The sequence below is a fragment of the Planctobacterium sp. AWM4_229 genome (assembly GCF_056160305.1).
Genome location: NZ_JBSWWX010000006.1, coordinates 173014 through 230684 on the forward strand (window position 1 = coordinate 173014; position 57671 = coordinate 230684).

The following is a 57671-nucleotide window of genomic DNA, read 5'->3' on the forward strand; positions in this document are numbered from 1 at the left end:
CGCCTGAGTTAAGCGAAAGCCCACAAGCTCATCATTGTGATAAGCCACAAATGAGGCGTTAATGCCGTTTTTAAAACTAGTATCGTAATACTTCTGGCATTTTTCGGTATCCAGGTAGTTATCGCCATGGACGATATTGCCTAGCTTGATCACACCATCAAAGTCTTGAGGCTCATATTGTTTGTATTGGATTTGGGTATTCATCGGCTTTTAAAATTCTTTAAGAAGACATCTAACGCTTCAACGGATATATGTATTTCTTTCACCGACATCCACAATGAATACAGTAAGCACAGCAGGCTTAATGCGAATATCCAGCCTCCAGTGGTGGTGTACTGAAAATAAATCGCCAGCATGGATAACACACATAAGAAGAAACTGAAAACGCCCGCTTCCTGCATTTTTTTGATGTATTGGATGCGTTTGCGCAGATTGTCTATTTGTTGAAAGGTACTTTCATCATCGCTGTTTTCATCGAAATTACGGATCAATCCGGCAAGTACCACAAATCGGTTGGTATAAGCCAAAAGCAATAACGATATGGCCGGAAACAGCATAGCTGGGGTAGTGAGTGTAATTTCCAAAGCAGTGACACGATGATGAGTTAAGCCACAGAGTTTACGTAGCAAGCTCAGCAGTGTAAAGGGAGGATGCTCAAAAGAAGACGACGAAGGGACTGAGCCGTTGCAGAGGCTGCAACGACTCTAAGCGAGGTTTAATGTCTATTAATAGCGGTAGGTTTCGGGCTTGAAGGGGCCTTCTACTGTTACGCCGATGTACTTGGCCTGAGTGTCGGTAAGTTGGGTAATAACACCGCCAAAGCCCTCTACCATGTATCGAGCAACCTCTTCATCCAGCTGCTTAGGTAATACTTCAACTGACATGGCGGCTTTTTGTGCGTCGCTATCCATATTAGCGAAACCCTGCTTGAACAGATGGATCTGAGCCAGTACCTGGTTAGCAAAAGAGCCATCCATGATGCGTGATGGATGACCTGTAGCGTTGCCGAGGTTCACCAAACGACCCTCTGATAACAGTAACAGGTGATCACTGGTGTCATCACTGCGATACACCTTGTGCACTTGCGGTTTGATCTCTTCCCAGCGCCAGTTCTGACGCATGTAGGCGGTATCGATTTCATTGTCAAAGTGACCAATGTTACACACTACGGCACCTGATTTAATGGCGCTTAGGGTATTGGCATCACAGACATTCACGTTACCCGTGGTGGTCACCAGCAGGTCGGTGTTCTGCAATAAAGAAGTATTGATATCCGCAGCATTGCCTGTGTTTTTACCATCATTGTAGGTAGAAACCACTTCAAAACCGTCCATACATGCCTGCATTGCACAGATAGGATCGATTTCTGCCACTTTGACAATCATACCTTCCTGGCGCAGCGATAAAGCAGAGCCTTTACCCACATCACCATAGCCTATCACAAGCGCTTTTTTACCTGACAGCAAGTGATCAGTTGCACGCTTGATGGCATCATTTAAGCTGTGACGACAACCGTATTTATTGTCATTCTTGGATTTAGTGACAGAATCATTAACGTTAATGGCGGGCACTTTAAGCGTACCGGCTTCCAGCATTTCTAATAATCTGTGTACGCCAGTGGTAGTTTCTTCGGTGATACCGTGTACGTTTTCCAGCACTTGAGGATATTTGTCGTGTAGCATGGCTGTCAGGTCGCCACCGTCGTCAAGCACCATGTTGGCACTCCATGGTTGGCCATCTTTTAAGATGGTTTGCTCCAGACACCAGTCGTACTCTTCTTCAGTTTCGCCTTTCCAGGCATATACCGGGACACCAGCTGCCACAATTGCCGCTGCGGCGTGATCTTGCGTTGAGAAGATATTGCAAGAGGACCAACGCACTTCTGCGCCCAAGGCCACCAGGGTTTCAATTAATACCCCGGTTTGAATGGTCATGTGAATACAACCCAGAATTCTGGCACCTGCCAGTGGCTGTTGCGCCTGATATTTTTCGCGAATGCGCATCAGTGCCGGCATTTCACTTTCTGCGATGGTCAGTTCTTTACGTCCCCAGTCGGCCAGAGACATATCGGCAACTTTGAAGTCTCCCGATTCGATAATTGCGTTATTTTGATTCATAGAATTGCTCAATGGATTGATTATTTAAGGTCTTTGTTATTGTTTTATCTGCTCATCCAGTGACGCTTTTAGCGGCACTGTTAAAAATAAACCAGGCGCTGGTGTATGCCAGAAATACTAACATACACAACAATATGCCATGTTGGATCATTAATATGCCTAATTTCCGGGCGTCTTCGATACCCGGCAGGGTGTCTGTACCGCATTTTGGCAGCCTGATTTTCTTGATACCATAAAATGCCGGGCCTCCCAATTCACATTTGAGCGCGCCGGCAAATACTGCCAGAATCAAACTGTGGCTGGATACCTGGCCGCCGAGGCTTTTAACCGCTTTCCAGGAACCCGAAAGCCCTAGTGTAATGGTAAAAAAGAGTGTGGAGAGACGTATCGGTAGCCACTGCAAAATAAACATCAGCCAGGCCGCAGGGCGACCGAAAGCGGCGAATTGTTTGATTTTAAGGTTCCACTCCTGACTCATTTCATACAAGCAGCGATAGAGCAGGGCAGCAATACCTCCACCGATGAGATACCAAAAAATTACCGATAAATATTGATAATGAAAGCGCAAAATCCGGGTTTCCATACTGGCTTTGACGATACCTGCTTTGGAAAGGTTTGAGGTTTCCCGCAGCACCAGGCTTGACAGGGTATTGCGTGCGAGTGCCCTTTTGTCCGCTTTTAACTGCTGAATGATCTGCCGTGATTTGATATTGACTGACTGAAACTTGAGTGCCACAAACAAAAAGAAGGCTTCGAAAAACCAATCGTATTCGGCGAACCATTTGATGGTGAAAATCAAGATGGCGAGCGGTGTTAGCAATACAAAGATGGCCATGATTCCCGCAATGCGTTGTTGGCCAACTGAGCGAGTCGGATCTGCGGCCTTGTTCCCCAAGGCTCTGGCAAAAATCTTTAAGATGGTGAGTGGATGGCTTTTATCAGTCCAACGCAAGTTAGCCTCTGCCAGCAAGGCCATAACTAAGATCCCCGCGCTTAAGAGCGCGGGATTAAGGTCAGCAAAGATGTCCATTAAGGCACTTAATCCTGATATCTCGCCAGTTCCATGATCATCGCCATCACCAGTTCGGCGGAGTTTTTGCCAGCTTGCTCAATGTATTCAGAGAATGACACTGAAGACTCTTTTCCGGCGATATCCGACAATGAGCGGATCACCAAAAATGGGGTATCCAGCATAAAGCAGGTTTGACCGATGGCCGCGCCTTCCATTTCTACTGCCGACATATCCGGGAATAGACCTCGTAGGCGGCTAACCGCATCGTCACAGCCGATAAAAGAGTCACCAGTACATACCAGGCCCTTTTTGATGGTGGTGTGAGTAATATTGTTGGCGGCATTAACCGCGGCATCTACCATTCTAACATCACAAGGATAGATATCGGGCATGCCAAACACCTGGCCGCGTTTGTAGCCAAAGTGAGTTACGTCCACATCGTGATGTTGTACGCCGGTGGCAATCACCACATCACCAATATTAAGAGTTGTGTCGAAACCGCCTGCTGAGCCGGTATTGACCACAAAGTCGGGAGCAAATTTGTCGATCATCACAGTGGTGGAAACCGAGGCGGCTACTTTACCGATGCCACATTTTACCAACACCACTTCTACTTCGTTGATGGTGCCGACATAATATTCGAGGTGCGCAAAATGGAAGGTTTCTTTTAACTGCATCCGTTGTTTCAACAGTGCGATTTCCTGATCCATCGCCCCTAAAATACCAATTTTCATACTTGTCTCAAATCCTATATCTTACTTCGTTGCTAGTGTAACGACAGCCGCCTGTTAAGCCAACCAAGGATTAAAAAAATGCCAGACAAAGTCTGGCAAATAAAGGGAATGACCTGAGGTCGGTAGTAAAACTGTTGTTACGCTGCAATCGGGCGCGTAAAGGTAGCTTTTCTGTCTGGGTTGTTAGTACCAGCCACCAGAGGTTTTTTCGGCTCTTTGTATTTGATCGGGGCCAGTTTGGCGTTGATACAGGCGCGAATATCGGCTGGTTTATAGCCGCCTTTGACTTTGATGCGTAAATGGGGGATACGGGCGGCATCCAATGCGCCACTTAAAAACCAATCACGCTGGGTTTTGTAACCGTCTTTTTTATTCTTTTGATGCACCAGATCCACCGCAATAACCGGGGACAGGTCTTCTTTGTCACACAATACAAAGTCCAGGTGATGACCTGCAGCCCGTTGCATGGCGGTGCGCAATGTCTTTTTCTCAGTTTTAGGACGCACAGCCAGGATATCCGTCAGACGCACGCGACAAATAATGCGGTATTTATCGCCAACAGAGGCTTCCAATAGATCCAGAAATTGGCGCTCTACTGGGGTAAATAAGTTGGTTTTGCGATTGAATGGAAAGGCAAGGCCACCGTCATTTAATTTGATCGCTCCCACCGTAACCACGATAAGTAACATAAACAAAACGATTGCGAGTTCCATAAATTCTCCTGCTAACTGAAATACGCTTTTCTCGTGTAACAGAAAGCAAGGTCAATGCCAGAACTAGATTTGAGATTAAAAAAATACGTTGAGAGCAGGGGATGGCTCAGTTAAGCATGAGATTGACTTGCGTGCCAGCCCCGTCCTTAAAGACGTAGGCACGATATTTCTGATCCTCACTACGCACTGTCAGGTAACGTCCTTGCACAGCGGTTTGGGCATTTTCAAGTTGCTGTGCCAGCGATTTTGCCACTGATTCCGGTGAATCGACCACAAAAAAACTCAGCGTTGCTGGTTTTTTGACGCCAAAAATTCGACAGGTTTTACTGCCTTCAGGCAACTGGATATCAAACCAGACCGAAGGGCAAGTGGATTTCGGTGGGGCAGTTTCTGTCAGCCCAGCAAAAGAGATAAAAACAAAAGTGAGAGCAAGGCGTCTAAACAAACTCATTCCTGAATGATTAATGGCTCGTGAAAGTATAGAAGGCTGCGGCTGTGAAGGGCAAGTAACTTAGGTATGTTGGCTATTGCTCGGTTATAAAAACTGAGGCTGAACATTTTGTTATGGAAAATATGAAAAAGGGGAGTCAACGGCAAGTTGACTCCCCGTAGTATCGTATTTTTGTGTCTAATGTAATTCAGCGATTTCAGCCAGTACAGAACCCGTTGATTTGTCGGGATAAGTAATGCTCAATGTTGCTGACAGGGTTACAGCGATATCTTCTGGTGAAACCAGGCGAGTAACACGCTGAGGTTTAACCTTCCAGCCGGTAAAATACACGGGAACATGGGTATCGTATTTATAGGGTGAGCCATGTGTTGCTGCGGAATAGTTGCCTAACATAGTCGAGGTTTTTTGTACCACAATTAAATCCCCGGAACGTTCAGCAACAAAGTTATTACTGATCCTCTGTGACACCGGGTCGGCTTTTGTGCTGCCTGCGGCGAGCTCCTCACTGCTATAAACCGCAGCAATCTCTTCATAGCCAGCCAATTCTTTAGCAAAGTCTTCAAGCACATCCTCTAAATCTAAATCGGCGGCTTTGATGGTGGCATGGTTCAGATAAATATTGGGCAGTCGGATAAAGGACAGCAACTCTCCATCGATATCTTTTTCTGCGGAATAATTTTTAACGAACTGTTTTAATTTACCTGATACATCACCGCGTAAACCTGCAAACCCCAGAGACTTCTTATACTCTGGAATAGCATCTACGCCATGGTCTGCAGACAGGGCCAGCAGCACGTGCTCTAAGCCTACCTGCTCATCGAGAAAACTAAATAAGTCAGCCAGAACGGCATCCAGCTGGTAGAGTCCGTCCTCAGCTTCGCGGCTAAAGGGGCCATAGTTGTGACCAATGTAGTCATTCAGTGAAAAGCTGATAGCAAGAAAGTCGGTGACATCATCTTTGCCTAAGGCGTTTTGTTGCGCGATGTGCTTGGCAAATTCAGCCGTCAACTCATCAGCAAAAGGCGTCATGTTAAGGGCTTTGTAATAACTTTTGTCCGCTTCTTCAGGTAAGCCATGAGGAAAACCGCGCGAAAATCCACGTGGTGGGATTTGGTATATCCTGTTTTCTGTGGAGTTTATATAAACTGACTCGGGTTTACTGAGGGTCCATTGGGCACCCACCCAGCTGTCTTTCAGGCCTCCTTCATTAAACGCCCTTGCCCAATCGGGCATGGCATCATAGTACCAGGAGCTGGTGACAAAATTTCCGCTGTTTTTGTCCATCCAGAAGGATTTACCAAACTGCCCACCGGTTAGCACTGCGCCGCGATCTTTGACTGACACCGAGTAGATTTTTGCCTTGCCGTTGCTGGCGAAATGCAATTCATCAGAAAAGGTTGAGGCCATCAGATTTTTAGGCGAAGCGCTCTTGCCACTACCCTGAAGTATTGTGGTTTCGCTATCTGCAACACAATACATCTCAGCCTCACCTGCTACATCGTACCAGTTGTTGCCAATTAAGCCGTGTTGCGAAGGGGGTGCGCCGGTCGCGAGGGTAGCATGGCCTACAGCGGTGAGTGTCGCCGCATGGCGATAGTGGGCATTTGTGAAAATTGTGCCTTCCCGTAAGAAGCGATTGAAACCCATGTTTTTGTCACTGTTGAGGAAATTGTTCTGGTAACGGAACAATAAGTCTCCGCGTAGCTGATCAACCGTGATCTGTACTACTAATTTGGGTTTGTCCGCCAATGCGGAGGTTGATACTAATAAAGCACATAGTGCGACTAGTCTTTTAGCGAGTAATATCTTCATGTTGGGATCCCTGAAAACGATGCCGAAAACATATCAGACAGAAACAAAAATGGCGAATAAACAAGAGCCTATTCGCCAATTCAAAATTTCCAGTTAATGCGTAAAATTACTGAAGTAATAATACTGTCACATAGTGCTAGATTACGCCCAATTCACGCAACCGCTCTTTGAGGTAACTATCCGCCGTGTATCGTTCTGATAACACCACTTCCGGTTTAGGGTGTAAAAACAGTGGTAAAGAAATCCTTGAGCGGCTTTGATCCTGACCTTCCGGGTTCACAACACGGTGAGTTGTAGAAGGGTAATAGTGGCCTGAGGCTTCTTGCAACATATCACCAATGTTGACGATCAAGTTACCGAAATCACAAGGGACGTCCATCCAGCTGCCATCTTGCTTTTTAACCTGTAGGCCAGGCTCGTTGGCAGAGGGTAAAATGGTCAACAGATTGATATCTTCGTGGGCGGCCGCACGGATAGCATCCGGCTCTTCGTCACCCTGTAAAGGCGGATAGTGTAAAACCCGTAACAGGGTTTGCTCACTGCCTTCAATCATGCTGGACAGAGGTTGGCGATATTTAGCGGCGACTTCTTCTGGTGAGTATTGCTCTACCCAGCCTAATAATTCTTTGGCGAGGTCATTGGCCATTTTGTAGTAGTTGGCCAGTTCATCTTTTAAGTGATCGGGGCATATACCCCAAGGGTAAAAGTGATAGTATTCTTTGATATCTTTGGCTTTGAAGCCTTTCGCTACTTCAGAAACACTGGCTGGAAAAAAGCCATCTTGCGTATCTTTATTATAAACAAAGTCGTGCTTTTGTTCGCCGTCAAAAAAGGTTTGCCAATTTTTATAGATAGACTCTACAACGGATTGCTGAATAGGGTGGTTCTTTAGTACACCAAAACCGGTTTCACGTAGTGAACGGGTGAACAACTCGGCAGCATTTTCTGCCTGATAGTCAACTGCTACTAATTGCATAGTTGTCTCCGAATTAAATTATGAGATTGAAATGAAAAAGCCAGCCAGAGCTGCGCTCATCAGGTTAGCAAAACTAGCGGCAATAACGGCTCTAAACCCTAAAGAGGCCAAGTCTTTGCGTCGATTTGGTGCCATGGCGCCGATACCTCCCATCAGTATTGCGATAGAGGAGAAGTTAGCAAAACCACACAAAGCAAAAGTAACAATGGCTTGTGTAGATGCGCTCAAGTTCTCCCGTTGGTCGATAAAATCAAGGTAAGCAACAAATTCGTTAACTACCAGTTTTTGACCGATAAAGCTGCCCGCGGCTTGTGCTTCGTGCCAAGGCACGCCCAATACCCAAGCCAGGGGTTGGAATAGATAACCCAGAATCATCTGGAAGCTCAGGTCCGGCATGCCAAACCAACCGCCAACACCACCAATCAGGCCGTTAAGCAGGGCAATCAAAGCAATAAAGGCAAGCAACATGGCGCCAACGTTAGCGGCAATTTTCAAACCCGAGGCGGCACCTTGCGCTGCAGCATCGAAGATGTTGGTGTTTTCTTCCATTTTAGGATTGAGTTGTTCCAGCTCATCCTTTGGCGCACCAGATTCCGGCAGGACCAATTTAGCCATTAACAAACCGCCGGGTGCCGCCATAAAAGAAGCCGCTACCAGATATTTGATTTCAACACCCATACCAGCGTAACCCGCCATAACGGAGCCAGCTATAGAGGCCATTCCACCCACCATCAAAGCGAATAGCTCAGAACGGGTCATGTTAGGAATAAAGGGTTTAACAACTAAAGGCGCTTCGGTTTGACCAACAAAAATGTTAGCCGCCGCGTTCATGGATTCAGGTTTGCTGGTGTGTAGCACTTTTTGTAAAAAGCCACCGATGGCTTTGATAATAATGCTCATGATACCCAAGTGATAGAGGACACTGATCAAGGCTGAGAAGAAAACGATGACGGGTAAAACATTGAAAGCAAACACAAAGCCTATCGACTTATCGCCTATGGGACCGAACAGAAAGTCGATACCTGCCTGGCTGTATTCCAGTACGCGGGATACGCCCCCCGCAATCCACAATAGAAATTGTTTACCCGGAGGGAAGTAGAGTACCAGCAAACCGACACTCGCCTGGATTGCAAAAGCGCCGCCAACGGTGCGCCAGTTAATGGACTTTCTGTCGTAGGAGATGAGCCATGCGGCACCAATTAATACAATAATTCCCAAGAGACTGATCATGGTGTTCCTTTATTTTAATATTTGTTTTATGTGGGACTTGATCACATCTAGCGCAATTTGGTTTTTGCCGCCTTGAGTCACAACGACATCGGCGATAAATCGACTAGGCGCAATAAATTGGTGATACATAGGCTTCACCGTTTTTTGATATTGCTGGCTGATGGATTCAAGACTTCTGTCACGCTCAAGTAAATCGCGTTTTATTCGACGCAATAAACAGATGTCCAGAGGCGTATCAATGAAAACTTTGACATCGAAAAGAGGAACCAGCTCGGGACTGGCTAACAACATTATCCCTTCAACAACGATAACCTGGGCCGGATGGATAGTGCGGGTTTCTTTCAGACGCGTGTGGGTCTTGTAACAATAGTTGGGACATTCAATATCATTGCCGGCTTTCAGTTGTTCCAGATGGGATACTAACAGCTCGTGCTCGAATGCTTTGGGGTGGTCGTAATTGGTTTTGACCCGATCTTCCATGGCGAGATGATCCTGGCAACGGTAGTAGTTGTCCTCTCTGATCACCTGAATATCGGCGCCATTTTCTTTAAAATAATGTTTAATTTTGTCGGTGAACAAGGATTTTCCAGAACCAGAACCGCCGGAAATCGCGATCACCTTAGTTTCAAGACTCATAATAGATAAACGGGATAGTTTTAGACAAGACTACCAGCGAAGCGAAAAAATGCCAGCAATCATGCTTGATTTAGCGCAAATAATTGCGATTTCATTAATGAAACCTGACCAATTGGTCGAGTTTTTGGCTGGGCAGGAGAATTAATCACCAATTAATTCATAGTGCTCGATAGTCAATTCCAGCAGGGCAAAGTTGTGCAATTTGGAGCGGGAACCTTCCCCTTGAGCTTTTTGCGGATAATAGAGGCTGCGCTGCTCTGGATAGTTAGTCAATATTTCGTCCAGCGCTGTGCGTATTTCACTGAGCATTTTGTCTATATTGCTATCAAAATCCGGGCGTTTGCGGCGAGAGTGTCCTAATTCCAGTAAACGATAGAAGTATTTGTTGGCCAGCTCCAAAAAAGATTCCGGTAGATTTTTATTGTGATAAAGCTGAGGTGCATCTTGCTCACTACAGTATTTCAGCATCGCCAGATAAAAACATAAAGGTTTATTGGCCAGCGTTGTTTTGGTATCGGATGCCTGATCAATAAAAAGGGTGCGTTCTCTTAAGTCAATCACCAGCTTTGGCACGGCTTGAGGTTCTTCTTCCGCTTTTACTGGATTGGCAAACAATTGTTGCTTATTGAACCGGCAGATAACAAAAAAAATCAAACTGAAAAATGGAGGGAACAGCATGGTCCAGGCCTGAAATTTGCGCTCTACAACACTTACAACCACATCAATTGAGGTTCTTGATGATTGCAGGCTAAAAAGCTTGAGTTCCGCGTTGGATATTTGCTGGTCACCCTCGTAATGGAACTGGTCAATACTCACCAGGCGCAAAGGAAATTTCTCGCGGGATAAGTATTCGTTCAGGTTTTGCATGTACCTTTGTACGGTATGGTCATCCTTAGCCTTGCTGCCCAGTTCATTACTGATGTTGAGGTCGATAACATCCAGTGCTACCCGGTTTTTCAGAGTGAGTAAGGCATCATCAATCTGTTGTTGTCTTGATAGTGAGTTCCCCTGAATGGTTACCAGAGTCAGCACGATAAACAGTAGCAGACTTTGAACAATGGGATTCGTTTTTAACATGGAAAAGTTCATATCAGGAGCCAGGTGATTCAGAGCATGGGGTGGTGAGTGCGAGCTGACGATAATAACCGCGATTTTGCTCCGCAAGAAGGGTGAGCTCTTGCTGTATAGCGCATTTCAACTCAGTGTTTTTCTCGGCTTCTTTAAGGTACCACTTGCTGCCTTCGATTTCAGACAAGAGTGCGGTGCGATATTCACGGTTAAAACGGGTTTCATCGGCTTCCGACCAGTAGGTGGAAATGATGTCCACAGAGCCGTTTTCCAAAAGTTGTCTCAGTTGTTGGTGGTTTTTGGCATACACCAGATTCACCTGCTTTTCGTCAAGATCCAACTTTTTAAACAGCATCATAGGGGCGATATGCCCGGAACGGCTGCTGGCATAGTCCAATACACCAATGCGTTTGCCCAGCAGATATTCTTTCTGCAATTCGGGCTTTTCCCGCAATCCAATAAAAAAAGCCGAGTATTTATTATAGCTGGCTACTTCTTTATAGCCGTAAACTTCATCGGAGTTGAAAGCGTGAATAAAATTGTCTTTTACCAGTACCAGATCCACCAAACCTTTGCCAACAAAATCCAGCATTTCTCGCTCATTTGGCATCCAGTGGGCGCGAACTTCGCCGAATTGCCTGGAAACAGTGTCGTTGTCACACAGCGCTTTCATCAGTTCCTTGGCCATGTATTCTATCTGCACTGTGATCACTAAGGCATCGCTATTTTTGCCCGCGGTGGTATTACAGCTGTCTTTGAAATTCAAAACACTGGGTAAGGTTTTGGTATTTAGCGGAAAGGCATTCCGACTTATTTCAAATGTGATGCCCAAAAGCACCAGCGCCACAAGAGCAAGACTGGTGATGGAAAGGTGATAATGTCTCATGTGTCAAACTGACTGCCCAAAATTCAGGCGCTATTTCACCAGTTAAGCTTACTCATTTCAACCAGTAAATTTACTTAACCTTCCTAACTATATGAATTATAAGCTTTATTAACGAAAGATTATGAATGGCAATAAAGTCTTCCTGTTTTGTATTTCCTTGCGAAAATAGTCAGCATTAAAAGTACTGTAAAAGTTACAGATGAGAACTTCCTAACTACGTTGGTGAAGTTGGTAACAAGGAAGCGGGTACTTTAGCTGAGTTTTAAGAATAAGGCATTAGCCTAAAATTTTACACACTAAAATCAGGAAAACACAATGTTTCAACGTTCAAAACTAAGCCGTATCGCGTTGGCTGTTGCTATGTCTGTGGGTTTATCCACAGCGGCAGTGGCAAACACCGGTCAGTCTTCATCCATCCGTGGTGTTATTGAAGGCCCAACAGGTGCACCTGCAGTAGGCACAACCATCACTATGATTCACCAACCTTCTGGTACAGTGAAAGAAGTAGAAGTAAACGCCCAAGGTGCTTTTACTGCACGTGGTCTGCGTGTTGGTGGCCCATACACGGTAATGATTGTATCTAAAGAGTTCGAAAGTCAGGTAATCGAGAATGTTTACCTTGAACTTAACCAACCGCTTGATCTGGATACGCAGCTAAATGCTCAGCAGGATGTTGAAACTATCACTGTTACTGGCACGCGCGACTTCTTCTCCAACAGCGGCGGTAGCAGCGTATTTGGTGAAGACCAAATCATGAAGGGCAACACTTTCAACCGCGATATCAAAGACATCGTGCGTTTGAATCCTCTTGCTGTGGTATCCCCTGATGGTGTCGAGCTGAGTGTTGCGGGTACTAACCCTAAATACAACTCACTGACCATTGATGGTGTTGGTGTAAGCGATACCTTTGGTTTGAACGAAAATGGCTACCCGTCACAGCGTCCACCTATTTCTTTAGATGCCGTTGAGCAGATCTCTATCGATTATGCGCCCTTCAATGCTCGTGCAGCGAACTTCTCTGGTGGTAACGTCAATGTTGTAACTAAGTCTGGTACTAACGAATTTAGTGGCAGCTTCTTTTACGAAGATACGGTTAACTCTGGTGATGCGGAAGACAAGCGTGACCGCCCACATGTAGACATTCCAGTTGACACCGACGAAACCACGTTTGGTGTAACCGTTGGTGGTCCCATCATCAAAGACAAGCTGTTTTTCTTCGCTTCTTATGAAGAGTGGGAAGAAGGCGTATTGTTTGATTACGACCTGAACGACCTATCTGGTAGTGGCCACCGCGTAACTAACGCTGAAGTGGACCGTTTTGTTGGCATCATGTCTAACGTTTATGGTTTAACAGATTCTTTGGGCGGCACTCCTCCTAATGATCTCGATAAGAAAACTCTTGTTAAACTTGATTGGAACATCTCGCAAGATCACCGTGCCGATTTGACCTACAGCTTCCAGGATAACTCAGCTGCGCGTAACTACACTGATTCTGACTCTACTTTAGATATGGCATCAGGTTTGTGGTTCCAGGCGTCTGAAACAACCTTGTTGACTGGTCACTTGTACTCAGACTGGAATGATTCATTCTCTACGGAAGCTAGCTTCTCTTATAAAGAATACGAGCAAGCGTCTAACACTGCGGTTCCATGGGGTGAAATCAACGTGCGTACTGCTCGCGGTACAATCGTTGCCGGTCAGGACGAAAACCGTCATGCTAACCGTTTGGAAAACGAAGAGCTGAAGTTTGGTTTACACGCGGTATACCTCTCAGGTGACGTAGAATACCGCTTTGGTGTTGAATATGAAGATTTGTCTAACTTCAACATCTATGGCCGTGATTCAGCCGGTACCTGGTCTTTCGATTCTTTAGATGATTTTGAAAATCGCATGCCTTCCAGATTTGAATATGCGAATGCCTTTACCGGTGTAACTAACGACATCGCTTATGACGTAGATAGCAATAAATATGCAGCCTACGGTGAAGCAAACTTCGAATTATTCGATGACTTCATGTTCACTGCGGGCTTGCGCTACGAGCGTATCGGTGTTGATGGCGCACCGCGTTTGAACGAAAATTTCCAGGCGCAATATAATTATCCCAACACAGAAAACCAGGATGGTTTAGACATTTTGCTTCCCCGTGTTGGCTTTACTTATGACATCAATGATGACATGACATTGCGCGGTGGTGTGGGCCGTTATACAGGTGGTACGCCTTTGGTATGGATTGCCAATGCTTATACTCGTGACGGTGTAACTAACGTAAACGCCCCTTTCAGTGCCACAAGTGCCGCTATTGCTGACCCAAGCAATGTCGATTTCACGACCATTCCAGCATCAGTGCAAGATTCACTGGTTGCAGGTGCGGGTAGCACTAACACCATCGATCCGAACTTTGAGTTACCAAACGACTGGCGTTATCAGTTAGGTTTAGACATGACCTTCGATATTCCTGGCATCGGAGATAACTTTGCCTGGAGCACGGAATTTACTTATGTTGACAGAAATGATTCTGCATTCTGGGTAGATTTATCTCGTGAGCAAATCGGCACAGCTGCTGATGGACGTATCATCTGGGGCTCAGTTTATGACGATCCAGACTTACAAGGTAACTGGGATCTACAGTTAACCAATGCCAGCGACGGCGGCCGCAGCATTATCTGGAATACCTCTTTGTATAAAGAGTGGGATAACGGTATTACCATCAGTACGTCTTACACAAACCAAGACATTACTGAAGTTAATCCAGGTACCAGCTCTACTGGTGAATCTAACTTCCAATACGAAGTTACCCAAAACCGTAACATCCCAACTGAAGGCACAGCCTACTATCAGGTTGAGCACAGATTTGTCATGAACTTGACCTATGAAAAAGAGATCTTTGAGGGTTATGACACTACCTTCAACTTGTTCTTTGAGCGTCGTTCAGGTAAGCCATTTGCGTGGACACTGGGCTCGTTCCGTGACAATGATTTAGGTGATCAGGGCGAGTTTGATGATAGCGATGTTTACATTCCATACATCCCATCAAGTGCCTCAGATCCAGCCTTTGACTTCAACAGTGGCTTAAGCTACGAAGAAATCATGGCAATCGCTTCTGAAGCGGGTGTTGCTAAGTACGCTGGTGGTTATGTACCTAAGTACTCTGGTACACAGCCTTGGGTGACTACCATGGACTTGTCTATCAATCAGGAAATTCCTGGTTTCATGGAAGGTCATAAAGCGTCGGTATACTTGAACATCGATAACTTTGCTAACCTGATTAACCCTAAATGGGGCCAGGTATATGACTTCCGCTTCCCGCAGCAAATCTTGATGGATTGGGACTTAAACGACCAAGGTCAGTACGTTTATCGTGAGCGCTTTGGTGGTACTAACACCAGCAACTACAGCGAGTTTGATGTGGAATCTTCTACATGGCGTATCAAGCTAGGTGTACGTTACAGCTTCTAAGTTGTCACTTAAGCTATAAAGTGTGAGAAAGCCGGGTTTTTTAACCCGGCTTTTTTTTGGCTTTTTAAAGGCTTGTGAAAGTCTTTGCAACATTGTTGTCATAAATAGCGGCTAAACTGCGCGAGATTTCTTGACCACAAAGACAGTTTTATTAGTGCGAGCCGCCTCATTATGCGGAACGCACAGAGTTTGGTATCGAGAGGAATTGTCTATTAAGTATTCAATTGTTACAAAGAACGTATTAATATCGAACAGCAAAGTTCATAAGAATGGCAAAAAGCTATCACTTTCATACACACTTTAAACTAGGAAAACACAATGTTTAATAATGCTAAGTTGAGTAAAATCGCGCTAGCGGTTGCACTTGCTGGTGGGCTTTCTATGAGCGCAGTCGCTCAGGAAACTTCTTCCGGAATCCGCGGTAGTGTTGTCGGTCCTGCTGGAAATGCAGCGGCGGGGACAACAGTCACAATTACCCACATACCTTCAGGTACAGTGCGTACGGCAACAGTAAATAATGCCGGTCAGTTCAGTGCTCGTGGTCTTCGCGTTGGTGGTCCTTACACGATTGAAGTCGATAGCTCCAGTTTTGAAGATACCACAATCAATGATGTTTATTTGAGCCTGGGCGAACCTTCTGTATTTAACCTTACTTTAGAAGCCGAGCAGGCAGTTGAAAGTATCGTAGTTACTGGTTCTTCCATTTCTGCAATGGCCGGTGGTGAATTTGGTCCTTCTGCGAACTTTGGTCTGGAAGACCTGCAGCGTGCACCAGCCATTAACCGTAATATCACTGATATTATCCGTGTTGATCCGCGTATCTACGTGGACGAGTCTCGCGGTGGTACAAACCCCATCAACTGTGCGGGTAAAAACTCTCGTTTTAACAGCTTTACCCTTGATGGTGTGCAGGTGAATGATTCCTTTGGTTTGAATTCCAATGGCTATCCTACTGAACGTATGCCTTTCCCATTTGATTCAATCGAACAGGTTGCTGTTGAACTGGCTCCATTCGATGTGCAATACGGTGGTTTTACCGCTTGTAACATCAACGCCGTTACTAAATCTGGCTCTAACGAGATCCACGGTGGTTTCTTCTATGAGTACGGCAACGACTCTATGCGCGGTGATTCCCTGGAAGGCGATGATATCGACTTTGGTTCCTTCACTGATAAACGCTACGGCTTTGACATTGGTTTCCCACTGCTAAAAGACAAACTATTCGCACACGTTACCTATGAAGAGTGGGAAGGTGTTAACTTGTTCGGTCGCGGAGCATTGGGTTCCGGTGCCCTGAACGAAGTTAATATCACTCAAGCTGAATTGGATGAGATCGTAGAAATTGCCAATACGCTGTATGGCTATGATCCAGGTCCGGTTCCTTCAAGCCTAGACAACTTCGATGAGAAGCTGCTGGTAAAACTAGACTGGAACATTAATGCCGACCATCGTGCTACCTTCACTTACAACTACAATGACGGTAACAACTTCACTCAGTCAGATGGTGATTTGAATGAGTTTGAATTCCAGAATCACTTATACGAGCGCGGTGCTGAACTGAACTCTTACGTAGCTTCTTTCTATTCAGACTGGACGGACAAATTCAGTACTGAAATCCGTTTGGGTTACCTGGAACTAGATAACCGTCAAATCAGCGTCGGTGGCACTGATTTTGGTGAAATTCGTATTGAAACTGACGATGTTGATGTATACATCGGTGGTGACGACAGCCGTCAATCCAACAAGCTGAGCTACGACCAGTCAGATATTATTCTGAAAGGCTATTACTACATGGACAATGGTCATAACCTGACTTTCGGTTATGAGCAAAAAGACTTTGAAGTATTCAACCTGTTTGTGCAGCACTCTGAAACTGAGATCCGTTTCGACGGTATTGACAATTTCCGCAACGGTTTTGCTGACGCTATCTACTACAATAACGCACCGTCAAATAATCCTGATGATGCCGCTGCTGAGTGGGGCTATAAATCTCACACGGTTTACATTCAGGACGAGTTTGAGCCAATTTACGATCTGATCGTGAAAGTGGGCGCCCGTTATGACTGGTACACTACGAGTGACGCTCCTCTGGAAAATCCAGACTTCGTTGCTGATTATGGTTTCTCCAACTCCACTAATCTGGATGGCGAAGGTTTATTCCAGCCGCGTATCGGCCTGACGTATACCTTGAGCGATGACACAACCTTGCGTGGTGGTTTAGGCTTGTACACTGGTGGTAACCCGAACGTTTGGTTGTCCAACAACTTCTCCGCCAATAACGTACTGCAGTTTGGTCAACGTGGACGCTCTTTCGGCTACACCGACGGAACCCGTTCACTATTTGACGATGATGTAGTTTACGCAGCAGTTGAAAGCGGTGCACCGGCTGGCCCGGGTTGGGGTATTCCTCAGGAACTATATGATGCTGTTGCAGCTGGTGTTGGTGACAACTTCGAAATTAACTACATGGATCCAGACTTTGAATTGCCGTCTGAATGGAAGCTGTCTTTAGGTGTTACTCACGTATTGCCGGGTGATTACCTGTTAACCGCAGACTTATTGGTTTCTCGCACTCAGGATGCGGCTATTGTTAAGCGTGGCGACCTGGAGCAAGTGGGCACTACTGACGATGGTTATCCAATTTATGACAGTGTGAGAGAAGCCTCATTTGTATTGACCAATACTGATGAAAACAGCACTTCTTACTCTGCCTCTATCGGTATTGCCAAGTCGCATGACAACGGTATTACGTGGCGCTTAGGTTATGCCTATAGCGACGCAGAAGACGTGCAGCCAATGACCAGCTCAGTGGCGTTTTCTAACTACGTTAACCGTGCGTTCTTCGACCCTCAAGAAGAAGTTTCCTCGCGTTCTAACTACAACATCGAACATAACTTTACGGGTAGCTTTGGCTATACAACGCAGTTTATCGATGGCCTGGATTTCAACCTGACTTTGGTTGGTTTGTTAAACTCCGGCGAGCCCTATAGCTTTACCAAGAGTGGGTTTGACGGAACTATCGCGACTTATGACGGTACGCCTTGGTTAGACTTCCAGACAAACGTTCTGAATCCTGGTGTTGCGCGTAACTCCGAAGACGGTTCATGGTGGGGTAAAGTTGACCTGCGTGTATCTCAGCAAATTCCTGGATTTACTGAAGGCCACAAGGGTGAGGTTTACATGACTATTGATAACTTCACTAACTTCCTTAACGATGATTGGGGTGTACTTGAGCAAATCGGCTTCCCGAATACTGCTGAGCAGGGCACCGAAGCTGAGCAACGAATTGCTGATGCTTCCATCTACGAAATTCGTTTAGGTGTAAACTACCGCTTCTAAGGAACGCTTTTTACTGATTGATAATTCAATCGGATAAATTAAAAACTCAAAAGCCGCCTGGGGTACCAGGCGGCTTTTTTAATTGTGTAAAATTCAGGCGCAATATTTGCTGTAGTTCCTGTGTCGTTTGAGGAGTTAAGGGCGTCACATGGATTATTTCTGGTTAATTGGCTGTGCAATGCTGGTGTTTTTGATGCAAGCAGGCTTTTTATGCCTTGAAACCGGGAAAATTCGCAGTAAAAACAGCATTAATGTGGCAGCCAAGAACCTGTCTGACCTGGTTATCGCCTCTGTGGTGTTTTGGTTATTTGGCTTTGGATTGATGTTTGGTGAATCAATCTGGGGCATTGTGGGCGGCAATGAGTTCCTTTTTGGTGCACAAAGCTCTGCTTGGCAAATCAGCTTCTTCTTATTCCAACTCATGTTTTGCGGCACGGCGGCCACCATTTTGTCTGGTGCCGTAGCTGAGCGCATGTCCTATCGCGGCTATATTCTGGTGACTTTGGTGTTGTGTTGTTTCATCTATCCTGTGGTGGGGCACTGGGCCTGGGCATCGGCATTTAATGGCAATAATACGGGCTGGTTACAAGCTCTGGGCTTTGTGGATTTTGCCGGTTCCACTATTGTACATTCTGTTGGTGGCTGGATAGCTTTGTCTGCGGTGATCATCATCGGTCCGCGAATCGGGCGTTTCGACAAGGACAAAAAGATTCCGGTGGGTAACAATCTGCCTTTTTCCGTACTGGGGACTATTCTAATCTGGCTTGGTTGGTTTGGTTTCAACGGCGGCAGTACTTTGGTGTTCAATGAAAGTGTGCCCAAAGTATTACTAAATACTTGCCTTGCCGCTGCCTGGGGCGGTGTGGCGTCCACCTGTATATTCGTCATCAGGCACAAGTTTGTGGATGTCACCTATATCCTCAATGGCGTTATTGCGGGCCTGGTTTCCATCACCGCCTCTGCGCATGCAGTTACGGCGCCGCAAGCCGCGTTGATTGGAATTGTGGGTGGTCTGGTGTTGTACCAGGGCTGTATGGTGATGGAGCGCTTAAAATTAGATGATGCCCTGAGTGTGGTGCCCGCCCACTTGTTCGCCGGTATCTGGGGCACAATGGCAGTGGCGTTGTTTGGTGATGCATTGATATTGGCTACCGGGCTTGGTTTTTGGCAACAGCTGAGTGTTCAGCTGCTAGGGGTTGTGAGCATCGGCATTTTTTGCTTAGCGGTTAGCTATTTGCTGTTGCGGCTTATTAATCACTTTGTTCCCCTCAGGGTCACCGCTGAGCAAGAATATTTGGGCATGAATATAACCGAGCATCGCGCTTCCACCGAACTCATTGATTTGTTAACTGATATGCAGGGGCAGGAACAAGAAGGGCGTTTCGATGAGTCGGTTGAAGAAGAGCCTTTTACTGAAGTGGGCCAAATTGCCAAACAATACAATCGTGTTATCACACGGGTACAGGAAGAAATGTCCAAACGGGATGAGGCAATCAATAGCTTTCGCTCTAGCGAAAAGCGCAAAAGTGCCATTTTGGATGCCTCAATGGATTGTATTATCACCATAGACAGATATGGCAATATCATTGAGTTTAATCCAGCCGCTGAAAGAACTTTCGGGCAAACCAAGAGTCAGGTGGCGGGCTTGAGTTTTGTCAGGTCATTCGTTACCAGCGAAGCACAACAAGGCTTCCTGGACAGTATTGAGCATCAGTTTTCTGAGCCAGAGGGATTGCTGTTAAACCGTCGTAATCGAATCGTGCTCAGGCGCATCTCCGATGATACTTTTCCCGCTGAGATCACCATTACTGGTGCAGCTTTTGGTGGCAGCAATGAGCGCGAGTTCACCCTCCATATTCGCGATATTACCCGACAAAAACGCATGCAAGATAAGCTACAAAATTTGGCCTACTGCGATCCGTTAACGGGGTTATATAATCGCACTTTCCTGTTAGATTCTTTACAACGTCAGCTGGAAATCCAACCTCAGGACTGCACTGATATTGCCCTGTTTTTTCTGGATCTGGACCGCTTTAAGCAAGTTAACGATACTTTGGGGCACAAAGCTGGCGATCAGTTGTTGCAGGAAGTGGCTGCCCGACTGAATCAGGTCACACGAGACAGCGATATCATTGCCCGTTGGGGCGGGGATGAATTTGTGGTGTTGATGACCGGCATTGAAGACAAAGGACATGTCACTCAAATTGCCAATAAAATGTTGCATATCATGCGCCAACCAGTGCTTATTCAAAATCGGCAGCTAAAAGTGTTAACCAGTGTCGGAGTGGCGCTACAAGACAGCCATCAAAGCAGTGCTGAGTCTCTGATACAACATGCTGATATTGCCATGTATCACGCCAAAGAAGCCGGGCGTGATAATTTTAAAGTGTTCCGTTCGGAAATGGCGCAACAGGCATCAGAAACCTTCTTTTATGCCCAGGCGTTGCGCGGTGCGCTGAATCAGGCACAACAGTTTTTTGTTGTCTGGCAGCCCAAAGTGAATGCCAGACAGGAACTTATCGGTTGCGAGGCGTTAGTGAGATGGCAACTACCAGAGCACGGGGTTGTCAGCCCTGCTATTTTTATTCCGATTGCTGAACAGCAAGATATGATTATCGAGTTAGAGGAAATCGTTTTCCACAAGGTTTTTCAGCAGTTGGCCCATTGGCGAGCCCAAAATAAGACTATACTACCGGTGGCCATCAATGTTTCCGGAAAGCATTTAATATCGGGCAGATTGCTGCCGTTATTGCAAACTTTAATGGAAAAGTTCGGCATACCCGGAGAGTGGCTGGAAATCGAAGTGACTGAAGGGGTGTTCCTCACCGACACAGAGCGCTGTATTGCTGTACTCAAAGCCATAAAGCAGTTGCAAATTAAAGTGGCTATCGACGATTTTGGTACTGGCTATTCTTCCTTAAGCTATTTAAAGAATTTACCTTTGGATGTGCTAAAAATAGACAGCTCCTTTGTTGATGGCTGCGGTGAGCAAAATGAGTCAGATAAAATTTGTTCCACCATTTTAGAACTGGCGGAGAACTTGTCTTTAAGCACTATTGCCGAAGGTGTCGAAACACAACAGCAATTTGATTTCCTTAAAAACAAAGGTTGTACCGGTTTTCAAGGGTATTATTTCTATAAACCCATGCCTGCAGAGCAGTTGGCACAGCTAATGGGTTGCCAGCAGAAATCGGCTTGAATCTAGCTAAGCCTTAAACAATCCCGGTTAATCCTCCCCAAAACACCCTAATGAACGACGGTCATAAAAAATAAACAAGCCGTTTTCCCGATTTTGATAGTCCTTTTCCTGTATTTGAAAGTGCTTATCTCAAGGCTTCTACATACTGTGTTCATAGTTTTAATCTTGGTTAGCGATTTGGATATCGATTATGGACAGAAGGAACACAAATGGAAGTTTGTTCCGCAAGGAAGCACTGGAAGGTCAGAAGCACCGACTACATGGAGCTGTGTTGGTTTTACCTTCCATCAAATTATCCGTTATCGCTATTGCGCTTGGAGTTTGGGTGATTGCGCTATTAGTTTGGTTATTTCAAAGTGACTATGCACGCAAGGAAACGGTTCAAGGGTGGTTAGAGCCAGAGGATGGTGTGATCCGCATATTTGCCGAGTCTGCCAGTGGCAAAATTAAACGCATACTGGTTGCCGAAGGAGATTATGTAGAAAAAGGCCAGCCTTTGATTGTGGTAAACGGTGATCGCGCGCTACAGGATGGTAGCAGCATGGAAGAACAGTTGCTGGCTGAGTACGACAAACAGAAGTCGTCCTTAACCCAGCAAATGACCCGCAATTCCCAGATCTATTTTCACCGTATTCAAGATGCTAAGGCACAAATCGAAATTGTTGAACTGGAGAGGGCACAACTGCAGCAACAATTGAGCCTGCTAAAACGACGTCATGAAATGGTAAAAGAGCGCCTTGAAAGTAGTCAGCAAGTGCGACGTCGCGGCCACATATCAAGGTATGATTATACCTTGGTGGTGGCGGAAGAGTTGTCATTGCAAAGCGATATTGCTGGTATTACACGTCAGTTGTTGGGCCAGCAAAACAGCTTGCAGCGTTTGCATTCAGAACTGCGCATTTACCCTGAGGAAGAAAAGAATACCATTGCCCAATTGCAGAGTCAGTTGAGCACGGTGGCACAAAAAATTGCGCAGCTGCACGGTCAGCGGGCTCACGTTATTAAGGCCACGCAAAGCGGCTTCATCGCCAATATCCAGATTCACACTGGTCAGTATACTCAGACCAATTTACCGCTACTGAGTATTGTGCCCTCTGATTCCAGTTTGCAAGCGCGTTTGCTGGTGCCAGTGCGAGCTGCCGGCTTCATACAAGCCGGGCAAAGCATCGATATGCGTTACGACGCCTTTCCCTATCAAAAATTCGGCTTACACAAGGGCATGGTGCTGGATATTTCCAGCGCGGCAATCTTGCCTGGCGAAATAAAACAATTGGCAGTGAATGTTCAGGAGCCGGTATTCATTGTTAAGGCATCGCTGGATAAAAACTGGGTACAAGCCTTCGGGCAAAAGCTGGCCTTGAAGCCGGGTATGACCTTGTCAGCCGACATCCAACTGGCGGAGCGTAGTTTAATGGAATGGTTGCTCGAGCCACTGTATAGCATTAAAGGGAGATTGTAATGGCTACTCAATCGTTAAACCTGACCCGGCATACGGACACTTTGTTGAACTTTGGTGCTCGCAATCGCCTGCCTCTTATCTTACAAACCGAAGCGGCTGAATGTGGTTTAGCGTGTCTTGCTATGGTGGCGGGTTTCCACGGTCTGGATACCGATTTGAATACTTTGCGGCGCAAACATTCCATTTCAGCTCATGGCGCTACTCTTAAGCAAATTATGGCGGTTGCCGCATCCATGGCTCTCACCAGTCGGGCACTGAAATTGGAATTAAGTGACTTAACTCAGCTGCAAACACCCTGCATTTTACATTGGGAAATGAAGCATTTTGTGGTGCTGAAGCAAGTTCAAGGGAACAAGGTAAGTATTCACGATCCCGCTGTGGGAGAAAGGCTTTTAAAACTGGAAGAGGTGAGTGCCTGTTTTACCGGAATTGCCCTTGAGTTGGCACCCTCGTCGCAATTTAAACCTGGCGTGGAAAAGTCCCGCCTGCATTTCACCCAGTTATGGACTTCCATCTCAGGGTTGAAACGCAGTCTGGCGCTGATTGTGCTGCTCAGTTTATTGCTGCAGATATTTGCTATCGCCAGTCCCTATTACATGCAAACCGTGGTGGATGATGTCTTGTTGCGCAGCGACGCCAACTTACTCCATGTCTTAGCACTAGGGTTTGCCTTGCTCTTGCTACTGGAAGCCGCCACTTCACTGCTGCGCCAGGTGGCGGTGATGTGCCTGTCGAATCGACTCAATATGCAAATGAGCGCCAATGTTTTTCAACACCTGATCCGCTTGCCTATGGAGTATTTCATAAAACGGCACATGGGGGACGTGATTTCTCGCTTTGGTTCGCTGCGTCAGATTCGCGAATTGCTGACCAATGGCGTGGTGGCGGTGTTTATCGATGGCGTGATGGCGGTGTTCACCTTGGTGGTAATGTTTATCTACGACGTGCACTTGACCTTTATCGTACTGGCGGTGGTGTTTTTATACGGCTTATTGAGAGTGCTGTTGTATCGACCCGTTCGTCTTCTTTCCGAAGAGCATATAGTGGCATCCGCTAAAGAGAACTCTCATTTTATGGAGTCGGTTCGGGCTATTCAAACGGTGAAATTATTTGATAAAGAAACCGAGCGACAAAACCAGTGGCATAACAATCTGGCTGATGCCATCAATAAGGGCATTGCCATTAACAAGTGGCAAATTGCCTTTGATGTGGCCAACAAAATATTGTTTGGCCTTGAGAACATCTTGATCATCTACTTTGCAGCAACTGCGGTGATGGGCAATTTGATGTCTGTGGGCATGCTCTACGCCTTCATCAGCTACAAAAATCGTTTTGTGGCTGCTATGGATAATCTAATCAGTAAGGCCATCGAGTTCAAAATGCTGGATTTGCATTTTGAACGCCTGGCTGACGTTGTGTTTACCGATATTGATCCGGTTGTTGAGCAGCAAACTCAGGGGCCTTGCAATCACTCTGTTGAGCACAACCAAGATATGCAAGGCAATTTGTCGGTAAAACACCTGAGCTATCGCTACAGCGATTTAGAAGCTCCGATCCTTAAAGATATAAATTTCGAGGTGAAGAAAGGTGAGACTATTGCCATTGTTGGGGCTAGTGGTAGCGGTAAAAGTACGTTATTGCGCTGTTTAATGGGGCTTAGCATGCCGACTTCTGGCTCGGTACAGGTGGATGGCAGACCGATACAACAATGGCCCGATTATCGTCAGCAGATCTCTGGTGTACTGCAGGATGATCAGCTACTCAGTGGCAGCATTGCCGATAATATCGCTTGTTTTGAGCACAACATAGATGATGAAAAAGTGGTGTTATGTGCCCAGCTTGCCTGTATCCATGATGAAATTATGCAAACGGCTATGCAATACAACACCCTTACTGGTGATATGGGGGCGAGCTTAAGTGGTGGACAAAAACAACGCATTTTATTGGCCCGCGCCTTTTATCGTCACCCCAAAATACTGTTCATGGATGAGGCTACCAGCCATCTGGATATTAATAATGAAGCGATGATCAACGCCCATATCAAGCAATTGAACATGACGCGTATCATCATTGCTCACCGACCTGAAACCATAAAAACAGCGGATCGCATATACCTTTTAAATGAGGGGTATTTGCAAGAGCTGTGCAGCGAAAATGAACTCACCCAACCTAACCAGCCTTGCTGAAGGAGAGAGACCATGTCTACTGTAAATTATGACTCTACAGAGAAGTGTGTATCAGCCTTGTCGAAACGCGAACACCAGGTAATGGAATACGTGGTAATGGGGCTATCCAATAAACTCATCGCCCGAGAGCTGTTTTTGACTGAACGCACCATTAAATTTCACTGTAGTAATATTTATCGCAAACTTTGCATTAAAAAACCGGGCGTCTTTAGCACTTTTTGCGAAACAAAGTGGGTTAATAACTGGCGGTGAAAGGGCAGCGTGACAATTGTGGATTACTGTTCGGCAAGGCGCTTGCGCCTTGCCGGTAATCACACGCCAAATTGAAGTTATATTTGATACTGCAGTTGGCGTACAAGATAGTCGATCACTGCCTGGCGGTCGGCCTGCATGGCAACTTTTACCAGCTTACCTTCGTCGTCTCGGTAGGTGTTGCCTTCTGATGGCTCGCTGGTGCGCACTGACAGGCGAATGTCGTGCCAGTCAATGACATTATCGTCTAAACCCAGGCAACAGGTGGCCATGACATCCCACAAGTAGTAGGTAAATTCGTAAGTGGGAATCGATGCCACGGTACAGGCCCAAAACTGCCCTGCAAGCTCTACCAGAGGGTAAGAACGATAGGCCGACAAGTCTTTTAAGAAAGCCATGCTGATGGGTAAACAGTTGGTGGCGTCCAATGGCATAAACCACAGTGGTGCGCCAGATTTTAACAGGCTATCTGCTGCTGGTGCGTCCCAGTAGACATTCCACTCAGCGCTGCCGTCGTGATTGTAGTTGGCTACATTACCCTTGGTATCTACCGCACCGCCCATCCAAATCACCTTGTGCAACTTGTTAAGGCAATCGGGGGACTGTTCCAGCGCTTTGGCCAGATTACTGCAGGGGCCAGTCATCAACACCGTCATCGGCTCGTCACTGGCTAACAGGGCACTTTGCATGTATTCGTGGGCAGCTTGTTTACTCACTAAAGACCAATCATCTTCGCAGGACAACATGGTGGGTAGGGCATTCACCATCTTGGGTTGGGCTCGCCAGTCATAGTGAAATGGATTAACACCGTGCAAGTTACCTTGCGCAACCACGACGTCTTTTCTGCCAAATAGATCTAGTATTTTTAAGGTACTTTTAGTGGCATCCGTTAAAAAACAATCGGCGGGAGTAACGCACACAGCCTTAAGGTCGATATGTTCCATGGTAAGTAGTAGCATCAATGATAGTAAGTCATCTACACCACCGTCATGGTCAAATATCACAGGTGTTTTTTTCATGGGGAGTTCCCTCCTTTTCCTTCAATACAAGAACAAAAAAGGGGCCGAAGCCCCTTCAGATTTATCAGTTTATCAAGTTATTTCACTTTAAATTTGCCTACTAATCCGTTTAGCTGGCTGGACAGGTGCATCAGCTCTTGGGCATTGGAAGCCAAGGTATCACTGGAATTGGCAATACCTGTTACCGAGTTTCCTATCTCAGAAATATTGTTATCAATCTGAGTGGAGCTTTGGTTTTGAATCTCGGCAGAGCGGGCAATCTCATCCAGGCGCGTTCTGATTTGAGCTACCGCGGTACTGATGTCTTCAAAAGATTGATTCGCATGGCTGGACTGTGATGTCGCTTGTTCAGATTGCTCCAGACTTGAACTCATTTTTCCGGAAACAAAACGCGTTTTGTCTACCAGGTTGTTAAGCATAGTGTCTATTTCTTCCGTCGCGTCATGAGAGCGCTTGGCCAGGGTACGAACTTCATCGGCAACTACGGCAAAGCCTCGGCCTTGCTCACCGGCTCGCGCAGCCTCAATGGCGGCGTTTAGTGCTAACAGGTTGGTTTGCTCTGCGATACCACGAATAACACTCAAAATTTGAGTGATGTTGCTACTCTCGTTTTCCAGCTCCTTCATAGCAGAAGCCGATTCGCTGATGGTACTACTCAAGCGAGTGACATCATTCACCATAGCGCCAATGATTTGGGTACCTTCTTTGGCTGAAGTTTCAGCATTGGATACCATTTCAAGGGTATTGGAACAGTTGGCTGCTACTTCTTTTGATGTTTCAGCCATTGCTGAGGTGCCATTGGAGGAGTCTTCAATGGCTTTTTCCTGCTCATGGCTGGCATCTTTGATACTGTCTACAATGTGGCCTATTTGCTGCGATTTGTCGGCCAGTAGTTGCGAGTCATCTTTAATGTCTTGCACCAGTGAGCGTATAGAATCTAAAAATTGGTTAAACCACCGAGCCAGATCGCCGGTTTCGTCCTTAGCATCTACGGCTAAACGTTGGGTTAAATCTCCCTGGCCGCTGGCAATGTCTTTTAATCCTTTGGATACCACGAGTATTGGTGCTACCAAGCGCTTCGCTTGATAAATCCCGAGGAACACAAAAACACCTACCATGGAACCAGCAAGTAATATAATCAACAGGCTCATGGCATAAGTGGGGGCTAGAATTTCGCTGCTATCAATAATGCCGATAAAGTGCCACTTGAGGGTAGGGGAGTAGTAAGTGGTTACTTGCACGTCTGAATCAAGATGTTCAGTATTAAAGTTGGATGACGCGCTACTTCTAAGCCGTTTTGCCAGCTCTTTATAAAATGGCGAGTCTATCTGGCCCACTTTTTTGAAGTTATTGCGCGGTGTTTTTGAATCTGCCAACACTACGCCGTTATCGTCTACCAGCACCAGATAACCTGATTCCCCCAACTTGATGGACTTCACTATATCGGTCAAGGTGGTGAGTGATACATCCATGGATTGCACGCCAATTGCACGTCCAGAGTCATCACTGATGGAATACATAACAGATACCATAGGGCCGCCCGTTACCCCTTGGTAAGCATCGGTAATCCCTGCTTGATTAGGATTGCTCATGCCCTGTTGATACCAAGGGCGTTTACGTGGGTCGTAACCGCCAATGGATTCTGCAGGATATTGAATGAAGCCGCCTTGTGGTGTACCCAGGTAAACGTACAACAGTTCTTCGTGAGTGGTACCAAACTGACGATACAAATCGAATATCTCAGCTTCCACAGGGTGGGCATTCAGCGGATCCATCATGCGCTCATCGCCGAAGTAAGTGCTGGTTTCCAGCGGCACTGATTTCACTAGTGGATGTGCGGCCAGAAACTTGGCGTTGGATTTAACCTGCTCAAAAAAGAGCTTGAAGCTGTTGTCTATCTGGCGAATTTCATTTTGAGTCGCCGAAATAAAGTTATCTTTTGACTGACTGGTAGTCTTAGAAATGCTAACGATGGCGATGATAAGCGTTGGTAAAATTACCGAAACCGCAATGGCCAAAATTAACTTTTGCTGCATTTTCATAGGCGTTCATTCTGTGTTTATTGTTATTACTATTTATGAAACATCCATGTAACGCGATGAGCATGTAGGGATTGCTCAAAGTCACGAATCTTTCACTTAAATGTACATTATCATCGGCATAATAGGTAGAACGATGACCAATAAATCGCAAATTTATTAAAAAATTGTACATAAACTTGCGTTGCGACATGGTTACAGAGGCATGAATTGAGCACGGATAAATGACTTTTTCAGTACTTATGGTTAAGCTAAAGACTGTTTTATTAAAGGCAAGAAACAATGACCCAGGTAGTGATTAGTGGTTCAGGCTTGTGGACCCCAGAATTTAGCATCAGCAACGAAGAGTTGGTGGATAGCTATAATCAATTTGCAGACAAATTTAACGCTGAGCACAGCGACCAAATCGAAAGCGGAGAAATTGCCGCTAAACCCCATTCCAGCGCAGAATTCATTTATAAAGCGTCGGGCATAAAGAGCCGTTACGTTTACACTAAAGACGGTATTCTTGATGTTAATCGTATGCGTCCGATAATTCCGGAACGCGCTGAAAATGAGCTTTCCAATCAGGCAGAGATTGGTGTTAAGGCCGCCAAACAGGCATTAGAAGCAGCAGGTAGAAAGGGCAGTGAAGTTGATGCCGTAATCGTATCTTGTGCCTATACACAAAGAGCTTACCCAGCTGTCGCTATTGAAATCCAGGAAGCATTGGGTATCGATGGTTTTGGCTTTGATATGCTGGTGGCTTGTTCGGCAGGAACCTTTGCCTTGCACCGCGCCTGGGAGATGGTGAAATCCGGCACGGCGCGCTCGGTGTTAGTGATCAACCCTGAGTTGGTAACGCCGCAATTAAACTTCTGTGATCGCGATAGTCACTTCATTTTTGGTGATGTGGCCACGGCGATGGTGGTGGAAGCGGCAGATTACAGTGTTTCTGACAATCAATATGAAATACTGAGCACCTCGGCCAAAACTAAATACTCTTCTAACATTCGTTCCAATTTCGGTTACATGAGCCGTGCTAATGATGTGGACGCCTTTGGCACTGATAAGTTGTTTCATCAAGAAGGCCGCAAGGTCTTTAAAGAGGTGTGTCCGATGGCAGCCGAGCACATCCTGGCCCACATGGGACAACACAATCTTACCGCCAATGACGTTAAGCGCTGGTGGTTGCACCAAGCCAATATCAATATGAATATGTTGATTGCCAAGAAGATTCTAGGCCGAGATGCCAATCCTACTGAAGCTCCAGTGGTATTAGATCGCTATGCCAATACGGCTTCTGCTGGTTCATTGATTGCCTTTAATTTGCATCAAGAAGATATGCAGGCAGGGGATTATGGAGTGTTGTGTTCCTTTGGTGCTGGTTATTCCATTGGTAGCCTGGTGGTACAAAAACGCTAAGTTTGCCTTATTAAAAAGCAAAGCCCGCTTATTGCGGGCTTTTTTATTTTTTAAAGAAAAGTAATTAAACGGTTTCGAATAAATCTTCTACTTTCTGGCGTATTTCTTCAATTTGGTCCACTGAAGAAGGCGCAATAAAGATGGTGTCGTCACCGGCTATGGTGCCCAATACGCCATCAGAGCGTCCTAGTGAGTCTAGCAAGCGAGCGATGAGCTGCGCAGCGCCTGGTGTGGTGCGAATAATGATCATCACACCATTGTGCTCAACATCCAGAACCAGCTGTTTTAGCGGGCTTTTGGCAGTGGGCATGCCTAATTCAGGGGGTAAGCAGTAAACCATGTCACCTTTGGCATTTCTGGCCCGTACTGCGCCAAACTTGCTCAGCATACGAGATACTTTTGACTGGCTGATATTGGCAAAACCCATGCTCTTTAGTACTTCGACGATTTCGCCTTGAGAGCCGTAAGACTCAGCTTTTAAAACTTCTTTAAACGCCTTTATTTCTTCTTCTTGTTTGCTGGTCATCTTTGATTTTGCTCGCCATTCAATGTGAGGGGCTATTTTGCCGACATGTAACAAAAAAGTAAACGTTACAACTGATGATGATAATGTGTATTGATTTTGCAGAAAATGACCATACACTAACCGACTGATAGATTAACTGATCGGTCCTCTTTACGACTAAATTTGATTTAGCTCACAAAGAAGACGGCTTCGCAGCCTGACAAAGCAATATAGTATGACTATTCTTGAGGCAGGCTAAAAACGCGATATTTTTGCACTTCATAGGAGAATAAAATGAAAGTAGCAGTTTTAGGTGCTGCCGGTGGTATTGGACAGGCATTATCCCTTCTTTTGAAAACTCAATTACCCGCGGGTTCTGAATTGTCACTGTACGACGTTGCCCCAGTGGTACCGGGTGTTGCTGTTGATTTGAGCCACATTCCTACTGATGTGAAAGTACAGGGGTTCGGTAAAGACGACCTGACTGACGCGCTGAAAGGTTGCGATGTGGTACTTATCCCTGCTGGCGTACCAAGAAAGCCAGGTATGGACCGCTCTGACTTGTTCAACATCAACGCGGGTATCGTACGCAATCTGGTAGACGCGATTGCTGATACTTGTCCTGAAGCGTGCATCGGTATTATCACTAACCCTGTTAACACCACTGTTGCGATTGCTGCTGAAGCACTTAAAAAGAAAGGTGTTTACAACAAAAACAAATTGTTCGGTGTAACTACTCTGGACGTTATCCGTGCTGAAACCTTTGTTGCTGAATTGAAAGGCTTGAGCCCTGAAGCAGTGCACGTTCCGGTAATTGGTGGTCACTCTGGCACCACTATTTTACCACTGTTATCTCAAGTTGATGGCGTGCAGTTTACTGATGAGGAAGTGGCATCACTGACTACTCGTATCCAAAATGCGGGTACTGAAGTGGTTGAAGCAAAAGCGGGCGGCGGCTCTGCAACACTTTCAATGGGCCAGGCGGCGGCGCGTTTCTGCTTGTCTTTAGTCGATGCTATGAATGGTCAAAACGTAGTTGAATACACTTATGTTGAAACCAACAGCGATGACGCTGAGTTCTTTGCTCACCCGGTACGCTTAGGTCCTGCAGGTGTTGAAGAAATTCTGCCATACGGCGAGTTAAGCGCTTTCGAACAAAAAGCTAAAGACGACATGCTGGAAGGCCTGCGTGGTGACATCAAATTAGGTCAAGACTTCGTTAACGGCTAAGCCTTGCTTTAGTTATTAATTTAGAGTAAAAAACCAGCCGGTTGGCTGGTTTTTTTATGCCGTTTTTACAGGGATTTAGTATGAGAAGGTTATCAATTACTATTGTTGGATTGTTGTTGCTGAGTTCTTCGCAGGTATTTAGCGCAGAAATACAAGACGAAGAGCACAAGATGCAATTGGTGGAACGCTTGTTTGAAGTTTCGTTTGGCGATGAAATTGAAAAGCGGAGAAAAAAGCGCATCGCTGACAACCTGGAGCGAGAGAAAAAGAACATTCGTGCGACGTTTCAAACCGATAACAATGAGCATCTTTTCAAAGAGTATCTCAAGGATTACGAGGTGCTAATTTCCAGACATCAAGAACAGTTGCTGTCACAAATCGCATTAAAGCAGCAGTATGCAGATTATTACACTGCTGATGAGCTACAAGAACTCATCGCTTTTTATGAAAGTGATATCGGACAAAAAAGAGCAAAATTTAACGCCAAAAGGTTCTCCTACGATGAGGCGTTAGCGCTTAGAAAGCAACATCGAGAAGAATTGAACGCTTTGAAGGACGAATTTCTGTTTGCCATACGTGAGACAGGGGAGTTGTGGGAGAATTATTTAAGTGCGCAAACGCCGATGCAGGCCATTGAGCACTCGGAAAAGAAACATCAATATGGCGTGAGTCACAAAGCCGTTTTCCAATTCGACATCAAACGAGCGCAACTATTTAATGGCTGGCTCTATTTAAACTCAGAAGAAGATTATCGCGACCGCCGTTGTCTGACCGTTAAGATTCCTCCTGAGTCAATCGATAAATTACGCGTTAACTATGGCCACGATATTGAGGGCGCACTGAAAGGTCGTAAACTCATGGTTAAAGGTGAAGCGAAACGTCATACAATCCGCTCTATTGGACCCAATAACAAACCAGTTTTCCCATACTACCAAACCCATGTATTGGTAGATGATCTCGAAAACCTGATATTTAGCGCAAAACCGGATTAATCGTCTATGGTTTGAATTTTTCCTTTGCTCAGCTCGATAAGTCTATCTTTACTAAGCTGCGCCAGCTGGGCAGGGATTTCAAGCTTGCAACAAACAACATCGCTATAGACTCTGTCGCTAATGATGCCGCCTTGTTCTTTTGCCACGTATTCCACTAAATTGACCTGATCGAAAGGTGCCCGCAGCTGTAAGCTGGTGACTGGCACTTTTTGCACTGTTTGCAACTCTAAAAGCGCCTGTTTTACGCCACCGCCATAGGCTTTGACCAGACCCCCAGTGCCCAATTTTATGCCGCCAGAATAGCGCGTGGTAATGGCAGTGATCTCGCCAACGCCACTACCAGCTAATTGGTTGAGCATAGGCTTTCCTGCAGTCCCGGAAGGCTCGCCGTCGTCGCTAAAGCCGTACAGTAAGGAATCCGATGGAGCACCTGCTACAAAGGCCCAGCAATTGTGTCTCGCATCATTAAACTCGGTTTTGATTTGGGCAACAAAGGCTTTAGCAGCTTCTATAGAAGGTGTGTGCATCAGGCGCGTTATAAAGCGGCTTTTTTTGATTTCTTCTTCAAAAATTACTGGGGTTGCGGGGATAGCGTATTGCTGATCGCTCATGGATTAATCTAATCGCTTGGTAATTTGATGATTTCCAGCAATCTTAGCATTTTTACGATTGACAAACACGCCGGGAAGCTTTATCTTTCGCGTCCGTTTTCGGGGATGTTGTCCTGAAAGCGTCGCTTTTCAAAACCTCATTTTTGATTAGTATGCCCAGGTGGTGAAATTGGTAGACACGCTAGCTTCAGGTGCTAGTGGCCGCAAGGCCGTGGCGGTTCAAGTCCGCCCCTGGGCACCATCCCTTTTTAATGCACTCCAACGCATTCCGTTGGCTGGCTCTACCCCATAAACGGGGGATCAGCATTCATCTCGTTCTATTGCGTTTCAATTGCTACGAAAGTTTAAGCTATCAGTCGGTTTCAGAGGGGGAAGGCTTTGATTGAGGGATATCCTGAATAAATCCGTCTTGGCGAGTTGCTACTGGACTATCTGACGAAATCAGGGGCTGAGGCAGCCCCTCTTTAAACTAAGCGTTTGATTCGCTTAGCCCTATCCAACTCAACAGAATTTCCACTGAGAATCCCGTTTCCTCCATTTGTGCCGGTGGGCGTTTTTTACCATCGGTTGCTAATGCACTGGTTGAAGCCAAAGTTAAGGTTACTGCTAAGATGATGTGTTTAATTTTCATTATTTACTCTCCAGGTTAAAAAATCACAAGTTAACTAAGAGTTTGATTCGCTTAACCCAATCCAACTCAACAGAATTTCCACTGAGAATCCCGTTTCCTCCATTTGTGCCGGTGGGCGTTTTCTGCCATCCGTCGCTAATGAACTAGTTGAAGCTAAAGTTAAGGTTACTGCTAAGATGATGTGTTTAATTTTCATAATTTATTCTCCAGATTAAGGTTTTGTTGTGTGAGATCCACTGATTGAAATTTATTCAAATGTGGGAAGGCTCCCACATTAGGATACGGCATTTTACTGGTGTTGGTAAAAAATCTAAGCTTTAAAGATTTGTTTCGATAGTTCTTTTGATGAGGTGTAAAAAAACAGACTTATGATGATCACATTTAAGGCATGTGTTACATGGGCGCTGTAAGTCCAAATGATTAAAGGATTGAGAGTAGTTAAGTGTCTGACAAGGTATTCCGCGACTGTCAGGGCGTGAACTAAAAAATGTGCTGATAACAGGATATAAAAATAAAAGTCGAGATCGAGGGAAACGGGTTCTTGCTTTGTAAATTTAGCCAAAATTACGGGACGCATGAGAAATACACTGCGCAGGCCCACTGCAAAGGATGATAATATCATGCCCCATACCACACCTCCTGGTGCAGGGTAGTCTGTAAAATACCAATATACTTCGGCACTGAACACGGAGATAAACAATACTGTAAACAGTTTAATGAAGTTATCCCACCTTAACCAAATACAGAGCAGCAGTGAGAAAAGGTAAATAGCTATTTTAACTGTCAGGGATTCAAGAGGAAGATACCAAATCGTGTATTCCCCTAAGCGCACAGTTGCAATAATGAGAACAATACTTAGTAAAGGGATATTCTTAATTACAGATAGGCCGCAGAACAACAAGACAAGATTAAAGACGTAGATAAATGCTTCTGCATCAAAGAAGTAATAAAACATAAAAGCGATTGCTGAAATGGCAATCGCTGGTCTTAAAGAAAGATTTGTGAAAAAGCTGCTAATCACTCTATGTGCATAGCTTTTTTAACCAGGTAGACAAATTTTGTTTTAGTTTCAATAGTTGCTGCAAATTTTGAATGAAACCACCAACGAGCGACGAAGCCCATCTCTAGCGATTGAATTGTGCCGGGGTGAAGTTTTTCTACTGCTATTATTGTTTCCCTGCTACAGCCTATTTTCTTTGCGAATTCAACTTGAGTAAAGCCAGAGTCTTTTCTTACTTGTCGTAGCATCGTGGCCAGATTTTCGTTTATTGATTTGCTCATTGATTTTTCCAAGTAGAACTTTCAACTTTTGATAAAGAAAGCCCATTACCTAAGTTACTTTTCCCTGTCACAAGGAAACAATTGTCACAAGGGAGCAATGAACGGCAAATCTTGTATGCCGCTCAAGGCTTTTTGTCAGAATATGCAGATAGTTTAGGGTAAAATTATGACCTTAACAAGCATTTTGAGTTAGGCTGCAACCACGATTATTCATAGAAGATTTGATACCTAATTGGGCCAAATAGTAAATCATCTTACGCAGCCCACACAAGCCTTTGATATAATTGATAAAAATATAAGTTAGTACAAGTTCACTTCAGGGGCATTGCCTTTGCGTCTGGCCTGGCGTATTTCTTTTCGTTCTCAACGAATGTTTCAATCACTGATACAGTAATGACCGCAATCGATGCACTACAAAGGCGTGTATTCATCTCCGTGTGTTAATTCAAAACGGGCTCCGCTGTTTCATTTTTCAGTTGCAAGCCGCACAAAGTGGAATAACGCGCAACAAAGTCTGCGGCTGCAATTTCAACGGTCTTGTTTCTGGTGTTTTGCGCTTGCTGTTGAATTTCACGGGCGCGGTTGAGTATGGCTTTTTGCCAATCCAGGTTGTTTCGATAGCCATCCTGTGTGGCTTCAGTGATATTCATAAGGGCATTTAAGGCACCATCCAGGCCGCTGCCATTGGCCCATTTATCACCAATACGTCCTTGATTGTGTTGCCTTGCGGCTGACAGGTTTTTATTCAGGTGCGCTACCTTGGGATGCCAGGCTAGTAATCTGATGTGATAGTCCCAATCCTGGAACATGCTAATGGCTGACCATAATCCGGTTTTTATGCAGGCTGAGCGCCGGAATAAACCCGAATCGGTGCGCCATTGACTTTTGTTAATAAAGGCGATGAGCAAATCTTCATTATTGGCGTAATCTCCATGACCGCCCACGTATACAGGTGCATTCCAGTCCGGCTGTTGGGTAAATTGTATGGTGGCAGACCAGACAAAATCCAGCTCTTCAGCATTTAGCAGGGCCACTTGTTCCGCTATTTTGTCTGGGTGTATGACATCATCAGAATCCAGAAACTGGATGAATTCACCCAGGCATTGTCGCAAGCCCTCGTTTCGGCAAAGGCTGGCGTTTCGGTGTTGCTGAAACTGATAGTGTACAGTTAACCCTGAGGATGTTTCTCGTTGCCTGAATTGTTCAATAAGCTGTTTTGTATGATCCTTTGAATCATCATCGATAATTAAAATTTCTATCGGGCGATAAGATTGTTGTGCAATAGAATCGAGGGTAGCTTTGAGCAATTCAGCGCGGTTGTGGGTTGGGATGATGACCGAAACCAGACCGCGCACGAAATTAGTGTTTATCCCGCTTTTTGATTGAGGCATTGCTCGTATTCCTTGATGCGTAACTTGAGATTTTTATCGAATACCTGCGCCAGTATGGCGATCACCTTTTTGCGATCACCGGGGCTCCAGCAGGCCCGGTTTTCCAGTCCATAGCCAGCCGCAGTCTTGTTGGCGTCTATTATGTACAGCTGACCATCCTGTTTGCAGCGCATCACGTCCAGCTCTCCCAAATCCATGCCGATTTCCCGGCTAAAGCGCAACATGTTTTGCATTTCTTGTGGGCTGAGTACGTCTGTTGCTGGCACAGGCGTTAACTTGTGGCGCTTGCACTGGCGGATATCGCTGGTGGGATAATCCCGTTGCGACACATAAACCAAAGGGATTTCCCCCAATATAACCGGAACCCGATATTCAATTTGTAAACCGTTTTCTCTGGTTTCGATAATGCGCTGATAAACCCAATCTTGCTGAATTGTATCCACCGGGCAATCCACTACGAAACCATGCCTGACTGCATTGCCATCGGGCTTGAAAATACATTTACCTCGGTATGTTGTGGGATCAATAAAGGTAGTTTGGCCAAATAAGCGATAAATGGTGTTTTCTACATGCTGCTTGCTGATATCCGTGCAACCTATGTTGATCACCGGTTTACTTTGAGCAATATCTTGCAATATTTCCGGCACCTGCAAAAAAGTTTTATCTTCCCATAATACGGCGGCGTCAAAGGGGGTGTCTGGGGTTAGTGTTACTGAATAGTCCAGATGATGAAGAATAACAGCAAGGCCATAAGGCTCTTTATCTGGATAGGTTGGCGCGCAAAATAGTTGCATGGTGTTCCCATTATTATTGATTATTTATTTTTAAATAGTCGCTCGGTTTAATTGGGCCGCGAAGCCCTGATCCGTCCGTTCAAATAAGTCAGCTTAAATAAGTGAGTTCAAAAACATTGCTACCGACACAGGCATATAAGGTGCCGGAATCACTGTCAAAAGCGATGTTGCTAATATGGTTTAGCGATGCTGGTAACGGCTGGCCTGATAAAGGACTGCTAGCAATGTCCTCAGAATAGAATAGAGCCGGTTTATTGCTTTTTTGGTCGAAGGTCAAAACTGCGGCTTTTCTGCACCTACTGGCATCGATTTTCGTTACCTGAGCATTGTTAGGCACTGCTTCGATTTGCGTTATCAGATTGTTCTCCAGACACACATTAAACAAGCCCTTATCAGTACCCAACCAAAAATTTTGCGCGTCTATGGGATAAATGCAGGAAATAGTGCTGGTGTCGACAACGCGGGCCTGCTCACCACTGAGACGCAATTCCTCGCAGCGCTCTGTGACTAGCCAAAGCCGGGTACGTTCACGGCTTTGTGCCAATGATTCATCGTGAAATTGCACCTTGTTTATCTTGTTAAAGGCCACCAGAGTTTGAATATTTGAGTTTGTGGCAAGGGCACTGACGGGACCACAAGGGATCTCTGGATAGCTATAGGTTTTTTCAGTACATTGCGATTTCTGATTGGCCAGAGCCAGGCCACTGCTTGCTCCCACCCACAAGCGCTCGTTATTGCAATGAGGATCTGAATTTGATAACGCCACAATATGTCTTGATGGTAGCCCACTAATCCGGGTTTCGGCTGTGGGTTTGATTACTGGCTGGTTGCTGTCCACGTATTCAAAATACAAACCCTCCTCATCAGAGCCTACCCAAACCATTGGTTTGCGCTCCAGCCTTGATACGCAAAGGTAAGGGCGGTGTGCTACTGCAATGGTCATGGCAATATCGCTGTGAATGTCTGTTGCTGCAACGGCTTCCGGACGCCCGCTGACCACCCAAGGGTGCTGCACTGCAAACTCCGAAGCGAAGTTTTGAGCACCCGCAGTAAAATTCTGCATATAGCCCGCAGCCTGGCCATTAAGGGTTAACCAGAATGCGCCTCCGCCTTGGGACGCTACCCACAGGTCTCCTCGTTCATCCACAGCCAGTGATGTCAGTGGATCTGCACCGAAAGCCGTCAGAGAAAGCAGCTCTGATGATGCACAGTCAAAGCGATATAACATGCCACTGCTATCAGCAATCCAGACCGCGTTATTAGCGTAGACAATAGCACTGACTTGCGTGGACAGGTTATCAAATAATTCAAATTTCGATTCATCTTGTTGGCACCGACAAAGCCCCTTATCTGTCCCAAGCCAAATAGTTTGTTCGTCGTCTATGGCAATGGCGGTCACGTTTAATGACGGTAAGCCTTGTTCTTCAGTGTATTGAATCCAGTTGTTTTGCTCTGTCTGTTGAAAAACACCACTTTGGGTGCCAACCCACAGTTTGTGGTGGTTATCCAGGTAAATGCTGGTTATTGATTGATTGGCAAATTGCTCGGTATACATTGCTGCTATCTTGTCATTGTTTTCTGATATGCAGCAAAGGCCCTTATCCGTGCCTATATAGAGAGCTTGTTGCGCTTTGTCAGCGAGTAGTGCCGTCACATTGTTGCTCGTCAGGCCATCATCTTCGGTATAAAAATGCCATGTTTGCGTGTCTAGCAGGTAGTGGATCAGGCCACCATAAGCGCCGGTCCACACTTCATTGTCCTTGAGTTGCGCCAGGCATTGCACGTTGTTGTTTGGCAAGTTATCGGCACTGCTGAGTGTTAACCATTCACCATTTTCAAGGTTATAGCGACTGATTGCGCCCCACGTACCAATCCAGACGTGTTGAGCACCACTTTTGATCACTGACATGGTATAAGTATCGGCGAATTCGGATGGGGTGGTATAGGTTTTCCATGTGGATTTTTCAGGGTTATACAGGCTCACCCCTCCGCCCCAGGTGGCTACCCAAAGGTTGTTGTTTGTGTCCTGAAAAAGCCCCCAAACCATGTTGTCAGTTAAGCCATCTGATTGGGTTAAGGTGATAAATGGCTGACAGTCAGGGCTGGCTATGTTTTCACTGTGATAGTGGCTGATCCCCATTCTGGTACCAACCCACAATCCGCCTGTTTCAGAATAAGACAGGGTTTGCACTGTGTTGGAGCCTAAGCCGGAATCGGTCTTAAATGTTTGCCAGCGGTTGTTCTTCAGGTTGTAGCAGATCAGACCGCGATTAGTGGCAAACCAGGTATTACCTTCTTTATCGCTGGTAATGCAGTTTATGCTTGTATGTTTGAGGTAATTTGTCCACTTTTTGCTTTGCCTTTCTAAACATGAAACACCGGTATTTGTTCCCACCCAAATATTGCCTTGTTGGTCTTGATGTAGGGTGTTCACACGGTCGCCAATTAAGCCATTCTGGGTGTTGTAAATCGTCCAGTCTGAAGCGCTGATTGCTGTTAAGTCTGCATCATGTGCTAACACCGCAATACCACCGCCATTGGTGCCGAACCAAATATTCTGTTGTTGATCTTCCAGCAGCGACCAGACAGAGTTGTTTGGCAGGCCATCAGCCATGAAAAGACTTGTCCATTCTCGTGTTGACGGGCAATAGCAACTGGTGCCATTGGCGGTGCCAAACCAGAAAGTATTGCCCTGAGTTTTGAGCATTGAGCGAATATCGGGATTTGCCAGCCCATCGACTTCAGTGAAGGTTTGCCAACGATTTTCATCGGGTTGAAAATAGCTGACTCCACTACCAGAAGTTGCAATATAAAATCCACGATGCTGGTCTTCTATGACCACTGTCGCTTTGGCATTGGCAATTCCGGCAGCGATAAACTGAATATCAATGGGGCTGGCGTTCATTTTTATAAGCCTACTTAAGGGATTGCTGCAATGATGAAGCTTTGCGGTTCATCAATTTGTCGTAATAGGCTTTGCGCTCTTTGGTGCTCATATCAGAAGAGGCTACTGGATCCACAAAGAAACCATTGCCAGCGATACCAAAACCTAAAAAGCTCATGTCTTGCCCTGCAACCTGTGCATTACCGTGACAACCCATGCAACCACCCATAGTCCACTCAGCGGCACCGATTTTATCGTTTTGTGGAGCGGGCGATACATTAGGTCCCGGTGCATTTGCTGCATTGCCGGGGAGTGCACGATTATTAGTAAAGGTTTCTTGATTACTGGAATTTGGGTTTACCACTGTTCCGGCAAACAGCTGCAGACCCGGCTGGCTGCTTTCCACTACGATGTTTGCCAGATAATAATCAAGCGGCACGGTGCCATTGTTGTCCGGGTAGCTGGTAGGGACGGCTTGTACGCCTTTCAGGCGATAGTTTCGCCACACAGAGTCTGCTGGCATAAGCGATGTAACCTGATTATTAACATCGTTGACTTCGGCGCTGATTGTTTTCAAACGCTTAACCGGGAACCTGGAATCGTCAGCTGCACCAGCAGCTGGTAGGGTGTAGTCCGTACGCGAATTTGATGCCGCTGTTTGCCCTGGAGCATTAACTGAATAAGCACCATAAGCGTTGGTTTGGGTAGGAGAGTCTGCTCCGTATTTTAATGTCGTATAGGATAAATCGATCTCTGGATCGATGATGGTACCTTCAGAGGTGACCACCGCATCCACATGTTCAAAGGTGGTAAAGATGAAGGTTTGATAATTATTGGTTTTCTGGATAATGTGCAATGCGATGAGAGCAAACTTATCAGAAACCGCTTCATAGTCTTCGTCATCACCAACATAATAAGTGGCTTCAACCTGATGAAACTTGGTGGGATCCACATTCTTCATATCGCTGACACGACGCCAGGCAGATTTCACCTCTATGGTGGATACCGTTTTCGCTTGATCACCAGTGACCACAGGGTGCGGGAATTCCAGGCTATCAGGCGCAAATCGTGCGCTGTTGATATCCCACACGTAATCCAGCTCAACATCATTGACTTTTGCCATAAATAGCACAGGGAAATCGGGATCAGTGCCATGGCTGTAATACAGCATGTTTTGGCTCACCTGGTTGTTTTCATCCAGGTTGACATAGTTGGCACCGGTTACCACTTTTTGCTCTGCAGTCCGGTTGTTACTGTTTTCACCTAAATAGTAATAGTAGGTAGGTACTTGATTTGCCGGGGAGGCGGGCTTATTGCCATCAGCCTTGTAATAAGGAAAGGCTTCAGCTCGATGATAAAAGCTTTGCCAAACGGTTGGGTTCGCCTGTGGTTTATAGCCATCAGTGGAGTTAAAGTTGCGACTGGCGTCTGGTTGCGCCCTACCGGCACCACTTTGCAGTGTTGCGGTAGTAGGTTGGTTAGCGGCAATAAATAAACGCCAGGCGTGGTTTGCCAATTGTGTTTGAGAGGCATTGGGCACTAATTCATTGGGGAACTGGTAGCCATTTTGAGTGAGTTCGGCAGCGCTGATGGCGCTACCATCGTCAACACCACCTTTGCCATTATAACCTGCATGAGCGGTACCCATGGTTAATAGTGCGCTCAATAGAGAAGCGCTTACTGTTTTGATTGTTGTCTGTTTCATTTCATTCACCTTTAGTGAAGTTGATTAAAAAATTATTACTTTGCTTTTGGCGACTTGAGTGGCTGCAACGCTTGGTAAATATGGCTTACATTAGTCGCAGCATCGTTGTTAGAGTTGTGACAAGAGAAGCAATTGGCGTGGTACACCGCGCCATCAATATCTGTTTGATATTGATAAAATGTTTCCATTGTCGTGTTGGCCAGGAACAATGAACCGCGGAAGTAAGTATTGGTTGGATCATTGTTTGTGCTGGGTGGGAACATCACCGGATAGCCACCAGGAATTTGTCCCTCAGCAGACCAAATGCCGCCTACTTGCAGGTAATTGCCTCGGATATCGCCATCGGCAAGTTTAGACAGAACCGACTTGTTAATAGAGGCCAGGTCCGTGTTATTAGCCAATGTTGCCTCTTTTAAGTCAGCCACATTTTGTACGTTGCCCCATGGATTAACACCGTAAACATCCACCGGGCCAATAGATTTATTTGGCTTGGCCACAATCGCTGTCGAAGCGGAACTACCGTCAATGTGTTGAGAGGTGGCGTTGGGTGTAATTTGAGCTGGACGAGTGCCGTTGTCCGGGAAGAAAACCCAATCGCCAGAAGCATTAAAAGATTGGGTGTTGGTGGTTTTTTTCTTGGCATCTACGTAGTAGTCATAGCTGTTATTCGGCTGGTTATTAACATGCTCAAAGGTACTCCAGATCATTTCCGGGTGGCCTGCAACTGTACCGCCAATATGGAATCCCACCATGGCCAGCGTTTTGGTTTCAGTTTCGCCGGAGTACTTCCACATCTTTTTCGGATCGGTGGTTCTGTCAAAAATCGGCACGGTAGCTTGGGTGATAAGGTAATCATCGCGATCTGTTACGGTATCCGCATCCACCCAAGAGATTTTTATCTCCATGATCATGGTTTTGGGATCAACCAGTTTTCTGCCATACAAGGCTGCGAGTGCATCCAGGTCAAACATTTGCGAGGTGTTGTAGGGAAACTCTTCGGGTAACTGAGACGCCAAAGGTTTGATCCCTTTTTGGATGAGGGGGGGAAGTTTGTCTATTAATGACGTATCACCGTTTTTGATAGCCATACCCGTTAAGTACATGGCATAGGCGTCATTGGAATAAATACTGTAATAAACCAGTGATTCTTTTTGCGAGATTAAAACGTCGTCTTCTCCCGCCTGGCCAAGCTCTATCGTCTCATCACCTTTACCCTCGCGCAGACCAATGGCTAATGTGCCGTTCGATGCGATGAATTCGCGTTTTTTGTCGCTTTCAACAGACACATCATAAAACTGCGGCGGGGTGTTAAATACGTGGTAGTTCTCATTGGCGCTGGTCATCCACAAAAACATTTGAGCGCCCCAACGATAAAAATCACAACGGGTATTGTTTTCGAAATCAGCGAATATTTTGTCGGTGCTGTCTGCTGGATCAACCGCCCCGTTGGCAATAACACTGTCACCTTTAAACCAGGTTTTGAATTTTGCATCTGACACAGTGCAAGTCATATCGACATCAGATGGTAGTCGTGCATTTTTCACGAACATATTGTTGGTGTCTGGGCTTTTTGCACCGCTTGAACCGACACATCCCGCTGTTAAGGTAAGCGTCGAAAGGGCTACAAGCAATGCGCGTTTACTCAATCGAGATAACGCATGGTGTGAATATTTGTTTAGCATTGACATGGTGTGTTCCTCTGCTGTGGTTAAGTGTTTAATTCGCTCACCAGCGAGCGAGAGTTTGGATTGCGAGATAATTCCAGTTTCAAGCTGTCGAAATTTTCTATTAGCTGTGCAAGTGGATATGGGTTTTGTTTGCGGCTTCTGGCCTGCAACGGCTGTGGGCGCAAGCCCAAAGCAGCCTGCAGGCGAATTTGCTCTTTGCTGTTAAATAAGTCTTCGTAGGCAAGGTGTGTGACATTGCCAACTAAGGTATTTTCTAATTCCGCGTAATAATGTTGATTGTAATGAATGGCCTCTAGAAGCGAACTGGGGTTAACCTTGACCGCCTTTGCTGCAGCATTTTCCTTATCGCTGTAGTCTTCCCAAATACCGGTTTGCTCGGCAATAAGTCGGGAAACATAAACCGCCACTTGATTGCGCCGAGTGAGCACAATTTTGTGAATGTTTGGGTCAGCGCAGACGCTTTTAAAGGCGCTGAGATGTTGCTTGTGGGTCATTTTAAAACCCACATGAGTACAGTTGAGGTTTTGCGACCAAAGAGATGCCATAAATCCGGCGGGATCGGCATTGCGCTGTGCCAATGTGCCAAGGCTAAAGTCGCTGTCACGTAGGGGGACAGCCACAAATATACCGTCTGGATTGAATACCTCATGGTGACACAACACATCGGGATGCGAGTGCAACATAGTGCACAGCAGATTACTGCCGGAGCGAGGCGCTGCCAGGATCACAAAGCGATGTGTTGTTGTCGAGAGTTTAGACATGGCAAACAGGCTCAACTCGTTGGATCATCGCACTGTAGCGGTTAATGATCTCGAGGCTGTCCGGATGTACCAGATACACTGAGCCATCGTAAGAGGTTACGGCGATATTCTGGTTTATGATGGCAATGCCACTGATACCGTTTTGGGCAATGGTTTTACGACTGACTTTTTCAGCAGAAATCTCAACCCGAAGAAGTTCTCCCCAATAATTTGTGACTATGACAGTATCATCGTTGACAAAGCTCAGGGCCTTCGGCGAGCGATTACCCAGTGGGATATTGGCGCACAATAAACCGCTATTTAAATCGTGAACCTTGAGGGTAAAGTCACGGCCTGCACTGGCTATAAACCTGCCTGACGGAGAAATATCTACATCATCTATGATGGCGGTATGGGCTTTATAGTCGGCAATAATCTCGCCATCAAAGTACCATGCGCGTAGCGTGCCTTCAGCGCAGCAGCTTACCCCAATAGGTTTGCTTGGATGTAGTGCCAGCGCTTTTACTGCGTTGGGGTGGATGGCCAGGCGTTGTTTTATCGTGCCTTTGTCGGACAGGTTCACCACAGTACCACTGTAGCAGGCGGCAAAAATATCCCCCTGATAGTCTGGTATAGTGGCAACCCTTAAGCAATTGAGTGGACCTTCGTCCAGCCGAACTTCCAGGTTACTGGTGGCACTGCGCTCAGGAAAAAAATAAAGGCACTGGTTGTGTGCACCAGCAATCGTATGCCGAGTAGTGGGCGACCAGGCAATGGCGTTCATCAGAATGCGCCCTTGGTCTGGACGTTTCTCTTGATTACAGTGTGATTCTTGAGGGGTTAAGGTGATGTCGCGTACGATACCGTCGTCACTGACAACCATCAGTTCATTATCGTTTTTGACAGCCAGGTCATTGAAACAAGCGTTGCCCTCACGGGATTTGTCCCCTATTTCATCCAACAATAACCCGGATTCAGCCGACCAGATAAGAACCGTGCCATCAAAACTGCCGGCAATAATTTGTCTACCATCGGCGCTCCAGTTAAAAGACCGCTCCCACAGCGCTTTATGATGGGAAAGGGTGCACACCAGCGCAAAATTGTGGTTGTCCCATATTTGGATCTTTTGATCGTAGGCGGCGGACAGAATATCGCCAGTCACCGGTGACACAGCCACTTTTTTAATGGCACTTTGATGGCCAGCAATTTCCTGAATCAATTCACCATTTTGCAAACCAAAGATACGTATAAAGCCATCGTCACAGCCCAAGACAATGCGATTTCGGGACGGGTCAATGGCGCAGGTATCAGTTTCTGTTTCAAACGGGCCAATCATATTCAGTTGTTTGCCTGTCTCCACATCCCAGACACGCAACGTCATGTCGTCACCTGAGGTGTAAAGCTTGCCGTTGCTATGGTTTATGGAAAGAACATCTTTCTCATGTCCCAGAATGATTTTTTCGATAGCACCATTGTTGAGGTCCCACAGTATGATGCGGGTGTCTCTGGAAACCGACGCACCTCGGGAGTCGGATAAAAACACAAAGTCCTCTACATCATCGTTGTGGCCGCGCAGCACGGTTTTTACTTTTTTCTCGCGCAAATCCCAGATGTAAACGTTGTAATCGGAAGACGCGGTGGCGGCGAAGTTGCCTGCATTGTCAACGCTGACGCGATTCACCAGATGTTCGTGATAACCAAGTAGTTCAACCTCCATGGAGGTGTAGTCAAATAGCGCTACGGCACTGTCATAGCCAGAGGTAATTATTTTATTGCTACGGGGAATATGCGTCGCACAGGTTATGGGTCCGCGATGACGGGTGAATGTGTGATCTAAGTCTGACATGGTAAAAGCCCTTATTAAAATTGCATGCTGATTTTGTTAATTTGCTGTGGGTGCAGTTGGTCGCAGTGGTTGCTCTCAAATTGTTTGGTGTATTCACTTACAGTAAGGCCATTGACTGCGGCATTGTTGTGATCAGCACCACTAATTTCACAGTTTGGTGCAACACTTTGCAGAGATTTGAGCCAGTCGATGTATTGCTGTTTGCGGGCATCGGCATCAAAGTGCCAATGACTGTAGATGGTGAAAAATGCGTTGCTCCACCAGAGGTAACTGCGCTTAAACTCCGCCAGTTTGTTTAACAAAGGTTGACGGTTGTTAAGCAGGTCGCAGGACAAGAATTGGTGTGGTAAGCGACGGCAATCTTGCCAGTGGGCTTTAAAGTTTTCTGCACCTCCCCATTTTTCCAGCTCTTGTTGCCACATCCAGGTGATGTCAGACCAATCGATATTGTCAGGTGTGGTGCCATCCCACAATTGATAAAACACATCGGGGTGGGGAAAGGTTTTGAACAGTTGGGCGATATATCTCGGGAAATCTTCACCGTCCCAATGCTCAATCATGTGCTTCTTAATATCCAGGGCACTTTGGCTGTAATCAAAAAATATAACCTGAGTGTTTTGTGTGAAGCCTTTTTCTAAAAGTATGCGATAGGGTTTGAAGCCAGCAGCAACGGAAAACAAGGCCTCCAGAGGCTGTGCAACCTGCTGTGCTTCAATCTCGCCGTAGTTTTCAATATTAAACAGGAACACCCCGTTTTTGGCGTTGTTGATTTGGCGGTTTATTTTCTCGATGAAGCGTTGTTGCGGACTTTGTTCTTCAAAGCTGAGCGAAGCATGAGCCAGTGGCTGGCCAAACAGTGTAGTTAATAACTGGGTGGGCTGCTCAAGTTCATCAAGGTAGAAACGGCAATGGTTGATATTATCTCCCAGTGTCGGCAGAGTCAGATTGTGCTTATGGCTTTGTGCAATCCAGTTAGCGCCTGAAGTTTCGCTGACGCCTCCAGTGAAGGCAGGTTTGCCAAGTGCGCGATATTTTTCAAGGTTCACTAACAAACAATCAGTGTTAAGCGCTTTAGTGTTTCTGTGGTTTGGCTCTGCAGCCACAAGGAAATTGTTTTTTGTTGATAGCGCTGCAATGGAATCGTAAAACCCTTGTTTACCCCAGTTAGATAAATACCAGCGTTCATCAATGATGTGTCCAGAGGCTTGAATCAAGCAAAAGTCAGCACTCTTGAGACTGGCCTTTGTCATGATTTCGTCGACAGTGGCTCTCTCAATGATTTCACCTTGGTAGCGGTATCGAGTCCAGGCAATAGTGAGTTCTCGCAGCTTTTTATAAGTTTTATCCGTCGCCTGGCATTCGCGACTCAACAAACCAAATATCGTGTTTTTCATATCGCAACATCCAATTGTTCTGTCAGTTGCTGGGATTCGGATTCGGTCAGGTTCACGCTAAGCAGTGTGCCCTTGCCAAACTTTTGTGCCGATATTTCGTCTTCCGGAAGAGTCTTAACCAGTTGCGTCAATGCTTGTACGGCCTCCGGTATTTGATGACAGGCCACGAAAACAGTGAGCTTGTCCACCGCATTTTGCTCAAGGAATGACTTGATCAGTGTCGGTCCTCCTTCAACGAGCAAAGATGTTACTCCTGCGCGTTTTAACTCTTTTAGTGGTGCAGTTAAGGAGTGGTTGGCGCTGTATATTGCGTGACAGCCACTGATACCCGCCACATCGGCTCCCACCACAAAGGTTTCTCTTGGTTGGGTGTCGTCTTCAATTTGAAGCGTGTGATGACCGCCAAAGATGACCCGATGGGGTTGGCTGGTAGGTTTCCTGCCGAGACATTCAGTACGACTGGTTAATTTTGGGGAATCGTTTATCCAGGTATTGGCACCCACCGCAATTGCATCATAAGTCTCTCTGAGACCATGCACCCGCTGCCAGTCTTTATCGCAGGAGATTGACAAGCATTGCCCTTTTGTATCTGCCAGCTTTGATTGTCTGGTGATGGCAAAATTAACATGCACAAAAGGCCGCTGCGAAATTTCTAGTGACCTATGGTTAACTTTTTCCTGGGTTTCGTAGAGTGAGCGGGTTTTAATCATGTGTCCCATTAGTTTTTGTTTGGTATCAAGGTAATCAATGGAACTGCAGGTTGGGGTGGCAGGAACGGGGATCCTGCCTGTAACGTCGATACCCAGCCCCGTTAGTTGCTCAATTTTGTCAGGGTTGTTGGTCATGAGTTTGATGGACTTTACTGAGAAATAATCGAGAACCCCTTTCACATCCTCATAGGTTCTGGCATCTACAGGTAAGCCTAATTTAGTATTGGCTTCTATTGTGTCGTAACCCTGCTCTTGCAAACCATAGGCGCGGATCTTGTTGGCCAAGCCAATACCGCGCCCTTCCTGCAATAGATAAAGTACGATGCCGTTATGCTGGAAGACATAATTCAAGGCATAGTCCAGTTGTTGTTTACAATCGCACTTTTGTGAGCCCAGTACTTCTGAAGTAAAGCAGGACGAATGCACTCTAACAGGGAGGTCGCTTTGCTGGTCCAACGTGCCGTGATGGACGGCAACAACGTCTAAACCTTGCGCGTTTGTGAAGATAGAAACGTCGAACGTCCCCATTTCCATAGGTAATTTTGTTCTGGCCTCAAATCTCATTTTGACTCCTTATCCGGCTTGAGAGAAACATCTTGTACTGTGCTCAAAACGTTCTTCGGATACTTTTTAATGGCCTTGTTAAGGTAATTAAAATATCCACAATAAAAATAGGTGAAGGCATGGACTTTAGCTATTACAGTGCCTTACAAAAACAGCGAAAGGGATGTAACACATTGAATTTAAAGGTAATAAAAGTAGCCATAAATATGACTGGAGTACTAAAGTGGAGCTCGCTGTTCAGGTCCAGGCCGCGCAGATCCCGGAGTTGGTATAGGTTTTTGAAATGTCAGGAAAAGTAAGAGACTAGCTGGTGGCTTTGAAAATGTGGCTACTTCCTGGGGGAGGGTTTTATTGGTTTGGGTTTTGGGGCTTGAGTCTTATTGTTTTGCTGTGCTTCGCGGCCAGGTGATGGGGTTCGAGGTGCTTCCCCTTTTGCCGCTTGAGTAGATGGTTGCTGGTTTTGTTGTTGTTTCTGTTGCGCTTCGACGCGACGCTTATAACCTGCGGGGTCTTTCAAGGCGCCGCGCAATTCTTTGAAAAAATCTTGAGCCGTAGGCTGCTGTTGCTGAGGAGCCCCAGTGTGTTGCCTTTGCTGTTGTTGCTCTTGTATCTGATGATTTTTCTGGGCCGCACGCTCCTGCTGTTTTTGTTGTGCTTCGCGCTTGAATTTTGCTGGATCTTGCATCGCCGTTTGCAAGCGTTTCATGAATTCCCCTGCGGTGATGTTGTCATCATTACTTTGCTGTGGTTGAGCTTGCATACTCGTTCTGCGGTTGTCCATTTCCCCATTGGGGTTAAAACCTGTATTTCCTGGAGGTTGCAGGAATCCGGGACGTTGTGGCGTTTCGCCGGGATTGGGTTTTTCCGCTTCGCCAATAAGCTTATCCATAAAGCCAGACATTAGATTAAAGCCCGTTTTTTGACCGAAGCTCATGTTCGCCCGGTCGGGATTTTTAGCGAAAGCAGCTCTTCCCAAATTTTGTAGCTGATCTTTGATACCAAACGTGTTGCTGTTGCCGGGCTGATTATTTTGGCGACCTTCATTCTTAATTTTGCCAAAGCCTTCAGGGGCCCCGAATACCGCATTGGCTCGACTCCTGGTTGGAGTGTCAAATACGGCATTGGCACGACTGCGCCCCGGTGCATCGGTGGTAGCGTTTGAACGAGTTCTGGACAAATTCGGCGATTCATTGGCAAAACCTTGCCTACCCTGGTTCTTGATGACACCAAAGTTGCTTTTAGGTTGATGTTTCGGTCCGTCGTTTGACTTCCCGTTATTGCCGTTCATATTTGAAATATATCGAAAAGAAATTCCGGAATCTTGTTCTCCTGTCTCTGCAATATCAGCGAAGTTTTTCTCGCTGTCAATTTTACTCAGGTAAACATTGTATTTTGTCCACGTTGCGCACATATTAGAAATATTGTAAGAGGAGAATTTACCGCCATTGCGAATCCAGAGTAGAAATTTTTTAAACAGCATCCGGTCTGCGGTAGAGAATAGAAAGATCTTTCGCTCTAAGCCGTCTACTGAGCAAAAGAAGCTTTTTGATAGCAAAATATTTGACCACAAGGAGTTGTCTTTTAAGGTGCGCAAGGCGCTTGTTGTACTGCAAAAAGGCTTAGCACAAGAGCGGCAAGAAACTAAACAAATGCTGGCGACGTACCACAAATACACTCGAGGTGAAGCGACAGAGCAAGAGATGCAGGAGGCTAATCAACAATTTCGGGATGTGATTAAGGGCTTGGGACTCAGCGTGGTAGTGATCTTGCCTTTTTCTCCCATCACGTTACCTGCAATTGTTAAGCTTGGGCAAAAGTTTGGTATTGAAGTGTTGCCCAGCGCGTTTAAAGAGCAGTTTCACCTTGAAAATGCAGAACAAAAACTGCAAATAAACTCTACCAATGAAAGTGTCGAGAGCAAGCAGGACACTAAAGCTCGCTAGCTGAAGAAACTGGTATTATGAGAGTCATACGCTCTCATGCCTGATAAGTTAACTTCTCTTGAAAGTGCTCCTATGTAATGAATTGTAATGGTTTGGAACATATACTCCGTGCAACTGTTTTTATGAAGGGTAAAATAATAACCTTTACAACAGAGCGAGTATCAAAATGTATTTAGAATTACCTTTAGTCGTGTTTTTAACCCATGGTTCCCCCCAAATGAGACCAGTTATAGAAAACTTGAAAGCAAGTTATGAATGCAATGTCTTTACCTCTTTGACTCGATTTAATGCCACTACCTTTAAAAAAAGATAAGTGCTGTTGTAGTGGATTTTGAGGAGGGCTTTTCAGCAGCAAGGGACAAATTGCAAGGGCAGGCAAGCACTGCAATTGTCATCGATTTACGCAGTACAACTTTTCAAATTGTCGGTACGCTGACTCAGCAGCCTACTGACCTGTTGATTCGTATATGCCAACAGGTGCTGAGCTCTTTGTCCATGTTTTCTTTTCCTGATTATCAGGCAGTATTCCAACACTCTGCTTTTTCTGATGTTGAAGTCAGTTCCAGGCAGTCACAACTGGTTGAGAAAGCCTGTGATTATATGTTGCAAAATCTTGATCGACATCTCACTCTGGTGTCCATTAGCCGTGCTTTGTACACCAATCGCAATACCTTATCTAACGCCTTTAAAAATGAGGTAGGTCAAGGGGTGGCAACCTGGCTTCGGCAGCAACGCATGACCAAAGCGATGGAATTGTTGGTGAGCACTGACAGGAGCATCCAGGAAATTGCAACCTCTGTGGGTTACCCGGATCAGGCTAATTTTTCTACGGCCTTTAAAAACACTTTTGACAAAAATCCACTACAGATGAGACGGCACAGAACAGACGAGCAGCGTTGAGGGCAACCTCTGGTCGATAACAGCCAAAGCTTGGGTGTATTAGGTTATATGCAGCCGGATGAAGGTGGATTCTTTTATCCTATAGTCGCTTTTCGACATTGCTAATCTTATTCTACTTGTCCGCAAGTGAGTTTGGACAGATTGGCACGTATCTGGCAAAATTTTTCTCTACACTTAAGTCAAGGGAGGAGAGTCAATGGAATTACAAACAATAGATTTTATGGACCGTTTACGACGGTGTGAGGGCGATGATTCAGCAAGAATGACCTTGTTGAGCTGGATGAGAAAAGCACAATTGGCGCTATTACAAAGCCGTGGTAAGGCGTTATCAAAACAATTAATTGATGAACTTGAAGCAATGCTTACGCCAGTGATGCAAAGTATTTCCCTGCTTGGCACCGAAGACTATGACAACCCGGACTTAGTTTGGCTTTTACAGCAAGTCACTGAATTTTACCAGTGGTTGAAGTGTCAGATAGGTAAATCCGATGCGCAAATTATGCAAGCATGGCAAGAATTTAAACCAGAATTCAATAGTTGCACTGAGCGGGTTACTGCTACAGAGAGCGCTGCAGAATTATTGATGCTTACCAAAGTCGAGCCGCGCGACTCTGTGCCAGATGAAATTCGCCAATGTCCATCTGAAAAGCCTGCTTTTTGGTAATTCTGCAGTTATCTATCGGAGCTAAATTATGTCTGTTCAGCCATCAGCAAATAACGATTTTTTATACCTCAATTCTGTGCTGCACGATGCAGTTCTCTTTGCTAAAACTAATCAATATTTCAAACCACAACCAAGCAACGATTTGGTGGACGAGTTTGAAGAGGTTTTTCGACAACTTCTAATTGACAGCAAAGAGCTTATGTTGCTGCCGGAAAGTAATATCAAACCGATGCTTGAAGCGATTTCTGGTGCCTACACTATTACTTATCGAGGGCTAACCGCTTTATATATGTCTGCTCCCGCGCCTGAAGATGCTGCAGGCTGGTTCGACTATCAAGCAGAACTGCATGCAAGGCAGGCGTTTCTCAAAAACCTTCAGACTTTGCTCAACTGGCATGTGGAATTTTTTGATGAAATCGTTAATAAGTTTCCATTTCTGCCCATACCGTTCCCTGCCGAGCAAGGCAGAAAGGATAACCAAGCACTACAAAGCAATCTCAACCCTCAGCTTGATGCTGATACTGAGAGTGCTGCTAACGGTGGCAGTAATAATGATGATTTACCGGAGGTTTTTTTAGAGTGATTCATCTCTAAGTTGCTACCAAAAAGGGAATATTGATGTCGAATACACCAAGGTATGATCGATTTGGTTGGTACTGGCAACCGGAAAAATGGCTGAAAGACATGAATTCAGAAGACGCCCTAACTGCTACCAGGAAGGCAACCGGTATCAATGCCACATCCGAGGCGCTGCAGGAAACAGCAAGTCGCCAGGAAGCAATATTAAAACAATTGTGGGACGAAGATTAGATTTTCAGCGCCGATTGGCGCTTGGTTTTGTCAACTGCTAGCACTGTCATAACGAAATATGATTTTGCCTGTCTGGTGGTCATTTATTTTTGCAAAAAACGGCTGAGTAATGAGGTTGCTAACCTCGTTGTGCCGAGGGAGCTGTCTTCACCACCCAACGGGGAGTCGGGGCCGAAAATGGGTTCATTGGGTAATGTCGCCCCTTCAATAATGGTTTCAAATTCACTGCTCATCGTGGGGTTTTCTAACCATTTCGCATAAGCGGAGCCCATAACTACTAAGTTGACCGTATTTTGATTTCGTATCGCATCCACTTCATTGTGCACTGCAAAAGCAATCGATTGAGCAAACGAAGTCTTGGTGAGTGGATCAATATTCACGGCGTTTTGAATATCTATTTCATTTTCACCTGAGTTGTCTTTTTCATCACTCATGTTTTTCTCCCGCTAAGACGAATACTCTGATTGGTTTTATCCATTGCTGCCTGTGCTATTCGAGTTTTTTACTTTTTTCTGCATCTGCAAGTTAACCTGGTAGATAAAAGTGATCATGTCGCTTAGGCCCTTGGTATCTATGGTAGAAACCAGTTTCGGTGCCGGCTCAAGAACACTATCTGGGGTCGTTACTGTTGCTGAAAGTGACAGCGTATTTTGATTGCCGTTATAGCATAAAGACCAGCTACCCGGCGATGTACCATCGACTGTATCGAAAGCTGCGCTTAAGCAATTTGAGATATCTTGTGATTGTGGTGTTGCCATAATCTGTTCTCCTGAAGGTTGTTGCGATTGTTGTTAAAAGTGATCAGGCGCCTAGTATTTTGTTACAGGTTTGCACCATGGCTGAATTAGCCAGGGTTTGTGACGAATACTGGTTCGCTGTGTTGTTTAACATTGACAAGGTTAGGGCGTTGACTAACCCGCCTTGCGAAAGCACCTGTAAGGTTTCATCGCTTTGCTGTTGTACTTCTTCGTTAATACACTTTGAGTTCGCGATAAATTGGTTGTTAGCTTCTGACATCATTTTTCTCCATACACAGTGCTCACTACGCCGGTTATTGGCGTAAACTGAAGGTTAAAAAGCTCTGAAAAACGTCAGTTAAAACGTTTTTCAGAGTACGACTTTTACTTGTTCTGAGAGAACAGCTTGGTTACACCCAAGGTTGTCGCTGCTTGATAGCTGACATTGGCCTGTTGTTGTGCATAGACTGCATTGGCAGCAGCCATAGCAACAGAGTTACCAATGGTTTGATACAGACTACCCATTGCCATCGCTGGTGCTTCGGCAAGCACTTTGGTGTTGGCGATAGTTACTGCGTCAACGACAGCTCCATTCACGGTGGTTGGTTGTGCACTACTCATAATTTTCTCCTTCTGTTAATCAGGTTAAATTACTGGTTTTGCTCGAACAGTTTTGTGACGCCAAGCGTACTGGCAGATTGATAACCTACGTTCGCTTGTTGTTGCGCATACACGGCGTTGGCCGCCGCCATAGCAACGGAATTACCGATAGTTTGATACAAACTACCCATTGCCATCGCTGGTGCTTCGGCAAGCACTTTAGTATTAGCAATAGTGATTGCGTCGACGACGGCACCGTTAACTTCTGTTGGTTGAGTGGAAGTTGCATTAGCCATAATATTAGCTCCTAGTATTTACACTTTGTTTGTTGATAAATGTTTATTTGCCTGAGTAAGACAAACTTTGTTACTTAGCCTTTGTTTTGGCTAAATAGTTTTGTGACCCCAAGCGTCCCTGCGGACTGCGAAGTCATCCATCCTTGCTGCTGTGCATAAACTGAATTGGCAGCGGCCATGGCGACAGAATTACCAATTGTTTGGTACATGTTGCCCATTGCCATAGCTGGTGCGACAGCTCCGACAGACGCATTTACGGTTGTTGTAGAATCAACAACTGCGCCATTTACTAAACCTGGTTGCGACATAATTTAATTCCTCGGCTAGCTAGGTAAATCCACAATACTTAGTTGTTCTGAGCGAACAATTTAGTCACACCCAGCACCGTTGCCGCTTGAAAAGCCATATTGGCCTGTTGCTGCGCATATACGGCATTCGCTGCTGACATTGCCACGGAATTGCCTATCGTTTGATATAAGCTCCCCATCGCCATTGCGGGTGCCTCGGCAAGCACTTTAGTGTTAGCAATGGTGACGCTGTCAATGACGGCAGCGTTAACTGAATCTGACATCGCTGATCTCCCTATGAGTTGAGTTCTGTTTGTTTGAGTCTGAAACTGCTCAGCCTCCTCATACCTATTACAGGGAATGTGCCAATTTTATTTACCGCAACATTTCCCTTGTAAAGTCATGAAAAATAGGGCTTTTTTGGACAGCGTGATGAGGCTTTGTGAATTATATGATTGGTCTAATCTATCCATTGATGGTAGAAAAAGGGTGCGTACCGTCCAATGAGTGCTTAAGTAAATCCAGACTGTAGATTGCTGGCAGAGGTAAGCCTACGATTTCCTCTCGAGATTTATCACGTGTAAATCCTTGTTGTGTAAACAGCGACACCAGATTGGGGTTATAAATATTACTGACAATACCTCGCATGCCCATACTCAGGGCTGCTGAAATGAGGTTGTTAATGGTTGCAGTAACAAAAGTATTTACCAGTTTAAACAGGAGGCGTGGCGTATCGGGTAGTAGCAATCCAAAGGTTGCTGGTAAGATGTTTAACTTGGCCAGATAGATACTGTTTTGCCATTGCACTATGACAAGTTCAGAGCACAGCGTCTGATCAATGAGGCTCAGAGTTTGCCAGTATAAGGGGGCATCCATAATAGAGGTGGTTGCTGTGCCCATTGAATCCTTAGCTCTTGTCTCATTAATAGAGGGGAATTCAAAGGGGTGCAGGGTATAGGCAAGAAGGTCGTCAAAAGTCTGTTTATCACTCTTGAGTTCTTGCATATTAGTTATTAAGCCAGACAGTAACGGAGTTTTAAACGTCGCTTCTAATTGGCTTTGCGGCAGGATAGATAAATCTGAGGGAAACCCCATGCTTCATAAATGCTCGTATGTGCAGATCAATTAATTGGAGTCAAACATGGTCCTTATGGCCTGCAGTTCCTCAGATTCTGGTATGTCTTGCTGCGTTGTTTGATTCGCTACCTCAGACGCTTCTTCTTGCGAGGGCTGAGGTAATTCCGGTGATGAAGTTTGCGGATTGAAAAGCTGGGCTTGTTGTGCAAAAAGTTGTTGTACATTTTGCTCAAAGGCATTACCGACATTATTTGACTGACTACCAATCACATCTGGAAACGCCATGGAAACAGGTTGAAACCCGGGAATATTACACAGTGATTGCGCATTAGCCAGAAGCTGATTACTTTGAGAAAGTAATAGCGTATCCATAGGGGCTTCATCTGTATGGTCTCTTTGTTCCGATGGAATTGGTTTTTGTGATTCTGACATTGCATTCTCCTCGCTTTCTGGTGGTGAACCTTTTAACCCTATTGGGTATGAGAAAGAGGCAATTCATCAAGGCCTCTTTAATGCTGCCGATTGCAAGAAAGAGGCCTGGTTTACCAGTGTTTTATGTTGGAGTCTTTATTGGCCATCATTGAGGAGTATTGAAACACATCGACTGGTGGCACACAGCTGCGCCTCCCAAGCTTGCTGTGTGGCAAATACTAAATTCATCGAGGCCATACCGGTGTTAAACACCAAGGAGTTATATAATTGCCCCATTGCCATTGCGGGTGCTAGTCCCAGGTTTAAGGTATTGACGACGGAAACCGCATCAATAGTTTTACTCTCATCAGACATAAACATTTCCTTTTTTCATAAACAAATCAACAAAGTGCACAAGGTGCATAAAACCCATTGCGAATAGCTTGCCAAATAGCAAGATAATGGCTTATTTCGTCCTACACACCTTGCTGGTGTTGGTCTGAAGCGACCGTTTTGTATTGCGGTTACAGAGGTTTATGATGACAGGAAGTGGCTGTCTTAGTCCGTTACAGGGGATTAGGCAGGACGAAATCGTCCTAATCTATGCTGCTGCATAAATGTACGAAGATTGACAAGCTTTAGGGTTCAAGGTCTTTGAGCACCTGGGCACCAGATTCACCAACTTTGGCCAGATTTTCCGCTGCAAAGGTGATGGTTTTGGTGGCGTTTTCGATGATATCTTTATATTCCGTCATGGCGGGATTGGCCAACCAACTGGCTGATGCGACACCAATGACAGTTGTCTCAATGGTGTTTATATTCTTGAGTAAATCTGCGGCACTTTGCACCGCCAATGCAATTGATTGATTCACATGAGGCTGAATCAGCTCTTGTGCTGAGCTACCTGATCCGCTACTAGAGTTAGTATCGCTCATAGGCCTGATCTTTTTGGTGAATATAGTTGAGAATTGAGTGACTGGTTTTATCTACAT

Annotated in this window: 56 protein-coding genes and 1 tRNA gene (2 of these 57 only partly in view); 15 read left to right on the forward strand and 42 right to left on the reverse strand. The window is 45.7% G+C overall.

Annotation, left to right across the window (positions count from 1 at the left end):
* The 13 genes from ACXAGP_RS14680 to ACXAGP_RS14740 form a co-directional block, all read right to left on the reverse strand.
* Positions 1-204, reverse strand: the 5' end (the start) of a protein-coding gene (locus ACXAGP_RS14680) for a GNAT family N-acetyltransferase (RefSeq protein WP_475262313.1). The gene continues 363 nt to the left of window position 1, outside the view; 204 of the gene's 567 nt are visible here — the first part of the coding sequence; it begins with the start codon at positions 202-204; its stop codon lies beyond the left edge, outside the window.
* Positions 201-584 (reverse strand): DUF2721 domain-containing protein, encoded by a 384-nt coding sequence (locus ACXAGP_RS14685; RefSeq protein WP_475262534.1) that lies wholly within the window; start codon positions 582-584, stop codon positions 201-203. The genes ACXAGP_RS14680 and ACXAGP_RS14685 overlap by 4 nt, the downstream gene beginning before the upstream one ends.
* A 141-nt stretch (positions 585-725) precedes the next feature.
* Positions 726-2117: an adenosylhomocysteinase gene (ahcY, locus tag ACXAGP_RS14690; RefSeq protein WP_475262314.1), complete on the reverse strand. Its 1392-nt coding sequence runs from the start codon at positions 2115-2117 to the stop codon at positions 726-728.
* 52 nt (positions 2118-2169) lie between these two features.
* Complete coding sequence (locus ACXAGP_RS14695; protein WP_475262315.1) at positions 2170-3147, reverse strand: cobalamin biosynthesis protein CobD/CbiB; 978 nt, start codon at positions 3145-3147, stop codon at positions 2170-2172.
* An 8-nt stretch (positions 3148-3155) separates the two neighbouring features.
* Positions 3156-3863, reverse strand: a complete 708-nt coding sequence (locus ACXAGP_RS14700; RefSeq protein WP_475262316.1) for a 5'-methylthioadenosine/adenosylhomocysteine nucleosidase — start codon at positions 3861-3863, stop codon at positions 3156-3158.
* Between the two features lie 137 nt (positions 3864-4000).
* Positions 4001-4576 (reverse strand): DUF2726 domain-containing protein, encoded by a 576-nt coding sequence (locus ACXAGP_RS14705; protein ID WP_475262317.1) that lies wholly within the window; start codon positions 4574-4576, stop codon positions 4001-4003.
* A gap of 106 nt (positions 4577-4682) precedes the next feature.
* The gene (locus ACXAGP_RS14710) at positions 4683-5021 is read right to left on the reverse strand and encodes a hypothetical protein (RefSeq protein ID WP_475262318.1); all 339 of its coding nucleotides are present in this window, start codon (positions 5019-5021) and stop codon (positions 4683-4685) included.
* A 183-nt stretch (positions 5022-5204) separates the two neighbouring features.
* On the reverse strand, positions 5205-6839 hold the full coding sequence (locus ACXAGP_RS14715) for an alkaline phosphatase family protein (protein WP_475262319.1): 1635 nt from the start codon (positions 6837-6839) through the stop codon (positions 5205-5207).
* A gap of 136 nt (positions 6840-6975) precedes the next feature.
* Complete coding sequence (locus ACXAGP_RS14720; RefSeq protein ID WP_475262320.1) at positions 6976-7815, reverse strand: 2OG-Fe(II) oxygenase family protein; 840 nt, start codon at positions 7813-7815, stop codon at positions 6976-6978.
* 18 nt (positions 7816-7833) lie between these two features.
* Positions 7834-9045 carry a NupC/NupG family nucleoside CNT transporter gene (locus ACXAGP_RS14725; protein ID WP_475262321.1) on the reverse strand — a complete coding sequence of 404 codons (1212 nt, stop codon included), beginning with the start codon at positions 9043-9045 and terminating at the stop codon, positions 7834-7836.
* Between the two features lie 9 nt (positions 9046-9054).
* On the reverse strand, positions 9055-9681 hold the full coding sequence (gene udk / locus ACXAGP_RS14730) for a uridine kinase (RefSeq protein ID WP_475262322.1): 627 nt from the start codon (positions 9679-9681) through the stop codon (positions 9055-9057).
* A 141-nt stretch (positions 9682-9822) separates the two neighbouring features.
* Entirely contained in the window at positions 9823-10758 is a 936-nt protein-coding gene (locus tag ACXAGP_RS14735) for a hypothetical protein (RefSeq protein ID WP_475262323.1), read from the reverse strand.
* Positions 10759-10771: 13 nt separating this feature from the next.
* Positions 10772-11635: a type 2 periplasmic-binding domain-containing protein gene (locus ACXAGP_RS14740; protein ID WP_475262324.1), complete on the reverse strand. Its 864-nt coding sequence runs from the start codon at positions 11633-11635 to the stop codon at positions 10772-10774.
* Between the two features lie 315 nt (positions 11636-11950).
* Between ACXAGP_RS14740 and ACXAGP_RS14745 the strand changes: the two genes are divergently transcribed.
* From ACXAGP_RS14745 to ACXAGP_RS14770, 6 genes are all read left to right on the forward strand, one after another.
* A complete protein-coding gene (locus tag ACXAGP_RS14745) occupies positions 11951-15091 on the forward strand; it encodes a TonB-dependent receptor (RefSeq protein ID WP_475262325.1) in 3141 nt (1046 codons plus the stop codon).
* Between the two features lie 318 nt (positions 15092-15409).
* On the forward strand, positions 15410-18430 hold the full coding sequence (locus ACXAGP_RS14750; RefSeq protein ID WP_475262326.1) for a TonB-dependent receptor: 3021 nt from the start codon (positions 15410-15412) through the stop codon (positions 18428-18430).
* Between the two features lie 148 nt (positions 18431-18578).
* Positions 18579-21629, forward strand: coding sequence for an ammonium transporter (gene amt, locus ACXAGP_RS14755; protein ID WP_475262327.1), 3051 nt, complete (start codon positions 18579-18581; stop codon positions 21627-21629).
* A 190-nt stretch (positions 21630-21819) separates the two neighbouring features.
* Positions 21820-23088, forward strand: coding sequence for an HlyD family secretion protein (locus ACXAGP_RS14760; RefSeq protein WP_475262328.1), 1269 nt, complete (start codon positions 21820-21822; stop codon positions 23086-23088).
* Positions 23088-25274, forward strand: coding sequence for a peptidase domain-containing ABC transporter (locus ACXAGP_RS14765; protein WP_475262329.1), 2187 nt, complete (start codon positions 23088-23090; stop codon positions 25272-25274). Before ACXAGP_RS14760 ends, ACXAGP_RS14765 begins: the two co-directional genes overlap by 1 nt.
* A gap of 12 nt (positions 25275-25286) precedes the next feature.
* Positions 25287-25526: a response regulator transcription factor gene (locus ACXAGP_RS14770; RefSeq protein WP_475262330.1), complete on the forward strand. Its 240-nt coding sequence runs from the start codon at positions 25287-25289 to the stop codon at positions 25524-25526.
* A 77-nt stretch (positions 25527-25603) separates the two neighbouring features.
* On the opposite strand, the gene ACXAGP_RS14775 is transcribed toward ACXAGP_RS14770, so the two are convergent.
* Together ACXAGP_RS14775 and ACXAGP_RS14780 are read right to left on the reverse strand one after the other, a co-directional pair.
* Positions 25604-26545 (reverse strand): nucleoside hydrolase, encoded by a 942-nt coding sequence (locus ACXAGP_RS14775; protein WP_475262331.1) that lies wholly within the window; start codon positions 26543-26545, stop codon positions 25604-25606.
* A 77-nt stretch (positions 26546-26622) separates the two neighbouring features.
* Positions 26623-28587 carry a methyl-accepting chemotaxis protein gene (locus tag ACXAGP_RS14780; protein WP_475262332.1) on the reverse strand — a complete coding sequence of 655 codons (1965 nt, stop codon included), beginning with the start codon at positions 28585-28587 and terminating at the stop codon, positions 26623-26625.
* Positions 28588-28866: 279 nt separating this feature from the next.
* Between ACXAGP_RS14780 and ACXAGP_RS14785 the strand changes: the two genes are divergently transcribed.
* Positions 28867-29988, forward strand: coding sequence for a beta-ketoacyl-ACP synthase III (locus ACXAGP_RS14785; protein WP_475262333.1), 1122 nt, complete (start codon positions 28867-28869; stop codon positions 29986-29988).
* 64 nt (positions 29989-30052) lie between these two features.
* Here ACXAGP_RS14785 and argR read toward each other — a convergent pair whose 3' ends face one another.
* Positions 30053-30514: a transcriptional regulator ArgR gene (gene argR, locus ACXAGP_RS14790; RefSeq protein ID WP_475262334.1), complete on the reverse strand. Its 462-nt coding sequence runs from the start codon at positions 30512-30514 to the stop codon at positions 30053-30055.
* A 273-nt stretch (positions 30515-30787) separates the two neighbouring features.
* Here argR and mdh point away from each other — a divergent pair, with 273 nt between their 5' ends.
* Both mdh and ACXAGP_RS14800 read left to right on the forward strand, forming a co-directional pair.
* Positions 30788-31723 carry a malate dehydrogenase gene (mdh, locus tag ACXAGP_RS14795; protein WP_338291356.1) on the forward strand — a complete coding sequence of 312 codons (936 nt, stop codon included), beginning with the start codon at positions 30788-30790 and terminating at the stop codon, positions 31721-31723.
* Positions 31724-31803: 80 nt separating this feature from the next.
* Positions 31804-32715, forward strand: coding sequence for a DUF2059 domain-containing protein (locus tag ACXAGP_RS14800; protein ID WP_475262335.1), 912 nt, complete (start codon positions 31804-31806; stop codon positions 32713-32715).
* Here the strand turns inward: ACXAGP_RS14800 and ACXAGP_RS14805 are convergent.
* Entirely contained in the window at positions 32712-33326 is a 615-nt protein-coding gene (locus ACXAGP_RS14805; RefSeq protein ID WP_475262336.1) for a YigZ family protein, read from the reverse strand. The genes ACXAGP_RS14800 and ACXAGP_RS14805 overlap by 4 nt on opposite strands.
* A 154-nt stretch (positions 33327-33480) precedes the next feature.
* Here ACXAGP_RS14805 and ACXAGP_RS14810 point away from each other — a divergent pair.
* Positions 33481-33567: transfer RNA gene (locus ACXAGP_RS14810), tRNA-Leu, on the forward strand.
* Between the two features lie 228 nt (positions 33568-33795).
* Here the strand turns inward: ACXAGP_RS14810 and ACXAGP_RS14815 are convergent.
* The 13 genes from ACXAGP_RS14815 to ACXAGP_RS14875 all read right to left on the reverse strand — a co-directional run bounded on the left by ACXAGP_RS14815 (position 33796) and on the right by ACXAGP_RS14875 (position 50434).
* Positions 33796-33957: a hypothetical protein gene (locus ACXAGP_RS14815; protein WP_475262337.1), complete on the reverse strand. Its 162-nt coding sequence runs from the start codon at positions 33955-33957 to the stop codon at positions 33796-33798.
* A 310-nt stretch (positions 33958-34267) separates the two neighbouring features.
* Complete coding sequence (locus ACXAGP_RS14820; RefSeq protein WP_475262338.1) at positions 34268-34978, reverse strand: hypothetical protein; 711 nt, start codon at positions 34976-34978, stop codon at positions 34268-34270.
* Positions 34975-35238: a helix-turn-helix transcriptional regulator gene (locus ACXAGP_RS14825; RefSeq protein ID WP_475262339.1), complete on the reverse strand. Its 264-nt coding sequence runs from the start codon at positions 35236-35238 to the stop codon at positions 34975-34977. Before ACXAGP_RS14825 ends, ACXAGP_RS14820 begins: the two co-directional genes overlap by 4 nt.
* Positions 35239-35678: 440 nt before the next feature.
* The gene (locus tag ACXAGP_RS14830; protein WP_475262340.1) at positions 35679-36629 is read right to left on the reverse strand and encodes a glycosyltransferase family 2 protein; all 951 of its coding nucleotides are present in this window, start codon (positions 36627-36629) and stop codon (positions 35679-35681) included.
* Complete coding sequence (locus ACXAGP_RS14835; RefSeq protein ID WP_475262341.1) at positions 36605-37423, reverse strand: hypothetical protein; 819 nt, start codon at positions 37421-37423, stop codon at positions 36605-36607. The genes ACXAGP_RS14830 and ACXAGP_RS14835 overlap by 25 nt, the downstream gene beginning before the upstream one ends.
* An 88-nt stretch (positions 37424-37511) precedes the next feature.
* Complete coding sequence (locus ACXAGP_RS14840) at positions 37512-40328, reverse strand: ligand-binding sensor domain-containing protein (RefSeq protein WP_475262342.1); 2817 nt, start codon at positions 40326-40328, stop codon at positions 37512-37514.
* A 10-nt stretch (positions 40329-40338) separates the two neighbouring features.
* Entirely contained in the window at positions 40339-42012 is a 1674-nt protein-coding gene (locus ACXAGP_RS14845) for a hypothetical protein (RefSeq protein ID WP_475262343.1), read from the reverse strand.
* A gap of 35 nt (positions 42013-42047) precedes the next feature.
* Positions 42048-43700 (reverse strand): hypothetical protein, encoded by a 1653-nt coding sequence (locus tag ACXAGP_RS14850; RefSeq protein ID WP_475262344.1) that lies wholly within the window; start codon positions 43698-43700, stop codon positions 42048-42050.
* Between the two features lie 20 nt (positions 43701-43720).
* Positions 43721-44461 (reverse strand): hypothetical protein, encoded by a 741-nt coding sequence (locus ACXAGP_RS14855; protein ID WP_475262345.1) that lies wholly within the window; start codon positions 44459-44461, stop codon positions 43721-43723.
* A complete protein-coding gene (locus tag ACXAGP_RS14860; protein WP_475262346.1) occupies positions 44454-46286 on the reverse strand; it encodes a WD40 repeat domain-containing protein in 1833 nt (610 codons plus the stop codon). Before ACXAGP_RS14860 ends, ACXAGP_RS14855 begins: the two co-directional genes overlap by 8 nt.
* Positions 46287-46300: 14 nt before the next feature.
* Entirely contained in the window at positions 46301-47680 is a 1380-nt protein-coding gene (locus ACXAGP_RS14865) for a hypothetical protein (RefSeq protein ID WP_475262347.1), read from the reverse strand.
* Complete coding sequence (gene ribA, locus ACXAGP_RS14870) at positions 47677-48954, reverse strand: GTP cyclohydrolase II RibA (protein ID WP_475262348.1); 1278 nt, start codon at positions 48952-48954, stop codon at positions 47677-47679. Before ribA ends, ACXAGP_RS14865 begins: the two co-directional genes overlap by 4 nt.
* 328 nt (positions 48955-49282) lie before the next feature.
* Entirely contained in the window at positions 49283-50434 is a 1152-nt protein-coding gene (locus ACXAGP_RS14875; RefSeq protein WP_475262349.1) for a hypothetical protein, read from the reverse strand.
* Between the two features lie 106 nt (positions 50435-50540).
* Here ACXAGP_RS14875 and ACXAGP_RS14880 point away from each other — a divergent pair, with 106 nt between their 5' ends.
* From ACXAGP_RS14880 to ACXAGP_RS14900, 5 genes are all read left to right on the forward strand, one after another.
* Positions 50541-50897 carry a hypothetical protein gene (locus ACXAGP_RS14880; protein WP_475262350.1) on the forward strand — a complete coding sequence of 119 codons (357 nt, stop codon included), beginning with the start codon at positions 50541-50543 and terminating at the stop codon, positions 50895-50897.
* Between the two features lie 324 nt (positions 50898-51221).
* On the forward strand, positions 51222-51797 hold the full coding sequence (locus ACXAGP_RS14885) for a helix-turn-helix domain-containing protein (RefSeq protein ID WP_475262351.1): 576 nt from the start codon (positions 51222-51224) through the stop codon (positions 51795-51797).
* A gap of 196 nt (positions 51798-51993) precedes the next feature.
* Complete coding sequence (locus ACXAGP_RS14890; RefSeq protein WP_475262352.1) at positions 51994-52461, forward strand: hypothetical protein; 468 nt, start codon at positions 51994-51996, stop codon at positions 52459-52461.
* A 28-nt stretch (positions 52462-52489) separates the two neighbouring features.
* Positions 52490-53044: a hypothetical protein gene (locus ACXAGP_RS14895; RefSeq protein ID WP_475262353.1), complete on the forward strand. Its 555-nt coding sequence runs from the start codon at positions 52490-52492 to the stop codon at positions 53042-53044.
* 35 nt (positions 53045-53079) lie between these two features.
* Positions 53080-53271 (forward strand): hypothetical protein, encoded by a 192-nt coding sequence (locus tag ACXAGP_RS14900; protein WP_475262354.1) that lies wholly within the window; start codon positions 53080-53082, stop codon positions 53269-53271.
* Positions 53272-53354: 83 nt separating this feature from the next.
* Here ACXAGP_RS14900 and ACXAGP_RS14905 read toward each other — a convergent pair whose 3' ends face one another.
* The 12 genes from ACXAGP_RS14905 to ACXAGP_RS14960 all read right to left on the reverse strand — a co-directional run.
* Complete coding sequence (locus ACXAGP_RS14905) at positions 53355-53705, reverse strand: hypothetical protein (protein ID WP_475262355.1); 351 nt, start codon at positions 53703-53705, stop codon at positions 53355-53357.
* A 36-nt stretch (positions 53706-53741) separates the two neighbouring features.
* Complete coding sequence (locus tag ACXAGP_RS14910; protein ID WP_475262356.1) at positions 53742-54029, reverse strand: hypothetical protein; 288 nt, start codon at positions 54027-54029, stop codon at positions 53742-53744.
* A 43-nt stretch (positions 54030-54072) separates the two neighbouring features.
* On the reverse strand, positions 54073-54291 hold the full coding sequence (locus ACXAGP_RS14915) for a hypothetical protein (protein WP_475262357.1): 219 nt from the start codon (positions 54289-54291) through the stop codon (positions 54073-54075).
* A gap of 101 nt (positions 54292-54392) precedes the next feature.
* Entirely contained in the window at positions 54393-54629 is a 237-nt protein-coding gene (locus ACXAGP_RS14920) for a RebB family R body protein (RefSeq protein ID WP_475262358.1), read from the reverse strand.
* A gap of 29 nt (positions 54630-54658) precedes the next feature.
* Complete coding sequence (locus ACXAGP_RS14925) at positions 54659-54904, reverse strand: RebB family R body protein (RefSeq protein ID WP_475262359.1); 246 nt, start codon at positions 54902-54904, stop codon at positions 54659-54661.
* Between the two features lie 74 nt (positions 54905-54978).
* On the reverse strand, positions 54979-55212 hold the full coding sequence (locus ACXAGP_RS14930; RefSeq protein ID WP_475262360.1) for a RebB family R body protein: 234 nt from the start codon (positions 55210-55212) through the stop codon (positions 54979-54981).
* Positions 55213-55250: 38 nt separating this feature from the next.
* Positions 55251-55475, reverse strand: a complete 225-nt coding sequence (locus ACXAGP_RS14935) for a RebB family R body protein (RefSeq protein ID WP_475262361.1) — start codon at positions 55473-55475, stop codon at positions 55251-55253.
* A 181-nt stretch (positions 55476-55656) separates the two neighbouring features.
* On the reverse strand, positions 55657-56286 hold the full coding sequence (locus tag ACXAGP_RS14940) for a hypothetical protein (RefSeq protein ID WP_475262362.1): 630 nt from the start codon (positions 56284-56286) through the stop codon (positions 55657-55659).
* A 30-nt stretch (positions 56287-56316) separates the two neighbouring features.
* The gene (locus ACXAGP_RS14945) at positions 56317-56700 is read right to left on the reverse strand and encodes a hypothetical protein (protein ID WP_475262363.1); all 384 of its coding nucleotides are present in this window, start codon (positions 56698-56700) and stop codon (positions 56317-56319) included.
* A gap of 135 nt (positions 56701-56835) precedes the next feature.
* Positions 56836-57054: a RebB family R body protein gene (locus ACXAGP_RS14950; protein WP_475262364.1), complete on the reverse strand. Its 219-nt coding sequence runs from the start codon at positions 57052-57054 to the stop codon at positions 56836-56838.
* Positions 57055-57317: 263 nt separating this feature from the next.
* Positions 57318-57614: a hypothetical protein gene (locus ACXAGP_RS14955; protein ID WP_475262365.1), complete on the reverse strand. Its 297-nt coding sequence runs from the start codon at positions 57612-57614 to the stop codon at positions 57318-57320.
* On the reverse strand, positions 57601-57671 hold the 3' portion of the coding sequence (locus ACXAGP_RS14960; protein WP_475262366.1) for a hypothetical protein. It continues 247 nt past the right edge of the window; 71 of the gene's 318 nt are visible here — the last part of the coding sequence; the start codon falls outside the window, past its right edge — the gene reads right to left on this strand; its stop codon occupies positions 57601-57603. The genes ACXAGP_RS14955 and ACXAGP_RS14960 overlap by 14 nt, the downstream gene beginning before the upstream one ends.

Excerpts from the sequence above, each read along its gene's own strand:
- ahcY (WP_475262314.1), bottom strand. The coding sequence starts at position 2,117 with ATGAATCAAAATAACGCAATTATCGAATCGGGAGACTTCAAAGTTGCC.
- ACXAGP_RS14695 (WP_475262315.1), bottom strand. The coding sequence starts at position 3,147 with ATGGACATCTTTGCTGACCTTAATCCCGCGCTCTTAAGCGCGGGGATC.
- ACXAGP_RS14700 (WP_475262316.1), bottom strand. The coding sequence starts at position 3,863 with ATGAAAATTGGTATTTTAGGGGCGATGGATCAGGAAATCGCACTGTTG.
- ACXAGP_RS14705 (WP_475262317.1), bottom strand. The coding sequence starts at position 4,576 with ATGGAACTCGCAATCGTTTTGTTTATGTTACTTATCGTGGTTACGGTG.
- ACXAGP_RS14715 (WP_475262319.1), bottom strand. The coding sequence starts at position 6,839 with ATGAAGATATTACTCGCTAAAAGACTAGTCGCACTATGTGCTTTATTA.
- ACXAGP_RS14720 (WP_475262320.1), bottom strand. The coding sequence starts at position 7,815 with ATGCAATTAGTAGCAGTTGACTATCAGGCAGAAAATGCTGCCGAGTTG.
- ACXAGP_RS14725 (WP_475262321.1), bottom strand. The coding sequence starts at position 9,045 with ATGATCAGTCTCTTGGGAATTATTGTATTAATTGGTGCCGCATGGCTC.
- udk (WP_475262322.1), bottom strand. The coding sequence starts at position 9,681 with ATGAGTCTTGAAACTAAGGTGATCGCGATTTCCGGCGGTTCTGGTTCT.
- ACXAGP_RS14735 (WP_475262323.1), bottom strand. The coding sequence starts at position 10,758 with ATGTTAAAAACGAATCCCATTGTTCAAAGTCTGCTACTGTTTATCGTG.
- ACXAGP_RS14740 (WP_475262324.1), bottom strand. The coding sequence starts at position 11,635 with ATGAGACATTATCACCTTTCCATCACCAGTCTTGCTCTTGTGGCGCTG.
- ACXAGP_RS14745 (WP_475262325.1), top strand. The coding sequence starts at position 11,951 with ATGTTTCAACGTTCAAAACTAAGCCGTATCGCGTTGGCTGTTGCTATG.
- ACXAGP_RS14750 (WP_475262326.1), top strand. The coding sequence starts at position 15,410 with ATGTTTAATAATGCTAAGTTGAGTAAAATCGCGCTAGCGGTTGCACTT.
- amt (WP_475262327.1), top strand. The coding sequence starts at position 18,579 with ATGGATTATTTCTGGTTAATTGGCTGTGCAATGCTGGTGTTTTTGATG.
- ACXAGP_RS14760 (WP_475262328.1), top strand. The coding sequence starts at position 21,820 with ATGGACAGAAGGAACACAAATGGAAGTTTGTTCCGCAAGGAAGCACTG.
- ACXAGP_RS14765 (WP_475262329.1), top strand. The coding sequence starts at position 23,088 with ATGGCTACTCAATCGTTAAACCTGACCCGGCATACGGACACTTTGTTG.
- ACXAGP_RS14770 (WP_475262330.1), top strand. The coding sequence starts at position 25,287 with ATGTCTACTGTAAATTATGACTCTACAGAGAAGTGTGTATCAGCCTTG.
- ACXAGP_RS14775 (WP_475262331.1), bottom strand. The coding sequence starts at position 26,545 with ATGAAAAAAACACCTGTGATATTTGACCATGACGGTGGTGTAGATGAC.
- ACXAGP_RS14780 (WP_475262332.1), bottom strand. The coding sequence starts at position 28,587 with ATGAAAATGCAGCAAAAGTTAATTTTGGCCATTGCGGTTTCGGTAATT.
- ACXAGP_RS14785 (WP_475262333.1), top strand. The coding sequence starts at position 28,867 with ATGACCCAGGTAGTGATTAGTGGTTCAGGCTTGTGGACCCCAGAATTT.
- argR (WP_475262334.1), bottom strand. The coding sequence starts at position 30,514 with ATGACCAGCAAACAAGAAGAAGAAATAAAGGCGTTTAAAGAAGTTTTA.
- mdh (WP_338291356.1), top strand. The coding sequence starts at position 30,788 with ATGAAAGTAGCAGTTTTAGGTGCTGCCGGTGGTATTGGACAGGCATTA.
- ACXAGP_RS14800 (WP_475262335.1), top strand. The coding sequence starts at position 31,804 with ATGAGAAGGTTATCAATTACTATTGTTGGATTGTTGTTGCTGAGTTCT.
- ACXAGP_RS14805 (WP_475262336.1), bottom strand. The coding sequence starts at position 33,326 with ATGAGCGATCAGCAATACGCTATCCCCGCAACCCCAGTAATTTTTGAA.
- ACXAGP_RS14815 (WP_475262337.1), bottom strand. The coding sequence starts at position 33,957 with ATGAAAATTAAACACATCATCTTAGCAGTAACCTTAACTTTGGCTTCA.
- ACXAGP_RS14825 (WP_475262339.1), bottom strand. The coding sequence starts at position 35,238 with ATGAGCAAATCAATAAACGAAAATCTGGCCACGATGCTACGACAAGTA.
- ACXAGP_RS14830 (WP_475262340.1), bottom strand. The coding sequence starts at position 36,629 with ATGCCTCAATCAAAAAGCGGGATAAACACTAATTTCGTGCGCGGTCTG.
- ACXAGP_RS14835 (WP_475262341.1), bottom strand. The coding sequence starts at position 37,423 with ATGCAACTATTTTGCGCGCCAACCTATCCAGATAAAGAGCCTTATGGC.
- ACXAGP_RS14840 (WP_475262342.1), bottom strand. The coding sequence starts at position 40,328 with ATGAACGCCAGCCCCATTGATATTCAGTTTATCGCTGCCGGAATTGCC.
- ACXAGP_RS14845 (WP_475262343.1), bottom strand. The coding sequence starts at position 42,012 with ATGAAACAGACAACAATCAAAACAGTAAGCGCTTCTCTATTGAGCGCA.
- ACXAGP_RS14850 (WP_475262344.1), bottom strand. The coding sequence starts at position 43,700 with ATGTCAATGCTAAACAAATATTCACACCATGCGTTATCTCGATTGAGT.
- ACXAGP_RS14855 (WP_475262345.1), bottom strand. The coding sequence starts at position 44,461 with ATGTCTAAACTCTCGACAACAACACATCGCTTTGTGATCCTGGCAGCG.
- ACXAGP_RS14860 (WP_475262346.1), bottom strand. The coding sequence starts at position 46,286 with ATGTCAGACTTAGATCACACATTCACCCGTCATCGCGGACCCATAACC.
- ACXAGP_RS14865 (WP_475262347.1), bottom strand. The coding sequence starts at position 47,680 with ATGAAAAACACGATATTTGGTTTGTTGAGTCGCGAATGCCAGGCGACG.
- ribA (WP_475262348.1), bottom strand. The coding sequence starts at position 48,954 with ATGAGATTTGAGGCCAGAACAAAATTACCTATGGAAATGGGGACGTTC.
- ACXAGP_RS14875 (WP_475262349.1), bottom strand. The coding sequence starts at position 50,434 with ATGCTGTTTAAAAAATTTCTACTCTGGATTCGCAATGGCGGTAAATTC.
- ACXAGP_RS14890 (WP_475262352.1), top strand. The coding sequence starts at position 51,994 with ATGGAATTACAAACAATAGATTTTATGGACCGTTTACGACGGTGTGAG.
- ACXAGP_RS14895 (WP_475262353.1), top strand. The coding sequence starts at position 52,490 with ATGTCTGTTCAGCCATCAGCAAATAACGATTTTTTATACCTCAATTCT.
- ACXAGP_RS14900 (WP_475262354.1), top strand. The coding sequence starts at position 53,080 with ATGTCGAATACACCAAGGTATGATCGATTTGGTTGGTACTGGCAACCG.
- ACXAGP_RS14905 (WP_475262355.1), bottom strand. The coding sequence starts at position 53,705 with ATGAGTGATGAAAAAGACAACTCAGGTGAAAATGAAATAGATATTCAA.
- ACXAGP_RS14910 (WP_475262356.1), bottom strand. The coding sequence starts at position 54,029 with ATGGCAACACCACAATCACAAGATATCTCAAATTGCTTAAGCGCAGCT.
- ACXAGP_RS14915 (WP_475262357.1), bottom strand. The coding sequence starts at position 54,291 with ATGATGTCAGAAGCTAACAACCAATTTATCGCGAACTCAAAGTGTATT.
- ACXAGP_RS14920 (WP_475262358.1), bottom strand. The coding sequence starts at position 54,629 with ATGAGTAGTGCACAACCAACCACCGTGAATGGAGCTGTCGTTGACGCA.
- ACXAGP_RS14925 (WP_475262359.1), bottom strand. The coding sequence starts at position 54,904 with ATGGCTAATGCAACTTCCACTCAACCAACAGAAGTTAACGGTGCCGTC.
- ACXAGP_RS14930 (WP_475262360.1), bottom strand. The coding sequence starts at position 55,212 with ATGTCGCAACCAGGTTTAGTAAATGGCGCAGTTGTTGATTCTACAACA.
- ACXAGP_RS14935 (WP_475262361.1), bottom strand. The coding sequence starts at position 55,475 with ATGTCAGATTCAGTTAACGCTGCCGTCATTGACAGCGTCACCATTGCT.
- ACXAGP_RS14940 (WP_475262362.1), bottom strand. The coding sequence starts at position 56,286 with ATGGGGTTTCCCTCAGATTTATCTATCCTGCCGCAAAGCCAATTAGAA.
- ACXAGP_RS14945 (WP_475262363.1), bottom strand. The coding sequence starts at position 56,700 with ATGTCAGAATCACAAAAACCAATTCCATCGGAACAAAGAGACCATACA.
- ACXAGP_RS14950 (WP_475262364.1), bottom strand. The coding sequence starts at position 57,054 with ATGTCTGATGAGAGTAAAACTATTGATGCGGTTTCCGTCGTCAATACC.
- ACXAGP_RS14955 (WP_475262365.1), bottom strand. The coding sequence starts at position 57,614 with ATGAGCGATACTAACTCTAGTAGCGGATCAGGTAGCTCAGCACAAGAG.